Source organism: Microbacterium sp. (genome assembly GCF_036823965.1).
GTDB lineage: Bacteria > Actinomycetota > Actinomycetes > Actinomycetales > Microbacteriaceae > Microbacterium.
Window position 1 is genome coordinate 1 of record NZ_DAITBE010000010.1, and the last position, 54,350, is coordinate 54,350.

The window sequence follows — 54,350 nt, forward strand, 5'->3', positions numbered from 1 at the left end:
CGACCTGGGGTGCAGACCTCAGCGAGATCGACTTCGACAACATCAAGTACTTCGTCCGCTCCACTGAGAAGCAGGCGCAGACCTGGGAAGACCTTCCCGAGGAGATCCGCGAGACCTACGAACGGCTCGGCATCCCCGAGGCCGAGCGCCAGCGCCTGGTCGCCGGCGTCGCCGCGCAGTACGAGTCCGAGGTCGTCTACCACCAGATCCGCGAGGACCTGGAGCAGCAGGGCGTCATCTTCATGGACACCGACACGGCGCTGCGCGAGCACCCCGAATTCTTCGAGGAGTACTTCGGCACCGTGATCCCCGCCGGCGACAACAAGTTCGCCGCGCTGAACACGGCCGTCTGGTCCGGTGGCTCGTTCGTCTACGTCCCCAAGGGCGTGCACGTCGAGATCCCGCTGCAGGCGTACTTCCGTATCAACACCGAGAACATGGGTCAGTTCGAGCGGACCCTGATCATCGCCGACGAGGACAGCTACATCCACTACATCGAGGGCTGCACGGCTCCGATCTACAAGTCGGACTCGCTGCACTCGGCTGTCGTCGAGATCATCGTGAAGAAGAACGCCCGCGTTCGCTACACGACGATCCAGAACTGGTCGAACAACGTCTACAACCTCGTCACCAAGCGTGCGATCGCCCACGAGGGCGCCACGATGGAATGGGTCGACGGCAACATCGGCTCCAAGGTGACGATGAAGTACCCGTCGATCTACCTGATGGGCGAGCACGCCAAGGGCGAGACGCTCTCGGTCGCCTTCGCGGGTCCCGGTCAGCACCAGGACGCCGGCGCGAAGATGATCCACATGGCTCCCTACACGCAGTCGTCGATCATCTCGAAGTCGATCGCCCGCGGTGGCGGTCGTGCCGGATACCGCGGCGAGGTCCGCGTCGACGCGAACGCGCACCACTCTGCGAACACCGTCCGCTGCGACGCTCTACTCGTCGACACGAAGTCGCGATCCGACACATACCCGGCGATCGACATCCGCGTGGACGACGTGCAGCTCGGCCACGAGGCCACGGTCTCGAAGGTGAGCGAGGAGCAGCTGTTCTACCTGCAGTCCCGCGGCATGCCGGAGGACGAGGCGATGGCGATGATCGTGCGCGGCTTCATCGAGCCGATCGCACGTGAACTGCCGATGGAGTACGCGATGGAGTTGAACAAGCTCATCGAGATGGGCATGGAAGGATCGGTCGGCTAGATGGCGGCCCAGGCGACAGCGTCCGCAGAGACGCAGGAATCGAACGCGCACATCGACCCGGCGGCCCAGGTGGCCGCAGCGGGTTTCACCCCGGTGCAGACCCGCTCTGAGCGACCGCACTCCTTCGAGCCGGATGACTTCGGCGTGCCCACCGGGCGCGAGGTCAACTGGAAGCACACCCCGGTCGCGAAGCTGACCTCGCTGTTCGAGGTCGCAGCTCCCAACGACGGCGTGCGCTACGACGTGCGCTCGGGCGAGCAGTACTTCGCTGCTCCGCTCGCAGCGGGGACCGCTCCGCGTGGCGAGGTGTTCCTCGCAGAGGACATCACTGCCGCCGTGGCGTGGCAGGGTGCGACCGAGGGGCTGCACATCCGCATCCCGCGAGACGAGGAAGTGGCAGAGCCGGTCTTCGTCGCGATCGAGGGACTCGGCGCCGATCGTCGTGCCGACGCGCACATCGTGATCGAGGCGCTCGAGCACAGCGTCGCCACCGTCGTGCTGCAGCACACCGGGGCCGCGCAGTACTCCCAGAACGTCGAGATCATCGCTCGCGCCGGTTCGAAGCTGACCGTGATCAGCCTGCAGCAGTGGCAGGACGAGGCAGTGCATGCGTCGTCCCACCAGGCACGCGTCGGAGCGGATGCGGTGTTCAAGCACTTCGTCGTCAGCTTCGGCGGCGGTGTCGTGCGCGTGAACCCGAACGTCGAACTCGCCGGCGCAGGCTCTGAGGGATATCTCTACGGTCTGTCCTACGCGGATGCCGGACAGCACCTGGAGAGCCAGGTGTACATGCACCACAAGGGGCCGCACACCACGGGCGACGTGCTCTACAAGGGCGCGCTGCAGGGGAAGGGCGCGCACAGCGTCTGGATCGGCGACGTGCTCATCGGACCGGATGCCACCGGCACCGACTCCTACGAGGCGAACCGCAACCTGGTGCTCACCGAAGGCGCTCGCGCCGATTCGATCCCGAACCTCGAGATCGAGACCGGCGACATCCAGGGTGCCGGTCACGCCAGCGCGACCGGTCGTTTCGACGACGAGCAGCTGTTCTATCTGCAGGCGCGCGGCATCAGCGAGGAAGAGGCTCGTCGCCTCGTCGTCCTCGGATTCCTCACCGACATCGTCCAGCGCCTCGGCATTCCCGCACTGGAGACCGAGCTGCTCGATGCGATCGAGACGGAGCTCGCGGCGGTGAACGCATGACCGCAGAGCGAGTCTGCGGTGTCGCCGACCTCGAGCAGGACATGCCGCTGCGTGTCGACCCGGCCGGCGTGCCCATCACCGTCATCAAGGACGGCGAAGGCGTCATCCACGCCATCGGCGACACCTGCACGCACGGCGAGATCTCGCTGTCCGAGGGCTTCGTCGAGGGCGACACGGTGGAGTGCTGGGCACACGGCTCCGCCTTCTCCCTGCTCACCGGCATGCCCGGAAACCTCCCCGCTTACGAGCCCGTCCCGGTCTACGTCGTCGTGATCGACGGCGACGACGTGCTCATCGACCCGACCGTGATTAAGGAAGTCTGAATGTCTGTTCTCGAGATCCGCGACCTGTACGTGACGGTCGAGACCGAGTCGGGGGCCACCCCGATCCTCAACGGAATCACCCTCACCATGAACACCGGTGAGACCCACGCGATCATGGGCCCGAACGGGTCCGGCAAGTCGACGCTGGCGTACACGATCGCCGGTCACCCCAAGTACACCGTCACCGGCGGATCCATCACCTTCGACGGTGAGGACGTGCTGGCGATGACCGTCGACGAGCGCGCACGCGCCGGACTGTTCCTCGCGATGCAGTACCCGGTGGAGATCCCCGGCGTCACCGTGACGAACTTCCTCCGTACGGCGAAGACCGCCCTCGACGGCGAAGCACCGGCGATCCGCGGCTGGACCAAGGACGTCAAGGCGGCCATGGCGAATCTGCGCATGGACCCGAAGTTCGCGCAGCGCAACGTCAACGAGGGCTTCTCCGGCGGTGAGAAGAAGCGTCACGAGATCCTGCAGCTCGAGGTGCTCAAGCCGAAGTTCGCGATCCTCGACGAGACCGACTCCGGCCTCGACGTCGACGCGCTGAAGATCGTCTCCGAGGGCGTCAACCGCGCGAAGGAGTCCACCGGGCTCGGCGTGCTGCTGATCACGCACTACACGCGCATCCTCCGCTACATCCGCCCCGACTTCGTGCACGTGGTCGTCGCGGGAAAGATCGTGGAAGAGGGCGGACCCGAGCTCGCCGACCGGCTCGAGGACGAGGGATACGACCGTTTCCTCGACCCCGCAGCCCCCATCGAGGCGTAGGCTGGCGGCATGACCGCGACGCTCACAGACCAGAAGTACGACGAGGTCACCGAGGCACTCAAAGACGTCATGGATCCCGAGCTGGGGATCAACGTCGTCGACCTCGGTCTCATCTACGATCTCGCCTGGGATGACGAGAACGATGCTCTCGTCATCCACATGACGCTGACCAGCGCCGGCTGCCCGCTCACCGACGTGCTCGAGGACCAGACGGCTCAGGCACTGGACTCGGTCGTCGACCGCTTCCGGATCAACTGGGTCTGGATGCCGCCGTGGGGCCCGGAGAAGATCACTGACGACGGGCGTGACATGATGCGCGCGCTCGGCTTCGCGATCTGAGGATGCTGCCGGTCACGGCGCTGTCCCTCGAGGAGCTCCGCGAGCGGACCAGTGCGAAGTGGCGGGAGTACCCCGCTGACGTGCTGCCGTTGTTCGTGGCCGAGACAGATTTCCCGTTGGCGCCCACGATCACGGCCACGCTGCAGCGGGCGGTCGCGATCGGGGACACCGGGTACAAGGCGTCACGGACACCGCTCGCGGAGACCTATGCGGCCTTCGCGCAACGGCGCTTCGACTGGCAGGTCGATGCCGCGCGCATGCGCAGCACGGCCGATGTCAGCATGGGCATCGTCGAGATCCTGCGCCGGGTGACCCGGCCAGGAGATCGCGTCGTCGTGACGCCACCGGTGTACCCGCCGTTCTACGAGCTGGTGAACGAGGCCGGTGCTGTGCCCGAGCGGGTGCCGCTGGTCGACACCGGCGAGCGGTGGGAGCTCGATCTCGACGGCATCCGCTCGGCATTCGAGGCCGGAGCCAGGGCGATCCTGCTCTGCAACCCGCACAACCCGACCGGCACGGTGCATTCGCGTGCGTCGCTGACCGCTCTTGCAGCCATCGCCGCCGAGTACGGCGCCAGCGTGGTCTCGGATGAGATCCATGCTCCGCTCGCGCAGCCCGACGCCGGATTCACACCGTTCCTCTCGGTCGGCGAGCACGCCCAGCGCATCGGCTACGCCGTCGTCAGTGCGAGCAAGGCCTTCAACCTCGCCGGACTCAAATGCGCACTCATGGTCACGGCGAGCGAGGAGACCTCCTCGCTCGTGCGCGGCATGCCTGACGAGGTCGAATGGCGCACCGGCCAGTTCGGTCTGCTCGCGGCGGTCGCCTCGTTCTCCGAGCAGAGCGACCCGTGGCTCGACGGACTCCTGCGCACCCTGCACGAGAACCGGACCCTGCTGCACGAGCTGCTGGCGCGTCACGTGCCGGAGGCCCGCTATCGGATCCCGGATGCCGGGTACCTCGCCTGGATCGACCTCAGCGACCTGGGCTGGGGCGACAACCCGGCCCGCCGGATCCTCAAGGAGGCGCGGGTGGCGCTGCACTACGGACCGGCCTTCGGCGACGAGGGCAACGGTCACGTGCGCCTGAACTTCGGCACCAGCCCTGAGATCATCACGGAAGCCGTCGAGCGCATCGCCGCGCTCGTGCGGTCATGACCGACGAGGTCGACACGGTCTCGATCTGGGACCGCGAACGAATCTGGGTGACCCTCGGTGCGGTCGCGCTGATCTTCCTCGCGGCGATCGAGTCACTCGCCGTGACGACCGTGATGCCGGTGGTGAGCGCCGCACTCGACGGTGAGGCGCTGTACGCCGTCGCCTTCGCCGGCACCCTTGCGACCAGCGTGATCGGCATGGTCGCGGCCGGCGCGTGGTCGGACGGACGAGGCCCACGGGGCGCGCTCTCCGCCGCGGTCACGCTGTTCCTGATCGGACTCGTGATCTCCGGCGTCGCGGTGACCATGCACCAGTTCCTCATCGGCCGTCTCGTGCAGGGACTCGGCGCCGGCGGACAGACCGTTGCGCTGTATGTCGTCGTGGCCAGGCTCTATCCGCCGCATCTGCATGGACGGGTGTTCGCCGCCTTCGCCGCGGCCTGGGTGGTGCCGTCGATGATCGGGCCGTTCCTCGCGGGTGCGGTGACCGAGTTCCTCGACTGGCGGTGGGCGTTCCTCGGGGTCGCCGTGCTGACCGCTATCGCCTTCGCGATGGTCGCCATGCGCCTGCGCGGTGTCGACCTCGGTCAGGGCGTTCCGCAGGATCGACGGGTCGTGCTGACGCGGCTGCTGCTCGCGGTCGTGGTGGCCGTGTTCGCGGTGCTGATCGGATTCTCGGCTGACATGGTGCCCCCGGTGGGGTGGCCGGTCGCGCTCGGCGCGATGGTGGTGATCGGTGTCGCCCTGCTGCGGCTGGTGCCGAAGCGCACGCTGCGAGCCGGATTCGGGTTGCCGAGCGTCGTTCTGATGCGTGGCCTGGTCGCCGGGGCGTTCTTCGCCGCGGAAGCCTACATCCCGTACCTGCTGATCGCGCGATTCGACTTCACGGTCACGTGGGCAGGGCTGGCTCTCATGCTCGCGGCGTTCGCGTGGGCGGGCGCGTCTGCACTGCAGGGACGCTACGGCGAGCGACTCGGCAACCGCAGGATCGCGGCGATCAGCCTGACCCTGCTGCTGATCGCGCTCATCTGCGTGCTGCTGTCTGCGGTCTGGGGATTCACGCCGATCCTGGTGATCGTCGGCTGGGCCTTCGCCGGTGGCGGCATGGGACTGCTCTACCCCCGGCTGACCGTGCTCACGCTCGCATACTCGGGCGCGGGGGAGCAGGGATTCAACTCCTCGGCGCTCTCGATCTCGGATGCCACCGGCTCAGCGGTCGCGATCGCCCTCGCCGGTCTCGCGGTCGCCACGCTGGGCGGGGGCGCAGGCGCGTTCAGCATCGTCTTCGTGTTCTGCGTCGGACTGGTGCTCGTCGCAGCGATCCCCGGGCTCAGACTCGGTCACGCGGCGGAGCAGACGCGCTGACCCCGCCTGCGATGGCTGTCACGCCGAGGTCGAACACCCGGTCGAGGCCGGCGGTGATGTCGTGCTGCTCGTCAGCGGCATCGCCGACGAGCACGGCGCCGTGGCTGTCGGCGTGCATCCGCTGCTGCACCAGCGTCGCGTGGCCGAGGATGAAATGCAGCATCGCCGTTGCGCGTTCCGACGCATCACCGGCGCCGCTGGTCTGCACCGCGTCCGTCAGTGCTCGCTGCGCGTGCGACGAACCGAGGCGCAGCGCCGAGGTGCTGAGCACGAGCTCGGCGCCGTCGCGGTAGGCGAACAGCGCATCGCGGATGCCGCGGGCAGTGTCGAGCACCGAGGCGTCGCCGCGTGGGATGCCGGCGGTGATCCGGTCGGCGAGTTCGGCGAGCAGCTCCTGCTTGCTCGAGAAGTGCCAGTAGAGCGCGCTCGGCTGCACATCGAGTCGGGCGGCGATGCGCCGCATCGACAGATCGGCGAGTCCGACCTCGTCGAGCAGGGCCAGCGCGACGACCGCGACGCCATCGCGGTCGTGGCGGATCGAGTTGTGTCCCGGGGTCATCTCCTCACTATACTGAACGCCGTTCACGTGAACACCGTTCAGGAAGCATTCGGGAGGACCACTCATGGCAGACAATCGCAGCGACATCGGTCGCGATCTCGGGCGTATCGCGATCTTCGCGGCGCTCATCGTGGTGTTCGGCATGGTCACGGTGCCACTTCCCGGCGGGGTACCGATCACGGCGCAGACGCTCGGCGTGATGCTCGCAGGCGCAGTGCTGGGCCCGCGGCGCGGACCGCTCGCCGTGCTGACCGTGCTCGTGCTGGCTGCTGTCGGGCTGCCGGTGCTGGCCGGCGGGCGAGGCGGGCTCGGGGTCTTCGTCGGACCCACCGCCGGCTACCTCATCGGCTGGATCGCCGGTGCCTTCGTCATCGGCCTGATCGTGCACGGTGGTCGGATCACGTGGTGGCGCACCGCCCTCGGCGCGGTGGTGGGCGGCATCCTCGTCGTGTACCTCTTCGGCATTCCGGTGCAGTCGCTCGTGCTCGGCGTCGATCTCGGACCGACCGCGCTGTCCAGCCTCGCGTTCCTCCCCGGCGACCTGCTCAAGGCGGCTGCCGCAACCGCGCTCACCCTCGCTCTTCGTCGCGCGTACCCGCCGGCGTTCGGCATCCGTTCCTTCGCTGCGCAGCCGTCGACACATGCCGGCTGAGACAGCTCTCGCGTCGATCTCGTTGGACGGGGTCGGGGTCGAGATCGACGGACATGTCGTGCTCAGCGAGGTGTCCGTCGAGCTCACCGCGCCGCGCATCGCCGTGATCGGGGCGAACGGCTCCGGCAAGTCGACGTTCGCTCGACTGCTCAACGGACTCGCCGTGCCCAGCACCGGCAGCGTCAGGGTGCACGGCTTCGACAGCGTGCGAGAACGTGCGCCACTGCGTCGCCGAGTCGGCTTCGTGTTCACGAACCCGGATGCGCAGATCCTGATGCCGACGCCGGCCGAGGATCTCGCGCTCTCGCTTCGGGGGCATCCGAAACCGGAGATCGCGGCACGGGTGTCGACAGCCCTCGCAGCGCACGGCCTGACAGCGCACGCCGAGGCTCCGTCGTCGAGCCTCTCCGGTGGACAGAAGCAGATGCTCGCACTGGCATCGGTGCTGATCACCGAGCCCGCTCTGATCGTGGCCGACGAGCCGACCACCCTGCTCGATCTGCGCAACGCCCGTCGCATCGGCGATCTGCTGCTGTCGCAGAGCGCTCAGGTCGTGCTGGTGACGCACGACCTGGAGCTCGCCGCCCGCTGCGACGTCGCACTGCGGTTCGACGGCGGTCGACTCATCAGCACTGGCGACCCGGCGGAGCTCATCGATCGCTACCGGCGCGAGTGCGCATGATCCAGCTGTATCGACCGGGAACCAGTCCGCTGCACCGCGCACCGGTCGGCCGCAAACTCGCCCTGCTCGCGGCGGTCGCCCTGCTGCTGTCCCTTCTTCCGCAGGATGCCGTGAGCATCGGTGCAGTCCTGCTCGGAGTCGCCGGGCTGTACCTGGTCGCCGGCTTCTCTCCGCGCGTGCTCGGCGTCGAGCTGTGGCGCATCCGTTGGCTGGTCATCGTGCTCAGCGTCGCGCTGGCCGTGTTCGTCTCGCCGCTGAGCGCGTGGATCAGCACCGGCCGGGTGATCGCCCTGCTGCTGCTGGCCGGGCTGCTGACGTCGACGACCAGGATGGCGGATCTCCTGGACGCCTTGCATCGGATGCTCCGCCCGCTCCGCCGGATCGGTGTCGATGCGGATGCCGTCGCGATGACGCTTTCGCTCACCCTCACGATGATCCCTGTCGTCGCAGGATTCGCCGACCGGGTGCGCGACGCCCAGCGGGCGCGCGGCGTGCGGCTCGGCGTGCGGGCCGTCGTGCCGCTGCTCGTGCTCGCGCTCCGCCATGCGGATGATGTCGGGGATGCCCTGGTCGCTCGCGGCATCGGCTGACGGCCTCATGCGGCTACCACGACCGCGTCTGCGGGGCGAGTCAGCCGGAGTGAGGCGGCGATCAGAGCGACCGCGATCGCGATCGTGGCGACGGAACTGCCGAGCACCAGCAGCAGCAGCAGGCCGACGAGTCCGGCGAGCACAGCGGCCGTGACGCGCCCCGAGGACCCGACGAACGCGGAGACAGGCCGGCGCTCGAATCGTGCTGCGAAGACCGCCACGAGTGCTGTCAGCGCCAGCGCGACCGCGAGCCACATCGGTCGGGCGGCCCACCATCCGACGCTGTCGAGCGGTGGGAGCTCGAGTCCGGTGTGCGTCGAGAGCAGTGCGGTGGCACCGGCCATGACGAGCAGGACCGGCATGTGCCACAGGTAGATGGTCATGGATCGCGGAGTCACGAAGGCGGTGAAGGCGGAGGCGGCCGCAGCTCGACTCCAGCGCTCGATGCGCTCGCGGAGCAGTGACACGGCGCTGGTGTGCACGACGCCGACCAGGAGCAGTGCGGTCGTCGGCGGGCTGATGTTCGCGATCAGGTCAGGGGAGTGCACGCCGGTCAGGAAGGACGAGATCAGCAGAGCCAGCGCGCCCAGACCGGCGACGGCGCGCGTCCGTCGGCGCAGTGCGTCGATCCGACCGTCGGCGAGGAAGAAGCCCAGCTGCTGCAGCACGAGCCACACGAAGGCGAGGTTGAGGAATCCCACGGCGTCGATGCCGCTCACGGCGCGCAGCGCATCGACACCGATCGCAGCCGCGACGAGCGCTCCGAGCGTGAGGAACGGTGCGCGTTCGTGCGCAGCGGCGAAGGCGGGCAGCAGCGCCTGGCACAGCAGGAAGACGGCGAGGAACCACAGCGGCTGACCGTACCGGAATCCGGCGACCTCGAGGAGATCGGCGGGGACTCCGATGATCGTGAGGAGTGCGAGCGCGAGTCCGACGATGCCGATGGTGATGATCGCCGGTCGGAGCAGGCGGTGGAGTCGGCCGACGATGAACCAGTGAGCCGTGCGTCCGCGCTGACGCGAGCCGCGATATGCGAGCAGCCCGGAGAACCCGCCGATCACGAAGAACAGCGGCATGACCTGGAGCAGCCAGCTGAGCGGTGCGATCCAGCCGGTGCCGTCGCTCGCGTTGGCGAACACCGGACTCCCGTCGACGACCGTGACGCCGACCATGAGCGCGTGCAGCAGCACCACGCCGAGCACGCAGATCGCGCGGACGAGATCGATGCCGGTGTCGCGCCCGAGGCGTTGCGATGGGGTCGGCACGGTGGCGAACGGTGCAGCGGCGATGGCCATGAGTCCTCCTGTGGAACGGGTGTTCCAGGAGACTATGGACGCGGTACCGTGCCGGGCATCACCCTCGGGTGCTGTCCTGACCCCCTACCGCAGAGGGAGTCAGGAGGGCTCGACGAGGCCCGTGTCGTAGGCCAGGATCACGGCGTGCACGCGGTCGCGCAGCTGCAGCTTGGCGAGCACCTTGCCGACGTGCGTCTTCACCGTCTGCTCGGCGATGAACAGATCGGCGGCGATCTCGGAGTTCGAGCGCCCGCGCCCGATCAGCACCAGCACCTCGCGTTCCCGGTCGGTGAGGTCGGCGAGGGCGGTGCTCGAGCGGTTCGCATGCGGGCGGCGCCCGGCGAACTGCTCGATCATGCGCCGGGTGACGCTCGGCGCCAGCAGCGCGTCACCGGCCGCGACGACCCGCACCGCGTGCACGAGCTCCTCCGGCAGTGCGTCCTTCAGCAGGAAGCCGCTGGCGCCTGCGGCAAGAGCGTCGTACACGTAGTCGTCGATGTCGAACGTCGTGAGCATCAGGATCCGCGGTACGTGGGCTGCCGGATACGAGGCGCCGAGGATGCGGCGCGTGGCCTCGATGCCGTCGAGCTGCGGCATCCGCACGTCCATCAGGATCACATCGGGGTCGAGCCGGGCCGCGAGCGTGACCGCCTCGGTGCCGTCGGCCGCTTGACCCACGACGCGGATGCCGTCATGCGCGTCGAGGAGCGCGGCGAATCCGGCGCGCACCATGGCCTGGTCGTCGGCGATGAGGACGCTGATCGTCACGTGGTCTCCTTCTCGGGGGAGGCGGGGGGATCCGCCGGGGTCGTCGGCGCATCGAAGAGCAGGGGGAGCGCGGCATCGACGGTCCAGCCGCCGTCGGTGTCTGGTCCCGCGCTGAGGCTGCCGCCGAGGAGCTCGGCGCGCTCACGCATGCCGCGGAGTCCGTAGCCGCCACCGGTCTCGGTGCTCGTCGCCGCAGACGCCGCGTTGTGCACGCGGAGACGGATCGACGTCTCGTCGGCCTGCACGCGGACCACGACCGCGGCGCCTGGGGAGTGACGCACCGCATTGCTCAATGCCTCCTGCACGATGCGGAACGCCGCGATCTGCACGGACGACGTCGCCAGCGATGCTGTGCCGCCGCCCTCGATCGCGAGTCCGACGTCGACACCCGCACGACGGATGCTGTCGACGAGCCCAGGGATATCGTCGATGCCGTGCTGCGGAGCCAGCTCAGCAGACTGGTCCTCGGTGCGGAGCACGCCGAGCATGCGGCGCATCTCGGTCAACGAAGTGCGCGCTGTCGCGGCGATGTCGTCGAATTCGGCTGCCGCGACCTCGCCGATCTCGGGCAGACGGTAGCGGGCCGTCGATGCCTGCACCTGTATGACCGACATGCTGTGCGCGACGACATCGTGGAGCTCGCGTGCGATGCGGGTGCGCTCCTCGACGAGGGCTCGACGCGACTCCTCGAGCGCACTGTGCTCGCGTTCGCGGGTCAGTTCCGCGCCGAGGCGAACTCGCCCGGCGACCAGGGCGGCGATCACGTACATCGCCACCGCGACGGACGACGTGACGATCAGATCCGCCGTCGCGCTGCCGGACGATGCGGCAGTCGCCACCATGTCCGGGCGGATCAGAGGTGCCACGAGCGAGGTGATCACACCGGTGATGAGCGCGAAGGCTCCCAGCCTGCCGCCATGCCGGAACGTCACGACGCCCACGAGCAGCACGAACGCCAGGAGCGCGGGGACGGACCATGGCCAGGGCGCGGAGATCGCCAGCATCGTGTCGACCGCGATCGACAGCATGAAAATCGATGCGCAGAACACCGCGATCGCGGTGCGCGGGCGGGAGAGGGAGAGCAGAGGAGCAGCGCACGCGGCAGCACCGAGGATGAAGGAGAGGGCGAGCGGTGTACCCGAGAGATTCGTCTGGAGTGGCACCAGGGTCGCGAACAGGGCGATCGTCACCGCGCCGAGCGCCCCCAGGGAGCCGGTGCGGCGGGTGAGCCAGGGTGCACGAGGTGCACGAGCGGCACGTGCCGGGCGTGCGGCGGGTGGCACGCGGGGCGAGCGCTGTCGGCGGGAGGCCATGTCTGTCATCCTGCCAGCTGCGGAACGGAGGCCCGACGTCGTCGTGCGGCGGCGACGCGATCGATCACGAGCCCGACGAGCAGCGCGATCACGATTCCGAGGCCGGCGCTCAGCATCGGCTGGTCCTTGAGCCACGCACCGGCCAGCAGTCCGATGGCCAGGCTGAACACAGCCCAGCTGATCCCGCCGATGAGGCTGAGCGGCACGAAACGACGCCACGGGAAGCCGAGTGCCCCGGCGGACATGTTCACCGCGACGCGCCCGACCGGGATGTACCGGGCACCGAGGATGAGCACGGCGCTGCGGTGCTCGAGTGATCGCTGCGCTGCAGTGAACGCCGCCACGACTCGTCGACGGCGCATCCAGGCGAATCGGGTCGTGCCCACCGATCGTCCGATCAGGAAGGCGATGTTGTCTCCGATCGCGGCGCCGATGGCTGCGATGACACCGAGCAGCACCAGGTTCGCGCCCCCTGCCGAGGTCGCGACGGCGGCAGCCGCGACCAGCACGGTCTCGCTCGGCACCGGTGGGAAGAACCCGTCGATCACCGTCACGATGAACAGGACGAGGTACAGCCAGGGCGAGGCGACCGCCTGCATGATGAGCTCATTGATGACATCCACTCATGAACCGTACGAACGGAGTGCTGTCGGCGGCATCCCTCTCCGGTATCGACCTCGTCACCCTGCGGGGTGATCTTCCTGAGCACGCACGCGGTCAGCGCCCAGCCGCAGCCGCTTATACTGGGAGGCTGGCCCCTCGGCCGACTTCCACCCCAGAGAACGGATATCCCGCTGTGCTTGCCGTGCACGACCTCGAGATCCGCGTTGGCGCGCGACTCCTCATGGAGAACGTCTCCTTCCGCGTCGCCGATGGCGACAAGATCGGTCTGGTCGGCCGCAACGGAGCAGGGAAGACGACACTGACCAAGGTGCTCGCGGGCGACCTGCTCCCCGCTGATGGCACTGTCACCCGGTCCGGCGAGCTCGGCTACCTGCCGCAGGACCCTCGTTCGGGAAATCCTGAAGACCTCGCCCGCACGCGCATCCTCGACGCGCGTGGTCTGGGACAGCTGAACCTCGGCATGACCGAGGCGTCGCTCGAGATGGGATCCGACGACCCGGCCGTGGCCGCGAAGGCGATGAAGCGCTACGGACAGCTGACCGAGCAGTTCGAGGCGCAGGGCGGATACGCCGCCGAGGCGCAGGCCGCATCGATCGCGCACAACCTCTCGCTGCCCGACCGCATCCTCGATCAGCCGCTCTCGACGCTCTCCGGTGGTCAGCGTCGCCGCATCGAGCTGGCCCGCATCCTGTTCTCCGACGCGCAGACGATGATCCTCGACGAGCCGACCAACCACCTCGACGCCGACAGCGTCGTGTGGCTGCGTGAGTTCCTCAAGGGGTACAAGGGCGGGTTGATCGTGATCAGCCACGATGTCGAGCTCGTCGGCGAGACCGTGAACCGGGTGTTCTATCTCGACGCCAACCGCCAGATCATCGACACCTACAACATGAACTGGAAGAACTACCTGCGTCAGCGGGTGGCCGACGAGGAGCGCCGCAAGAAGGAGCGCGCCAACGTCGAGAAGAAGGCGACGACCCTGCAGCTGCAGGCGGCACGCTTCGGTGCAAAGGCCTCGAAGGCTGCGGCCGCCCACCAGATGGTGGCTCGCGCCGAGAAGATGCTCGCCGGGCTCGACGACGTGCGTCAGGAAGATCGCGTCGCGAAGCTGCGGTTCCCGAAGCCCGCCCCGTGCGGGAAGACGCCCATGATGGCATCGGGTCTGTCGAAGTCCTACGGTTCGCTGGAGATCTTCACCGACGTCGACCTCGCGATCGACCGTGGTTCGAAGGTCGTCGTGCTCGGCCTCAACGGTGCAGGCAAGACGACGCTGCTGCGCATGCTCGCGGGCGTCGACCAGCCAGACACCGGTCAGCTCGAGCCCGGGCACGGCCTCAAGGTCGGGTATTACGCGCAGGAGCATGAGAATCTCGACGTGAACCGTTCGGTGCTCGAGAACATGGTGTCCGCTGCGCCGCACATCACCGAGACCGAGGCGCGGAAGGTGCTCGGCTCGTTCCTGTTCACCGGCGATGACGTGCTCAAGCCCGCCGGCGTGCTGTCGGGCGGCGAGAAGACGCGTCTGTCGCTCGCAACGCTCGTCGTGTCATCCGCGAACCTGCTGCTTCTCGATGAGCCCACGAACAACCTCGACCCGGCGTCCCGTGAAGAGATCCTCGGCGCGCTGGCGCACTACGAGGGTGCCGTGGTGCTCGTCTCGCACGACCCGGGTGCCGTGCAGTCGCTGAACCCCGAGCGCGTGCTGATCCTGCCCGACGGTGTCGAGGACATCTGGAGCCAGGAGTACCAGGACCTGATCGAACTCGCCTGATCGGGTCGCGTCGGTTCCACCGACCGGCGTCCACGTGGCAGAGTCGAGAGCATGACGCATGATGCCCCGGTTCCGGATGCCGTTTCGCTCACTGAATGGTTGCGGGGACGGCCTGCGCTGACCGGCGTGGCACCGCACTGGGATCTCGACGCGCTGCCGACGGATCCGACGGTGCTGTTCGAGGAGTGGATCCGGGGTGCCGATGCCGCCGGCGTGCCGGAACCGCACACCACGACGCTGGCGACGGTGGATGCCGACGGGGTTCCCGATGCTCGCACGCTCATCGTGAAGCGCGTCGACGAACACGGCTGGGCGATCGCCAGCACCCGTTCCTCACGGAAGGGCGCTCAGCTGGCTGATGTGCCCGCAGCCGCGCTGAACTTCTGGTGGCAGCCGCAGGTTCGAGCCGTGCGTGTTCGGGGAACCGTGGTCGAGGCGACGCCCGAGGAGAGCGCCGCGGACCTCGCCGCCCGATCGGCCGCCGCGCGCGCCGACGTCGCGGATGGCGACTGGGTGCTCTGGCGGATCGTCCCGACCCGCATCGAGTTCTGGCAGGGCTCGCGAGATCGTCGGCACACGCGTGTGGTCTATGAGCGCACCGATGCCGGCTGGACGCACCGGGCTCTCCGGGACTGACGCGGACGCGGACCCGGATCAGACGTTCGCGTCGAGGAGCTCGTCCTCGACGTCGGCGTCCTTGTCGCGGCGACGAGGGGCCTTCACCGGTGTCGGGATGCCCTCGACCTCTTCGCGGTGCTTCACGATCTCGGTGCGGATGATGTATCCGATGAAGATGAAGCCCATGATCGCGAACAGGATCCACTGGATCGCGTACGACAGGTGGGGACCGGGGTCGTCGGTCGGTGAGGAGAATCCGCCGAGTGCGGTGTTCGCGGCCGGATCCTCGCTGATCAATTGTCCGTAGGCACCCGTGATCACGTCACCGTCGACGAGCGCGGCGATCGTCGGCAGGTTGATCGTGGGCACCTGGCCCTCGGGTGCCCCTCGTCCGGATGCCGGGACCTGCTCGCCCGGCCGCAGCCGCACGATGACCTCGACCTCGCCGGATGGGGGTGCTGCCACGGAGTCGGGGGAGTCACCGTCTCCCGGCGGCACCCAGCCGCGATCGACGATGAACACCCGACCGTCGACGTCCTGGAACGGCACGAGCACCTCGAAGGCACTCGTCCCACCGTGCGGACGGTTGCGCACCAGCAGCTGCTCGTCGACCAGGTACTCGCCGCGCAGCAGCACCGGGTGCCATTCATCGTTCGGCTGCAGTGCCCCATCCGCCCCGATGAGATCAGCGAGCGGCACGGGGTCGGCGTCGTAGTTCTGCTCGACGAGCGCGATCTGCTCCTCCCTCGTCGCGTTGCGGTCGAACTGCCACTGCGACAGGAAGACGCAGGCGACTGCGAAGCCGATCGCGATCAGCACATAGACCGCCCATCGAGTCATCCGACTGCTCATGCGGGGACACCTTCACGGGTGGAGACGGGGAAATCGCGGGCTGCGAGATAGTCGTGCAGGAAGTCGACGTGCTCCTCGCAGGCCAGCCAGATCTTCTCGCGGTCTGCCGCATGGATGCGCGGATTCCGCCACACCACATGCTTGGTCGCCTCGCGCCGGCAGCCGGCTCGCGAGCATTCGAATTCGCTCACGCGTCGTCCCGCCGGGCCTCGGTGATCCGGAACACCTGCGGGTCGCCGATGTCGATGGGCTCGGGGACGACGCGCGGCGCCTCCACCTGCAGCGTCGGCGACTCGGCGACGGTCTCGGTGCTGTCGCTGCCCGCGTTCGCGAACACCACTGCGATGTAGGGGAGCACCGCTGCCGCGGCCGCGAACACCCAGGTGTACCAGCCATAGGGCTGCACCAGCATCATCAGGGCGAAGCACGCGATGCGGATCGACATCGTGATGGCGTACCGGCGCACACGGTGGTCGCCCTCGACCTGCGGAGACTCCGGCAGAGAGGTGACGGCGGGTACGGCGCGCTTGCTCTTCACGATCTCTCCAGCCTACGCCGGAACGGCCGCACCGGCGTGCCGTTCCGGCGCGTCAGCTGTTGACGAGGAAGGGGATCGTGAAGGCCCCGAAGAAGATCGCGCTGATCACCGTGACGACGATCCCGAGCGCGAGGAACCCCAGCATGATGTAGCCGATGATGAGGCCGGCGAAGGCCACACCTCGTCCACCGACTGCGGTGTTCGCCTTCGTCTGCCTGAGCGCCATGTGGCCCGTGATCACGGCGACGACGGCGGCAAGGATCGGGAAGACGAGCCAGCTGAAGACCACACTGGCGATCGCACACACCAGCGACGTGATCGCGAGACCGCTGGTCGGACGGGCGACCGGATAGTTCGGCGTGCCGTACGCCTGGTAGCCGGGCTGCGGATACCCGGGCTGGGGCGCTGCACCGTACGGCTGCTGCGTCGGCGGCGGCGCGTAGGCGGGCTGGGCGGGCGCCTGGCCGTACGCCGGGGCTGCACCCGGGTACGCCTGGGTGGGATGCGGCGGCGTGGCCGGGTACGAAGGCGCCGCCGGGTACGGCGGCGCAGCCGGGTACGGCTGCTGCGGGGTGGCCGGGAGCCCCTGAGCCGGTGGTGCAGGGGGAGCGGGTGGAATGTACGGGGCCGCGGGAGGAACCGGGGGCTGTTCGCCTGCAGAAGGAGGGATGCTGTTGTCGCTCACGCGGATGCCTTTCGTCCTGCTCAGCGTTCCAGCACACCTCCGTCCTGTCAAACGTCGGGCAACGGAACAGCCGGCGCTTCCTCGCTAGGATCGAGGAGGTTCCGTCGCGGGACCATCGGCTACATCAGGAGTGTGACCCATGAGTGCTCAGCGCGTCGTCCTCGTCACCGGAGGCAACCGCGGCATCGGCCGTGCGATCGCGGAGCGCTTCGTGCGCGACGGCTATCGCGTCGCGGTCACCGCGCGCAGCGGCGAAGGCCCCGATGGCACGCTCACGGTCCGCGCGGACGTGACGGATGCAGCAGCCCTCGACGCTGCGTTCACCGAGGTGGAGCAGCAGCTCGGCCCGGTCGAGATCGTCGTGGCGAACGCCGGCATCACGAAGGACACGCTGCTGCTGCGCATGAGCGAGGACGACTTCGACAGCGTTGTCGCGACCAACCTCGGCGGCACCTTCCGCGTCGTCAAGCGCGCCTCGAAGGGCATGCTGCGTGCCCGCTTCGGCCGCGTCATCCTGATCTCGAGCGTCGTCGGCCTGTACGGCTCTGCAGGACAGGTCAACTACTCGGCGTCCAAGAGCGCCCTCGTCGGGTTCGCCCGCTCGCTGACCCGCGAGCTCGGTGGACGCGGCATCACCGCGAACGTCGTGGCTCCGGGCTTCATCGAGACCGACATGACCGCCGAGCTGCCCGAGGAAACGCAGAAGCAGTACAAGGCGAACATCCCGGCAGGGCGCTTCGCGACGCCGGACGAGGTCGCGGGTGTCGTGACGTGGCTGGCAGGTGACGATGCCGGATACATCTCCGGTGCCGTGATTCCTGTCGACGGCGGCCTCGGGATGGGGCACTGAGCTTCCGGCCCAGGCGCCTTCATCAGCGGTCGATCGCGGCGATGAGCAGTTCGGCCAGACGTGCAGGCACCGTGAACTGCGGCCAGTGCGCTGAGCCGATCCGGACGACCTCTGCATCGGCGATCGCGCGGTACTCGGCCTCGTAGGGTCCCCACTCGCCGATCATCCCGTCGAACTCCTGCTGGTCGATCCCGCCCATCAGGAGCGTGACCGGTACGGCGTATCGCGCCTCGTCGGTGAGCTCGATCGGATCGGTCGGCACCCGCGCCGGCACGCTGTGCGTCAGGGGCAGGGTGCGCGCCCTCGTCTCGGCGTCGATGTCGTGCACGTCCTCCTCGGGGAAGAAGTCCCATCCGGGGAACGGGATGACGCCGTCGACGACCTCGAACTCGCTGATCCCCGATCCGGAGGGCGGTGGCACGGTGTCGACGAACACGACTCGCGCCACGCGATCCGCTCGTGCATCCGCGACACCCCAGGCGACGTTGCCGCCGCCGCTGTGACCGACGACGACGGATCGACCTGGTGCTGCGTCGACGGCCTGCACCGCGGCATCCACCCAGTCCGCGATACCGACCTCGGACGATGACGATGCATCGGCCCCGACACCGGGCATGGTCAGCGGATGCACGCGGTGTCCGGCGTGCTCGAGTGCGGGGATCACGTCGTTCCAGCTGGATGCGTCGAGCCAGAGACCCGGGATGAGGATGATGTCCATGCGCCGACGTTACCGCCGGCCGCCGACATTCTCGACGGGTCGTCCCTGCCTCACCGTGTCGTGAGCGCGTCCACCCACATCGTCGAATGCTCGTCCAGGAACCGAGCGACTCCTCGCCAGTGCGCGCCGTGGAAATCCGCGTACATCGATCCCCACGGCTCTCGTCCGTCGCGATGCGCGGTCTGGAGGAGATCGTGCATGGCCCAGGCGCGCCGAGGGAGCACCTCCGCGAGCTCGGCGCGCAGCGCGGCATCCGCCTCGTACCCGTCGACGAATGCCCGCAGATCCTCCGCGGCACGACGCGGGTCGGCTGTCGCGTCGTTGAGCGCGAACGCCTGCGCGGAGTACGCGAGATCCCAGACGCGGGTGCTCGCGGCGGCGCCATCCCAGTCGATGAAGACCCATCGCTCGCCGGTCAGCAGATTCCAGGGGGTGAGATCGCCGTGGCAGACCAGATCGGCGTGCGCGACGGGGATCAGCGATGGGCCGAGCCCGAGCTCGTCGGCGTCGAGACCCGCGCTGGCGTCATGGATCGCCCGCACCATCGCGCCGACCCGCGCGAGCTGCAGCCGGGTCAGCGGAGCGGCGTTCATCGCGAGCGGTCCGGCGACGAACTCGGTCATCATGCGGCCTCGCGTGTCCTGCCCCAGGGGAGTCGGGAGATCGATGCCGCGCTCGCGCAGGATGCGCATGTAGGCGAGCACGCCGGCGGAGTGCTCGGTCCAGGGCTTGCGCACCGTCTCGCCGACTCTGACCACCCCGGCGCTCGCATTGCCACCGGACAGCGGAATCTCCTGCTGCATCCGGCCAGCCTACGCATGATGCTCGGAGGCCGTCGCGATCGACGCGAGGCGGACGCCCGTCAGGGGAGGAGCGGGATGACCTCGGAGAGATCCTGCGGCCCGATCACCAGGCTCGCGGCAGCGCGCACGGCAGGCTTCGCGTTGAACGCCAGACCGAGCCCCGCAGCCGCCATCATCTGCAGATCGTTCGCACCGTCGCCGATCGCGATCGTCGCGGTGTGCGGCACACCGAGCTCATCGGCCCACTCGCGCAGTGACGACGCCTTGGCAGCCGCGTCGACGATCGCGCCCTCGACCTCGCCGTTCAGCACGCCGTCGACGACCTGCAGGCGGTTGGCCCGCCAGCGATCGACGCCGAGCGCCGGGGCGATGTGGTCGAGGATCTCGTGGAATCCGCCGGACACCACACCCACCACTCCACCGCGCTCGTGCACCGCCGCGGTCAGCTCGAGCACGCCGGGCGTGGGCTCGATGCGTGCTCGAACCCGCTCGAAGGACTCGACCGGGACCCCGCGCAGCGCCGCAACGCGAGAGCGCAGGCTGGTGGCGAAGTCGACCTCGCCGCGCATCGCCGCCTCGGTCGCGGCCTGCACCTCATCGCGCCGCCCTGCCTCATCGGCGAGCAGCTCGATCACCTCGTTGCGGATGAGCGTGGAGTCGGCATCGAGAACGACGAGGAAGCGCGCAGTGGTCACCCGATCGAGCCTAGCGAGCGTGCGGACGATCAGAGACCGCGTGACGCTCAGCGCTCGATGAAGACGCCCTTGCCGACGACCGTGATGCCCGATTCGGTGACCGTGAAGCCCCGAGCGAGGTCGCGCTCGCGATCCACGCCGACCGTCGCCCCGTCTGCCAGGACGACGTTCTTGTCGAGGATCGCTCGATGCACCCTGGATCCCGCGCCCACCTGCACGTGATCGAAGACCACCGAGTCGGTGATGGTCGATCCGCCGCCGGCCAGGGTCCACGGCCCGACCACGCTTCGCTCGAGGTGCGTGCCGGACAGCACCGACCCGAGCGACACGATCGAGTCGATCGCGTTGCCGATGCGGCCGACCGAGTCGCGCACGAACTTCGCGGGAGGCGAGTTCACCGCCTGCGAGTGGATCGGCCACTCCATGTTGTAGAGGTTGAAGATCGGCAGCGTCGAGATCAGGTCGCGATGTGCATCGTAGAAGGAGTCGATCGTCCCCACGTCGCGCCAGTACGAGCGGTCACGCGGCGAGGAGCCGGGGACCTCGTTCTGCTTCATGTCGTAGTAGCCGGCTTCGCCACGGTCGACGAAGTAGGGGACGATGTCGCCACCCATGTCATGACCGGAGGTGGGGGACTCGCCGTCGGCTTCGACGGCGGCGATCAGCGCATCCGCGTCGAAGATGTAGTTGCCCATCGAGGCGAGCACCTCGTGGGGGGAGTCCTCCAGGCCGGCCGGGTCGCTCGGCTTCTCGAGGAACTGCTTGATGCGTCCCGTTCCGGCATCGGCATCGATCACGCCGAACTGCGAGGCGAGCGAGATCGGCTGACGGATGCCGGCGACCGTGGCCTTCGCGCCGGACGCGATGTGCGCGTCGAGCATCTGTCGGAAGTCCATCCGGTAGACGTGGTCGGCGCCGATGACCACGACGATGTCGGGCTTCTCGTCGTTGATCAGGTTCATGCTCTGCAGGATCGCGTCGGCGGATCCGGAGAACCATCGCTTGCCGAGTCGCTGCTGTGCAGGGACCGACGTGACGTAGGAGTCGAGCAGCGCCGACATGCGCCATGTCTGCGAGATGTGGCGGTCGAGGCTGTGCGACTTGTACTGCGTGAGCACGACGACCTGGCGGAGCCCCGAGTTGATGAGGTTCGAGATCGCGAAATCGATCAGTCTGTACTGTCCGCCGAACGGAACTGCGGGTTTTGCGCGGTCTGCGGTGAGTGGCATGAGCCTCTTGCCCTCACCACCGGCGAGGATGATCCCGAAAACCTTCTTTGGAGCCGACATGGCTCCACCATAGATGCCTTCTGGCTCGCTGTACTAGCGTTCAGACATGCGAGTTGAAATGATCACCAAGGAGTATCCGCCGGAGATCTACGGCGGCGCCGGTGTGCACGTCGCCGAGCTCGTCACGGCCCTGCGGCAGAGCATCGACGTGCAGGTCCGAGCATTCGGTGCAGCCCGCGACGAGGCCGGCACGTTCTCATACCGCGCGCCCGCTGAGCTCGCCTCTGCGAATGCCGCGCTGCAGACGCTCGGCACGGATCTCGAGATCGTCTCCGCGATCTCGGATGCCGACATCGTGCACAGTCACACCTGGTACGCCAACTTCGCCGGCCACCTGGCCTCGCAGCTGCACGGCATCCCGCACGTGCTGACCGCGCACAGTCTGGAGCCGCTGCGTCCGTGGAAGGCCGAGCAGCTGGGCGGCGGGTATGCGGTGTCGAGCGGCATCGAGAAGCTCGCGTATGAGAACGCCGCCGCGGTCATCGCGGTGAGCGCCGGGATGCGTGCCGACATCCTGCGCAGCTACCCACAGGTCGATCCGGCGCGCGTGCGTGTGATCCACAACGGCATCGACGTGGAGCGCTGGCGCCCGGTGCAGAACGCGGCGCTCCTCGAGTCCATCGGCATGGACCCTGCCCGCCCGTCGGTCGTCTTCGTCGGACGCATCACGCGGCAGAAGGGGCTGCCCTACCTGCTGCAGGCCGCGCGGCTGCTGCCGCCGGAGGTGCAGCTCGTGCTGTGCGCAGGTGCCCCTGACACCCCCGAGATCATGGCAGAGGTGCAGGAGGGCGTCCGTCTGCTGCAGCAGACCCGCGACGGGGTGATCTGGATCGAGCGGATGCTGCCGCGCGACGAGCTCTCCGCGATCCTCACCGCGGCCACCACCTTCGTCTGCCCCTCGGTCTACGAGCCGCTCGGCATCGTGAACCTCGAGGCCATGGCATGCGGCGCTGCGGTCGTGGGCACCGCGACCGGTGGCATCCCCGAAGTCGTCGCCGACGGCGTCACCGGACGACTCGTGCCGATCGACCAGGTGCAGGACGGCACCGGCACCCCCGTCGACCCCGAGCGCTACATCGCCGATCTCGCGGCCGTCCTCACCGAGGTGGCGATGGATCCGGAGCGCGCGAAGGAGTACGGCGCCGCCGGGCGGGAGCGGGCTCGGACCGACTTCAGCTGGGGCGCGATCGCCGACACGACCCGCGCGCTGTACGCGGAGCTCACCGCGTGAGTCGATAGGCTTGGAGTATGTCGAGCGCCCTGGAATTCACTGACGTCGTCGTGCGCCGCGAAGGGCGCAACATCATCGATCACGTGACCTGGCAGGTCGCGGACGATCAGCGCTGGGTGATCCTCGGCCCGAACGGTGCGGGCAAGACCACGCTGCTGCAGCTGGCCGACACGCTCATGCACCCGACGTCGGGCACTGTCACCGTGCTCGGCGAGACGCTCGGCCGTACCGACGTGTTCGAGGTGCGTCCGCGCATCGGCTTCGCATCCTCGGCGATGGCCAAGCGCGTGCCGCGCGACGAGACCGTGCTGAACACGGTGCTCACCGCCGCGTACTCGGTGCTCGGCCGGTGGAACGAGAGCTATGAGGACATCGACGAGCGGCGCGCGCTGCGTGTGCTCGGCGAATGGAAGCTCGATCATCTCGCGGAGCGCACCTTCGGCACGCTGAGCGACGGCGAGCAGAAGCGCGTGCAGATCGCCCGTGCCGTGATGACGGATCCCGAGCTGCTGCTGCTCGACGAGCCGACGGCGTCCCTCGATCTCGGCTCTCGCGAGGAGCTGCTCGCGCTGCTCACCGGCTACGCATCGTCGCCGACCACGCCGGCCATGCTGATGGTCACGCACCATGTCGAGGAGATCCCGCTCGGCTTCACGCACGTGATGCTCATCCGCGAGGGCAAGGTCGTCGCGGCCGGCCCGATCGCGGAGACGCTCACCGCCGAGTCCCTCACCGAGGCCTTCGGCATGTCGATCGTGCTCAGCAGCGACGGCGGCCGCTACGCCGCGCGCGCGGCATCGTGAGATTCGGTTCCTGAGTCCGTCGAAGGACTGGTAGACTCGACCCTTGGCGCTGTCTGCGCCACAGACTTCCCCGTCCCTGGCACAATCCAGGGCAGCAACGAAGGAATCCCATGAAGACTGACATTCACCCCGAGTACCGGGCCATCGTTTTCCGTGACCTCGGTTCGGGCGAGACGTTCCTCACCCGCTCCACCGTCACGAGCGACAAGACCATCGAGCTGGACGGCGTCGAGTACCCCGTCATCGATGTCGAGATCTCCTCTGCCTCGCACCCGTTCTACACGGGCAAGCAGCGCATCATGGACTCGGCCGGTCGCGTCGAGAAGTTCAACCAGCGCTTCAAGGGCTTCGGCGGCTCCTCCAACTGAGGTCCGTCCCCACGAAGGCCCCGTGCTCCTCGGAGTGCGGGGCCTTCGTCGTGCGCGGAACAGCGCAGGTCTCGCCGCGCGGGCGCTCGATGCGGTCCTCCCCGCAGAGCTCCGATGCACGGACCGAGCGGCATGCAGGCGTCGCATCCGGCCGCACTCGCGCTCGCGAGGCGGCCATCCGCGGCACCTGCGGGATGTGCGACCGGACTCGGCTGCACGTCATCGGCACGCGATGCCGACAGTGACCCGCTCAGAGATCGAGCGTGATACGGCCCTCGTCGATCGCGTCCGGCGGATCGCCGGGGGCGGGCGCAGGCGCCGTGCGCTGGGTCTGACGGTCGCGCTCCATGCCGGCCTCGTGCGCGCTGGGCGACCACACGGTATCGAACGCGCCGCCGAGTCCGCCGCCGCTGCTCTCGTACTTCTTCTCCAGGGGGAGCGAGGAGTACCTGTGCACGATCGCCACGACGATCGCCACGCCGGCGACGATGACCAGGGTCACCATCAGGATCATGCCGAGCATCTCCATCACGTGTCCAGCGTAGGTCGGTGTCGGTGGTGCGTCATCCTCCTGCGGGAGGACATCGATCAGCGGATGCGGCGGTGGTGCGCAAGATCGATGAGCCGGCTCAGCACCGGACCCGACCGCAGGCCGTTGTGCTCGTGCTCGCTGGTCACCCAGAGCTGCACACCGGGCAGCAGCGCGGCGGTCTCGAGCGAGTACTCCAGCGGCACGTACACGTCGTTCACGTACACGGCTGCAGCTCCGGTGGCACCGGAGGCCGCGATCGCGGCGGCGTCGTAGATCTGCGGCCACTCGAACTCGGCGAGCTCCAGGGCGACCTCGCGCCAGGGCTGGAAGGCCGGCACAGTCTCGGTCCACTCCCGACGGATGTGCTCGCCGGTGAACAGCGTGACGTCGTCGCGGAAGTCCGTGGGCTCCGTGCGCTCAGCCGACCAGCGCGTCGCGTGGCCGTCGGCGTAGCTCGACTCGTGGAACGCGAAGTACAGCGGGTTGCGGCCGCCGTACGGCATCGCGTGGGCGAGGTCATGCCGGAAGGCATTGGAGCGGGGATCGCGCTCGAGCAGCGACCACACGGTCTGCCAGCCGTCATCCGTGCCGAGCGCTGACCCCATCGAGCGCAGCCGCGATGGGGAGACGATCTCGCCATCCGGCAGCACGATGTCGCCGGCCGCGGCCCGATCGACCAGGCGTCGCATCGCGTCGCGGTGCTCGGGGAATCGGCGGTAGTACTTCTCCGAGGCCGTGCGCATCTTGTCGTAGCAGAGCGTGTAGACATCGTCGGGGTGGCGGCCGACAGCGCTGAGGCCGCCGGTGATGAACACGTCGGTGAGCGAGGAGCTGTCGGTCGACAGGTACGCGAGCGTCGTGAAGCCGCCGAACGACTGACCGAGCACGCTCCACTGCTCGGCGCCCAGGTGCTCGCGCATCGCCTCGCAGTCGCGCACGATCGCGTCGGCGCGCAGGTGGGTCAGGTACTCGGCGACGACGGAGGATCCCTCGGCCAGGTCGTCGTCGCCGACCGGCGTCGAGCGCCCGGTGCCGCGCTGATCGAGCAGCACGAGCCGGTAGTGGGCGAGCGCCTCATCCAGCCACCCCGGCGATGCAGGACCGTGGAACGGGCGTGGCGCCTCGTGGCCCGGCCCACCCTGCAGGAACACCAGGTAGGGGAGTGCCTCTCCACCCTCGCGGGAGACCACAGCGGCGAAGATGTCGATCGTGCGGGTGTCGGCGGGATCACCCCAGACCAGGGGGACGGTGAGCGTGTGCTCTTCGACGGTCAGATCCAGCAGATGACGGACTACGGTGCTCACCCATCGAGCCTAACGCGGGCGCACCGCGCTCACATCACGTTGCCGATGTATGAGTACTTGACGAACACCTCGGAGGCGATCCCGGACTCCTCGAGCACACCCTGCACGGCGCTCATCATGTAGTTGGAGTCCCAGCCCATGTAGAGGAAGTGCGAGTCGTCCAGCGCATCCCACTGGCCCTTCCAGGCCATCTCATCGTAGATCGGTCCGCCGTGCGCGGCGCAGTAGGCGCGGGCGGCATCCGTGGTGTCGGTCCAGGCGCGGCGGAAGACCCGGTTGAAGAGGTACTTCACGTCGGGGACCTCCCATCGCTCGCCGCGGTACTCGACGTAGTCGAACTCCCGCTCCCAGCCCGCCGGCCAACCGCGGCGGCGGACGGCGTCGAGGATCGGTGTGAGGCCGTCGTCGTCGATCTCGGGGAGGGCGGGGCGAGCCCAGATGCGCAGCAGGTCGGCGGTGAGTCGTACCGTCCGCGCGGAGATCGCTGCAGTGTCCCAGGCGGCGACATCGGCCAGCTCGCGGGTCGCGGCGACCGAGCTGCGGGCGTACGCCTCATCGCGCTTCACCGGGTACGACGAGCCGAACACGCGCTCCGTGAGTCCCTGCTCCAGCAGCGTCACGTTGCCGAGCGTCGGCGCGAGAGCACGGTGACTGTTCTGCTCGTCGTCGGTGTACTCGATCCACGGCCGCACGCCATCGCCCGACCACGCGTCGCCGGGCACCGGCGGCACGACGTGTTCGATGTCGAAGTCCGCGGTGTCGTCGACGCCTTGGAGGCGTCCGAGCACGTACGCGGCGTGGGGGAGCTCGCTGTACTTCAGCACCGCGCTCACACGCTCATCCGACGGGGTGATGCGGGCGAACGCGCGGGCCAGGGCGTCACGGCCGTCGAGACGGGCACGGCACAGTCTGGCGATGAGCCGCTCGTTCGGCAGATTCACGAGCGTGCGGCGCAGGTACAGCGTCTGGATCCACTCGAGCGTCTCGAGCAGCTCGGCGCGCTCGATGACCCCGCGTCGGTAGTCGCTGGAAGCGGCGAGCACGAGCGGGTAGGCGGAGCGACCGAAGGTGTTGACGTACCCGAGCTGCCGAGCGATCTCGGCATCCGGCTCCGTGGTCGGATCGAGCAGGACGCCGTAGATCTCGGCGTAGTGCCGCCACACCTCCGCGTGCGCCCGCAGGTGCTCGAGGTCGACGTGCGGGAAGGAGTGCCGGAACGCGCTGTAGACGCCGTGCTCGCCGTTCGCTGCGACCTCGCGGCCCGTCGTCATGACGAGGAAGTGGCGCCAGAACGCGCCGATCGCCTCGCCGGTGTGACGCTCGATCGGCAGCCAGAACCGGGACTCCACATCCAGCTGCTCGGAGTGCGTGAGCCCCATCAGGATGTAGTTGTGGATGAGCTCGTGATCGCGCAGCGGCTCGCCGGTCGAGTTCAGGCTCTCGAAGATCTGCTGCGCGTTCGCCTGCGCGCCGAGCGTGATGGAGACGTGTTCGAGCCGCCGCAGGCCGCGCCAGATCGACGGGGCCTCCTCGGCGTGGATCTGACTGCGGAAGAACGCGTAGTTGTCGTCGAACCTGGACTCGCGGTCGGCGTCGCCACGGCGATCGAGGACCACCGACTCGTACAGCTCGGCCCAGGCGTCGTGCGGGCGCAGCTTGGTGCGGGTCGGGTCGTCGTGGCGGACCAGCACCCGCTCGAGCTCGGCGGCGAGCGCCGGGTCGGAGTCCTTGACCGCGTGGTGCAGCGAGGCCACCAGGAGCATGAGCGTCGTGATGCGCTGCTGTCCGTCGATCAGGATCAGATCGCTCGCTGCTGCCGTGTCGTGCGCCGACAGGATCGAGCCGATGAAGTGGCGGTGCGCATCGTCCTCCGCGGCGACCGCGCGGACGTCGGAGAGCAGTCGCTCGCACCCGCCGATGTCCCAGCGGTACTGCCGCTGATACACCGGGACGACGATGGAGGTGGAACCGGCTGCGAGCCACTCGATCGTGTTGACTGCTGTCGCCTCGACGTTGGTGGCAGTGCTCATGCTGGTCTCTGATCCTCCCGTATCGCCGTGCGCCGAGGACTCGCCTGGCACCCGAATCAGTCTATTCGGTTATTCACGGCGGCCCTCTGATGCGCGCTCAGGGGGCGCTGTTAGGCTTGCCTTATCAGGGCCTGTTAAAACGTGCTGGCCCCCGATGAAAGGAACATGACTCGATCATGGGTTACATCAAGTCCGCCGCGCTCGAGGAAAAGGGCTTCGTCGTCCTCGACAGCTACAACCAGGAACTCGACCCCAAGGAATGGCTCGACATCGAGTACAACGACTGGAAGTCGTCGGGTGACACCCGCTTCGCTCCGCTCGCCAGTGCCTTCGGTGACATCGAGTGCAACGGCTTCTGGAACCACAAGCCGCCGCGCACCGACAAGGATGGCGTGTGGATCGACTCGCAGACCGAGAAGGCACCGAACCTCACGCGTCGCGCGCAGGAGCCCGGTGCGAACGTCGGCCGATGCCGCGTCATCGAGCTGCAGCCCACCCCGTACGGTGAGTGCCTCTACAACCTCCACCAGGACGACAACAACCGTCTGAACCCCGACGGCACCGGCTGGGTCGTCCGTGGCTTCTTCAACCTGACCGACGACAAGGACAGCTACTTCGTCCTGCGCGAGAACCGCACCGACCCGAGCATCGAGTACCGTCTCGCGCTGCCGGCCGGCGCGCAGCTCATCGTCGACACCCAGCGTCTGTGGCACGCCGCCACGCACAACGGCACCGACCCGCGCTACTGCCTGATCACCTCGTGGACCTCCGGCCCCGAGCTCGACGCGTATATCGAGAAGTACAACGGCACCGACGACGTGCCCAACGTCGAGGTCCCGCAGGACGTGCTCGAGCACGGCTACGCCGAGCAGGCCAGGAAGGATGCCGCGCGCGCGGCCTACTACGCGGCCAAGGGCCAGCAGGTCAAGCAGGCGATGAGCGAGGCCTGAGCCTCGGCTGACCTGACATCGCCGGGTCGCCGAGCTCGTCGAAGCGCCCCAGTGCGCACACGAAGGCCCCGGTCGTCCGACCGGGGCCTTCGTCGTGCGAATCACACGCTTGTGATTTCGCCCGGACTGGGCGAGAATGGGCCCACAACCGCATATCGTCGCCACTCTTTGCATGAGGTCGTTGGGGAAGACGCACCTGATGAAACGGAGAGATCATGGCGACGGCTTACGCACGCGGAGTGGTGTACATCCACTCGGCACCTCGCGCGCTCTGCCCGCACCTCGAATGGGCGGTCGGACGCGCTATCGGTCGCGCAGTGAACTTCGACTGGAGCGACCAGCCAGTGCTCGACGGCGCGCGACGCGCCGAGTTCTACTGGGACGGCCCGGTGGGCACTGGCGCGGCGCTCGCGACGGCCATCCGCGGTTGGGAGCACCTCCGCTTCGAGGTGACAGAGGACCCGACGCCGCGCAGTGACGGCGGTCGTTGGCTGCACACCCCCGATCTCGGCATCCACTACGCCCAGGCCGACGCCGCGGGCAACATCGTGATCGGCGAGGACCGCATCCGCTACGCGATGGAGATCGCCGCGGGCAACGCGCTCGAACTCCAGCGCGAACTCGACATCGCCCTCGGCTCGGCCTGGGACGAGGAGCTCGAGCCCTTCCGCCATGCCAGCGACGACGCGCGCGTCGTGTGGCTCCACAAGGTCGGCTGAGCCCGACACGAGACCTGGAGCGCGGGAGGCCGAGTACCGGATGCCGGTGTTCATCCCGGACGCTGAGAAACGTATCCTCGCTCCATTCGACGAGAACCCCGCCGCTGTTCGCAGAGACGGGGTTCTCGTCGTTGGGGCGGAGGTCGTCAGATCACGGCCGCATGCGTCGCGACGGCAGGACGAGCGGATGCGCCGTCGCGGACGTCGTCCCAGGCGAGCCGCAGTCGCTCCATGGCCTCGGCCGTGCGCTCGGGCGGATACGTGATGGGGATGCGCAGGTAGCGTTCCAGCACACCCCCGGTGGAGAACCTGGGGCCCGGCGGCGCGATCAGCTGTCGGTCGCGGGCGGCGAGCGACAGCCGCGTGGAGATCGGCGCGCCCAGGTCGATCCAGGCTGACAGGCCACCGGGGGTGCCGGGCATCTGCAGGTCGCCGATCGCCTCGAGTCCGGTGGAGACTGCTGTGCGGCCCGCGTGCAGACGGGATCGGACGTGGGCGCTGAGCGCCGGCATCTCGTCGAGCAGCTCGACGGCGATGCACTGGTCGAGCAGCGCGGTGCCGAGCTCGAACGACGGACGAACGGCCAAGAGGCGTGCGATGAGCGAGCGTTCGGCCCTGATCCATCCCAGACGGAGCCCGCCCCACGCGATCTTCGACATCGAGCCGACCGTGATGACCTGCGGGCTGAAGGCGGCCATCGGCAGGGGTGACCAGCCTCGGTCGATGTCGAGCTCGGTGGTCGTCTCGTCCGCGATGAGGTGCGTGCCGGTGCTGCGAGCGGTGGCCGCGACGCGATCGCGATCGGAATCCGTCATGGTGGCCCCGGTCGGGTTGTGGAAGTCGGGGATCAGGTAGGCGACCAGCGGCCGGCCGCGCAGCAGCAGCTCGGTGAGATGGCGGATGTCCCAGCCGTCGACGCCGACCGGCGTCGGCGTGAGCCGGTAGCCGTTGCGGTGCAGGGCGTCGAGCGCGTGCGGGAAGGACGGCTGCTCGACCACCGCGCGCTCTCCGCGGCGGCCGATCGTGGCGAGCACGAGGTTGACGGCGTTCAGCGCCCCTGAGGTGATGATGATCTCGTCGGCGGACGTGGGCACGCCGCGCTGCGTGTACCGCCGCGCGACAGCGTCGCGCAGCTCCGGCAGCCCCTGCAGGGAATACCCGCTGGTGCTGCGGAGGGCTGCGAGCCGCGGAAGCGAGCGCACTGTGGCGTCGTAGAGACCTGGCGTCGAGTCCATCGAGGCGATCGACAGATCGATCGCCGAGTCGTCATCGGCATCCATCACCACATGGTCGGCGTGGGGGAGCGCCACCCTCGTGCTGCCGCCGTGCAGGCGCGAGACGTAGCCGTCGCTCTCCAGCAGGCTGTAGGTGCGTGTCATGGTCGAGCGTGATCGGCGCAGCTCGAGTGCAAGCGCCCGTTCGCTCGGCAGCCGTTCGCCGACCGTGAGTCGTCCGTCGAGGATGAGCGCACGGATCTGACCCGCGAGCTCGGCCGCAGTGGACCCTGCGGCATTCTGCGCGCCCAGCTGCTCGACGAGTCGTGATGTCATGGATCCAGCATGCCGCAAAGTGGCCTCATATCTGCAGACCACTTTTCGATGACTGGACTCGCCTTCGCGATACGGCCGCCATCCACCATGGAAGGATGCAGCTGCGTTCCGTCTTCATCCCCGTCACCGCCACGAGCCGACGGGACCTCGTCGAGCGTCTCGTGCAGCTGCTCGCCGGGCTGTTCCTCTACGGCGTCTCGCTCGGACTCATGGTGCGTGGTGGCATCGGCGTCGCTCCGTGGGATGTGCTCGCGCTCGGCGTCTCGGGACAGTCGGGCATCGGATACGGCACGATCACGGTGCTCGTCTCGGTGGTCGTGCTGCTGCTGTGGATCCCGCTGCGGCAACGCGTTGGCGTCGGCACGCTGCTGAACTCGCTGCTGGTCGGGCCGAGCGCCGACCTCACGCTCGCCGTCATCCCCGCTCCGCCGTCGATCTGGATCGGCGCGCCGATGTTCGTGGCCGGCCTGGTGCTGCTCGCCTTCGCCACCGGTCTGTACATCGCCGCGAGCTTCGGCCCTGGACCGCGCGACGGGCTGATGACGGGCCTCGTGCGCGTCACCGGATGGAAGGTGTGGATCGTCCGAACGCTCATCGAGGGCAGTGTGCTGCTCGTCGGCTTCCTGCTCGGCGGCCCGGTAGGCGTCGGCACCGTGCTCTTCGCGCTGGGCGTGGGTCCGCTCGTGGGGTGGTTCCTGCCTGCCATCACGCGTCTGCGCGAGGACCGCTCCCGCAGACTCGCCCCCGTGCCGTCGCACTGAGGCGGTCACGACATGGAGAAGGCCCCGGGAGCGATCCCGGGGCCTTCTCCATGCGTCTGCGGTCAGTCGGCGCTCGCGAGCGCGAGGACGGCGTTGTGGCCGCCGAAGCCGAAGGAGTTGCTGATCGCGATCTGCGGCCCGTCACCGAGCGGTGTCGGCTCGCCGGAGAGGCGGAACGGCACGGCAGGGTCGGGCTCGGTCATGTTGATGGTCGGCGGTGCGACGCGGTCGCGCAGCGCGAGCAGGGCGAAGATCGCCTCGAGCGCGCCGGTACCGCCGAGGAGGTGGCCGGTCGATGCCTTCGTCGCCGAGACGGGGATCTCGGTGAGGCGGTCGCCGAACACGCGCTGCAGCGCGACGTACTCGTTCGGGTCGCCGACGGGCGTCGAGGTCGCATGCGCGTTGATGTGCGTGACCTGGTCGGCGGTGATGCCGGCCTCTTCCAGTGCGTGCGTGACGGCACGTGCTGCTCCGGTGCCCTCCGGGTCGTTGCCGGTGATGTGGTACGCGTCAGCGGTGACACCACCACCGAGGACGTATCCGTAGATCTTGGCGCCGCGCGCCTTCGCGTGCTCCTCGGTCTCGAGGATCAGCACGGCGGCACCCTCGCCCATGACGAAGCCGTCACGGTCGATCGCGCCGGGGCGGGAGGCGTGCGCCGGGTCGTCGTTCCGACGCGACAGCGCCTGCGCCGAAGCGAAGGACGCCATGGTGATCGGGTGGATCGCCGACTCGGCGCCACCGGCGATCACGACATCGGCGAGGCCGTCCTGCAGATGGTGGAACGCATGGATGATCGACTCGGTGCTCGAGGCGCATGCGCTCACGACGGTCTGCGCGTAGGCGCGGGCGTGGAACTGCAGCGACAGGTTGCCGGCTGCGGCGTTCGGCATCAGCATCGGCACGGTCAGCGGCATGACGCGACGCGGACCCTTCTCGCGCAGGGTGTCCCAGGCGTCGAGGAGCGTCCACAGGCCGCCGATGCCGGTGGCGAAGTCGACACCGAGCCGCTCGGGGTCGACCTCGGGGGAGCCGGCGTCTTCCCAGGCCTCGCGCGCGGCGATCAGCGCGAACTGCGAGGACGGGTCGAGCCGCTTCGCCTCATGGCGGGGCAGGACCTCTTCCGGGCGGACGATCGCCTCAGCGGCGAAGGTGACGGGGAGCTCGTACTGCTTCACCCAGTCATGCTCGAGGGTGCGGGTGCCGGACATCCCTGCGAGCAGGTTCGTCCAGTTCTCCGGAGCGGTCCCGCCGATGGCGGAAGTGGCGCCGATGCCGGTGACGACGATGCGCTTGGTCATGGTGTGGTTCCTTGTCGGGCGGGTCGAGCGGATGCTGCGGGCAAGGCGGAGGATGCCACGCCCCGCAGGCGCGGGGGTGGCATCCTGCGTGGATTACTCCTGGCCTGCGACGATGAAGTTGACGGCGTCGCCGACGGTCTTGAGGTTCTTGACCTCGTCGTCGGGGATGGTGACGCCGAACTTCTCCTCGGCGTTGACGACGATCGTCATCATCGAGATGGAGTCGATGTCGAGGTCATCCGTGAACGACTTCTCGAGGGCGACCTCGGAAGCGTTGATGCCGGTCTCATCGGTGATCAGCTCTGCGAGGCCGGCGAGGACCTCATCGTTGGTGAAAGCCATGTGGTCTTCCTCTTTCTTGCGGGTTGTTATCGGAACCGTGGAACAGTCTAGAGAAGGTCGGGTCGTTCTCAGGGGAGGACGACGACCTGGGCGGCGAACACGAGGCCCGCTCCGAAGCCGATCTGCAGTGCGAGACCGCCGGAGAGCTCGGGGTGCTCCGCCATGAGCCGGTGGCTGGCGAGCGGGATCGAGGCAGCCGAGGTGTTGCCCGTCGTCTCGATGTCGCGTGCGATCACGGTCGTCTCCGGCAGCTTGAGCTGCTTCGCGAATTCGTCGATGATGCGCATGTTCGCCTGGTGTGGGATGAACGCGGCGATGTCGGACGGCTCGACGCCGGCACGATCCAGGGCTTCGCGGGCGACCTTGGCCATCTCCCACACCGCCCAGCGGAACACGGTCTGGCCCTCCTGACGGAGCGTCGGCCAGGGCACTTCGCCGTCGCGGAACTGGGTCAGGGTGCCGTTCATGCCGACGGCATCAGCCTTCGAGCCGTCCGAACCCCAGACCGCGGGGGAGATGCCCGGCGTGTCGCTCGGGCCGATCACGGCTGCACCAGCACCGTCGCCGAGCAGGAACGAGATGCTCCGGTCGGCGGGATCGACGACGTCCGAGAGCTTCTCTGCGCCGATCACCAGTGCGTAGTGCGCGACACCGGCGCGGATGAGGGCGTCGGCCTGGGCGACCGCGTAGGAGTAGCCCGCGCAGGCGGCGTTGATGTCGTAGGCTGCCGCCGGGTTTGCCCCGACGCGATCGGCGACGATCGCAGACACCGACGGCGACTGCTTCGGGTTGCTGATGGTCGCGACGATCACGAGGTCGATCCGGTCGGCGGCGACGCCCGACTTCTCGATGGCCTCCGCGCCTGCGATGGCGGCGAGGTCGATCGCATCGGTGCCCTTGTCGGCGCGGACGCGGGTGATGATGCCGGTGCGCTGACGGATCCACTCGTCGCTCGAATCGATCGGGCCGATCAGGTCGTCGTTCGGCACGGCGTTCTCGCCGCGCGCGGCCCCGAAGGAGTAGATGCGCGTGTAGGCGGGGCCCGTGATCTGGGTCAGGGTGGCGCTCATGCGGCTTCTCCGTTCAGCAGCGCGACGGCCGCGTCGAGGTCTTCGGGGGTCTTCACGGCGACCGTGGGCACGCCACGCAGGCCGCGCTTGGCGAGACCGGTGAGCGCGCCGGCGGGGGCGAGCTCGATCAGTCCGGTGATGCCGTGCTCGGCGAAGGACTCCATGCACCTGTCCCAGCGGACCGGCGAGGAGACCTGGTCGACCAGGTAGGAGAGCGCGGTCGCACCGTCGGAGACCGTCGAGCCGTCGCGGTTGGTCCACAGGGTGACCTGCGGGTCGCGCGGGGTGACCGTGGCGACGGCATCCTTCAGCGCAGCGACGGCCGAGGCCATGTACGCGGTGTGGAAGGCGCCGGCGACCTGCAGCGGAATCACGCGGGTGCCCTTGAGGGGCTCCTCGGCGAATGCCGCGAGGGCGGGGAGCGCGCCTGCCACGACCAGCTGGCCGCCGCCGTTGTAGTTCGCGGGGGAGAGATCGAGCTCGGCGAGGCGGGCCAGCACGGCTTCCTCGTCGCCGCCGAGCACGGCGCTCATGCCGGTGGGCGTCTGCGCCGCGGCATCCGCCATCGCGCGTCCGCGGATGCCGACCAGGCGCATGCCGGTCACGGCATCGACCACGCCGCTGCCGACGAGCGCGGCGATCTCGCCGACCGAGTGACCGGCGATGCCGTCTGCCGGACGCCCTGCATGAGCGTTGAGCGCGTCGGCGGCGATCAGCGATGCGGCGACGATCAGCGGCTGCGCGATGCGCGTGTCGCGGATCGTGTCGGCATCCGACACCGTCCCGTGCTGCTGCAGATCGACCTCAGCGGCATCCGAGTACGCGGCGAGGCGATCAGCCACTCCGTCGAGCTCGAGCCAAGGGGAGAGGAAACCGGGGGTCTGCGAGCCCTGACCAGGGCAGACGACGACAATCACCAGACCAGTCTGCCAATGAATGCTCGCAAACGGTGGATGATCCATCACAAGATTGTGCGAAAGCCTTGTGTGTGGCGTACAGAGACGCCGATCCGGGTCAACGCGGCGGGCGACGAAGCGCCGGTCGGCGGCGAGCCTGCTCGGTCGCGCCGATCGAGCCGAGGATGAGCGCGGTCTGCAGGATGAGTGCCTCGCGCGGACCCGTCGCGTCCCAGCCGATGACCTCGCTGACGCGCTTCAGGCGGTAGCGCACCGTGTTCGGGTGCACGAACAGCTCGCGGGCGGTCGCCTCGAGCGAGCGTCCGTTGTCGAGGTAGCTCCACAGCGTCGTGACGAGGTCCGTGGAGTGGGCCTGCAGCGGCCGGAAGATCCGTTCGATGAGCGTCTGCTTGGCCAGCGGATCGCCCGCGAGTGCACGCTCAGGCAGCAGGTCGTCGGCCTCGACGGGACGCGGAGCGCTGCGCCAGGCGCGAGCGACGGCGAAACCGGCGAGGGCGGCACGTGCGCTCTGGCTGGCGTCGACGAGGGCGACGACCTCGGGTCCGAGCACCACGTAGCCGGGGCCGAACGAGGGCTCGAGGCGGGCTGCGATCTCCTGGAAGCCGAGTTCATCCTCGACCTCTTCGGTGTCGTGACCTGCGACCCTGGCGCGCCCGAGCACGAGCACGAGACGCGAGCCCTGGACGCCGATCAGCACGTCGACCGCGAGCTTGCGGGCCGTCCGGCGGACCAGATCGACGTCGAACTGCGGCGGAGTCGTGCCGACGAGCACCGCGACCTCGCCGTGTCCGTGCCAGCCGAGCGCCGCGATGCGGCTGGGCAACTCCTCGTCGGCCTCTCCGGTGAGGATCGAGTCGACGACGAGTGCTTCGAGGCGGGCGTCCCAGAGGCCGCGGGCCTCGGCTGCGCGTGCGTACACGTCTGCCGCGGCGAAGGCGACATCGCGGGAGTAGAGCAGGATGGCCTCGCGGAGGTCGTTGCCCTTGCCTGCGACACGCTCCTCGGTCACCTCGACGGTGACGCGGATCAACTGGAGCGTCTGCTGCAGGCTGACGCTGCGGAGCAGCTCACGCGGAGCGGCGGCGAAGATGTCGGCCGCGATCCAGGGCGTGGAGGTCGGATCCTCGTACCACTGGATGAACGAGGTGATGCCGGCCTGGGCCACCAGCCCGACCGCAGAGCGGCGGGCTGGTGGCATGTCGGCGTACCACGGGAGGGTGTCTTCCAGCCGCTTGATCGTCACGGAGGCGATGTCGCCGGAGATCCGGCGCAGCCATGTGAGCGTCGCGGTCTTGTCCATACCGCTGGAAGACGAACCTGTCACCGAGGGCTCAGCTTTCGCCGCCCGCGTTTCCGCTGGTGCCGGCGTTCACATCGTGCAGACGGTACTTCTGGATCGCCTGGGCCGCGAGCGAGCGGTCGACGACGCCGTCTTCGGCGAGCGACTGCAGCGTGCGGACCACGATCGAAGGACCGTCGATCTTGAAGAAACGTCGAGCAGCGGCACGCGTGTCGGAGAAGCCGAAGCCGTCAGCACCGAGTGTGGCGAAGCGGTTCGGAACCCACGGACGGATCTGGTCCTGCACCGCGTGCATGAAGTCGCTGACCGCGACGACGGGACCCTCTGCGCCCTGCAGCTTCTGGGTGAGGTACGCCGTGTGGGGCTCCTCCTCCGGGTGCAGGAAGTTGTGCTCGTCGGCGGCGAGGCCGTCGCGGCGCAGCTCGGTCCACGAGGTGACGGACCACACATCGGCGATCACGCCCCAGTCGTTCTTCAGCAGCTCCTGCGCCTCGAGGGCCCAGGGGAGTCCGACACCCGATGCGAAGAGCTGAGCGCGGGGACCCTCGCCCTCGCCGACCGAGACGCGGTGGATGCCGCGCACGATGCCGTCGACGTCCACGTTCTCCGGCTCGGCGGGCATCACGATGGGCTCGTTGTAGAGCGTGATGTAGTACATCACGTTCGGGTCCTCGTGGTCGCCGCCGTACATGCGCTCCAGGCCGGACCGCACGATGTGTGCGATCTCGTAGCCGTAGGCGGGGTCGTACGAGACCGTCGCGGGGTTGGTCGCGGCGAGCAGGTGCGAGTGTCCGTCGGCGTGCTGCAGGCCCTCACCGGTCAGCGTCGTGCGACCGGCGGTGGCGCCCATGATGAAGCCGCGCGCCATCTGGTCACCGGCCGCCCACTGGGCGTCACCCGTGCGCTGGAACCCGAACATCGAGTAGAAGAGGTAGATCGGGATGAGCGGTTCGCCGTGCGTGGCGTACGAGGTTCCGGTGGCGGTGAACGCCGCGAGGGCGCCGGCCTCGTTGATGCCGACGTGCATGATCTGGCCCTGCGGGCTCTCCTTGTAGGCGAGGAGGAGTTCGCGGTCGACCGAGGTGTAGTGCTGGCCGTTCGGGTTGTAGATCTTCGCCGTCGGGAAGTACGCGTCCATGCCGAAGGTGCGCGCCTCGTCGGGGATGATCGGCACGATGCGGTGACCGAAGTCCTTCGAGCGGAGCAGGTCCTTCAGCAGGCGGACGAACGCCATCGTGGTGGCGATCTCCTGCGTGCCCGAGCCCTTCTTGGGCAGGGCGTATGCCGTGTCATCCGGCAGCGAGAGTCCGACGTGCGTCGAACGGCGCTCCGGCAGGTGGCCGCCGAGGGCCTGACGGCGCTCGAGCATGTACTGGATCGTCTCGTCCTGGGGTCCCGGGTTGTAGTACGGGGGCAGGTACGGGTTCTCCTCGAGCTGCGCATCCGTGATCGGGATGTGCATGGCGTCGCGGAACGTCTTGAGGTTGTCCAGCGTCATCTTCTTCATCTGGTGGGTCGCGTTGCGACCCTCGAACTGCGGACCGAGGCCGTAGCCCTTGACGGTCTTCGCCAGGATGACGGTGGGCTTGCCCTTGTGCTCCGTCGCGGCCTTGAACGCGGCGTAGACCTTGCGGTAGTCGTGGCCACCGCGCTTGAGGTTCCAGATGTCGTCGTCGGACATGTCCTTGACGAGAGCGGCGGTGCGCTCGTCGCGACCGAAGAAGTGCTCGCGGATGTACGCGCCTGACTCGGCCTTGTAGGTCTGGTAGTCACCGTCGGGGGTGACGTTCATCAGGTTGAGCAGCGCGCCCTCGGTGTCGCGGGCGAGCAGATCATCCCACTCACGACCCCAGACGACCTTGATGACGTTCCAGCCGGCACCGCGGAAGAACGACTCGAGCTCCTGCACGATCTTGCCGTTGCCGCGAACCGGACCGTCGAGGCGCTGCAGGTTGCAGTTCACGACGAAGGTCAGGTTGTCGAGGCCCTCGTTCGCTGCGACCTGCAGCTGGCCGCGGCTCTCGACCTCGTCCATCTCGCCGTCGCCCAGGAAGGCCCAGACGTGCGACGCGGAGGTGTCCTTGATGCCGCGGTTCTCGAGGTACTTGTTCGACATCGCCTGGTAGATCGCGTTGATCGGACCGAGGCCCATCGACACCGTCGGGAACTGCCAGTACTCCGGCATCAGACGCGGGTGCGGGTAGGAGGGGATGCCGTTCGGGCCGTGCGACTTCTCCTGACGGAAGCCGTCGAGCTGGTCCTCGCTCAGGCGTCCCTCGAGGAAGGAGCGTGCGTAGGTACCGGGGGAGGCGTGACCCTGGACGAAGATCTGGTCTCCGCCGCCTGGGTTGTCGGCACCCTTGAAGAAGTGGTTGAAGCCGACTTCGTAGAGCGCGGCAGACGACGCGTAGGTCGAGATGTGGCCGCCGACGCCGATGCCGGGGCGCTGTGCGCGGTGCACCGTGATCGCGGCGTTCCAGCGGATCCAGGCGCGGTAGCGGCGCTCGATCTCCTCGTCGCCGGGGAACTCCGGCTCGTTCTCGCTCGCGATGGTGTTGATGTAGTCCGTGGTGGGGACCATGGGCACGCCCAGGTGCAGCTCCTTGGAGCGCTTGAGCAGGCTGAGCATGATCTCGCGACCACGGCCGTGGCCCTTCGCATCCACCAGCTCATCGAGCGACTGCTGCCACTCGCCGGTCTCTTCCGGATCACTGTCCTGGGGGCCCTGGGAGTATGGATCCTGATCGTGAACGGTCACGGGTGGAGCCTTTCGTCAAGCTGGCAGGTCATGCCAAGGAAACGGGAAGCGACACGGGCAGCCTTGTCGGCTGTGCACAACGCGCGCCTGGTTCAGCCTAGCCCTGTTCCACGACAGCGTCGCGCATCGGGCACCGGATAGACTGTCGGGCACCAGGGCCTTTAGCTCAGCTGGTAGAGCGCCACGTTTACACCGTGGATGTCGTCGGTTCGATCCCGGCAGGGCCCACTTCGCGATCATCCCGCCGCTGCCGTGCGACTCTCAGCGCCCCCGCCGCTTCCGCGAGATCGTCATGCCTTGCGAGATCACGAGCAGTACCATCGCCGCAACGGTGAACCACAGTGTGGCGCTGGCGAGACCGGTGATCATCAGGATGAGGCAGGCGATCCCGATCAGTGCGCCGACGATGAGCAGGCCCATGTGGAGGCCGATGCCCGGTTCCTTGTCTCGCATCCCACCACACTGCCACAAGGGCCACGATCGCGGCCCTCGTCGATCTGCGTCGCAGCGAACCGTCTCAGTAGCCTGCGCCGTGGCCGGTCGAGAACGCGTCTGACCCATCGGAGTAGGCCACACGGACGTTGATACCTCTCCCATGCTGGCCCAGGAGATCGTCGATCTGAGCTCCGACGGCCACTCGCGTCACGTCGGTGGGGTCCAGGTCGAGCTCCGTCACGACTGTGAACGAGCACCAGTATGCGCTCTCCCCAGCCCAGAACTCTTCGATCGTCGGCTGCACAGCAAGCTCTGCGGAGACCCGATCGCTGACCTCTTCCGACAGTGCTGTGCAATCCGAGTACATGGTGTACTCGCCGAACTGACACCCGCTCAATCCGAAGGCGAGGACAAGGACTCCCGCCAGGGTCGCGGAAACACGGAGATCCATAGCGTCACCGTACCCTGACTGGGCTGGCGATCCTGATCAGCGGGGGATCAGGACGATGACCCCGACGACGATGGCCACGATCGCGATGCACAGCACCAGGTAGCCCGACCAGTGCTCCCTCGGCGGGCGACCGAGTGCCGCGGGCAGCCCGAGCTGCTTCCGGATGGCATCGGCTTCTGTCTCGAGCTTCTCGGATCGATCCTGCAGCGAGAACGCGGAACCGGTCGGCCACCGCAGACGGTCACGAGAGACGGACTCCAGCTCCATCCGCACCTCCTCGAGTCGCCGCTCCAGCTCGGCACGCGGCACTCCAGCCGGCGACTCATGCTGCTCGTCGCCGGTGTCGCTCATGGCCATCACCGTACATCGGCGTCACCCCGCGGAAGACGGGCGAGCCGACACGACCTGAGCGTTACCCATTTTTTACTTGTAAACGTGTGAAACCTGCTAGCTTCCTCATAAATGAGATAAGCGAGACACGGAGTCACATTGCTGCGTCATTCTGACCTTTCTGCTGATTCCGGCGCACCCGCGGAAGCGCCCGCCACACCGGAGCGGCTTGCCCGCGAGAACATGGCGCTGGCGACGTTCCTGGCGTTGGAGAAGGCCCGCACCGCGGAGCACGTCGACCTCGATGACCTGATGTCCGCCGCACGGTGGGGACTCGCCAGGGCGGCCCTGACGTACGAGCCAGAACGCGGCATCCCGTTCGGTGCATTCGCGCGCACCCAGATCAACTGGGCGATGCTGTCCGAGATGCGCAAGGCCGATCCGGCAGGCGAGCGCGGGCGTGACAAGATCGCACTCATCCGTGCCGCAGCCGACACGGTGCTCGCCCGCACCGGTCGCGCAGCCACAGTCGCGGAGCTGGCCAAGGAGTCAGGGATCGACGCGGCCTCGGTCGCCGAGATGCAGCAGCTCGACGCGATGGTGCGAACGGCCACCAGCTTCGAGGAGCACTTCGATCTCGAGTCCGGCCGCCAGGCCGCCGACCTCACCGACAGCATCATCCTTCCGGAGCACGCGGCCGAGCAGAACGAGACGCGGATGATGCTCGTGCGAGTGCTCGACGCGCTCCCGGTGGCGATGCGACGCGTCATCCGCGGCATCTACGTCGACGACCGCATGGTGAAGGACCTCGCCGAGGAGCTCGAGGTGAGCCACGCGTACGTCTCCAAGCTGCGCACGCGCGGCCTCGCCCTCATGCGCGAGGCCATGGAGGCGTGGGAGAACGGCACGACCGGTGACCGCTCGACCAGCGCCAAGGCGGACTTCTTCGCCGCCCTGTTCGGTCCGGTACCGGCGGCGCCGACTGCACGGACCGGCGATCTGGTCCCAGCGCTCTGACTTTCCTCCGATCACTGGTTACGAGGCAGCGCACCTGTCGCGAATGTCGGGTGTGCAGGCCCACGGATGGGCCCGCATTCCAGTCCCATAACCACGGAGGATACTCATGGGTCTTCAGATCGCAACCAACGTCAGTGCGCTCAACTCGTACCGCAACCTGTCCGCCAACCAGAACGACGTCTCGAAGTCGCTCGAGAAGCTCTCGAGCGGCCTGCGCATCAACCGCGCAGCCGACGACGCCGCCGGCCTGGCCATCTCCGAGGGCCTGCGTTCGCAGGTCAACGGCCTGAACGTCGCAGCCCGCAACGCTCAGGACGGCATCTCGGTGATCCAGACCGCTGAAGGCGCGCTGACCGAGGTCCACTCCATCCTGCAGCGTGTCCGCGACCTCGCGGTGCAGGCAGGATCCGACTCCAACAACGTCGACTCCCGCAAGGCCATCACCACCGAGGTGACCCAGCTGGTCGACGAGCTCACGCGCATCTCCGACACCACGAACTTCAACGGCATCAAGCTGCTGGATGCGTCGGCCGGTGCCGCGAACGACGGTGTGCTGAGCTTCCAGGTCGGTGCAGACGGCGCCGCCTCGAGCCAGATCACGGTGAACCTCGGTTCCGCCGACATCAAGACGCTCGCGGCAGACCTCAAGACCGCCATCGTCACCACCGACGGCTTCGCGACCCCGACGCTGGCTGCTGCCACCATCACCACGGTCGACACGGCGATCAAGAGCGTCTCCTCGGCTCGCGCCGACCTCGGTGCGGTCCAGAACCGCTTCGAGTCGACGATCAACTCGCTGCAGGTCTCGGCCGAGAACCTGTCGGCGGCCAAGAGCCGTATCGCCGACACCGACATGGCGGCAGAGATGGTCAAGTACACCGCTGCGAACATCCTGCAGCAGGCCGGCACCGCCATGCTCGCGCAGGCGAACCAGTCGGGCCAGGGCGTCCTGCAGCTGCTCCGTTGAGTCGCTGCGCCTGAGGCGCGCTCGGCGCCCGGGTGGGGTCTTCTCCGCCCGGGCGCCGTCCCGGAGGACCACTCGACCCGCATCGCACAGACAGATCGCACAGAAGGCATCCGAGGATGAAACTCGACGGACTCGTATCAGGGCTCAAGACCGACGAGCTCATCACCGCGTTGATGGACGTCGCGGCGATCCCGAAGAAGCTGATCACGAACAAGATCACCGATCGCGGCGCCATCATCACCAACCTGCAGTCGCTGAACAAGACGCTGCAGGATCTCGTCACGAAGGCGAAAACCGCGGCCGGTGCGACGTCGTTGGCCGCCTTCACCGCGACCGCGTCGTCCGAGAGCGTGACCGTCGTCGCCGGTGCCAAGGCCAGCGCCTTCTCGACGAGCGTCGTGGTCGACGCCGTCGCATCGGCGCACTCCGTCATCACTGCTGCCGCCGGCGCCGAGGCCTGGGGCGGGGAGTTCACCCTGGTCGCGTCCGACGGCACGCAGAAGTCGATCACGCCGATCGGCTCGAGCCCGCAGGATCTGGCCAAGGCCATCAACGCAGCCAAGGCGGGCGTCACGGCCACCGTCGTCCCCGCGGGAACGGATGCCGACGGCAAGCCGCTCTCGCGCGTCCAGCTCACCGCGGTCGAGACCGGCCAGGCTGGTGCGTTCACGCTGCATCGCGGCACGGCTGCGGACGTCGCTGCCGGCACCGCCCCCGACGTCGCCACGGAAGCCGGCGCCGCGATCCTGAAGCAGGGGTCCGACGCCAGCATCCGCCTGTTCGCCGGCACCGCGGCCGAGCAGACCCTGACCAGCGCGAGCAACACCATCAGCATCGGCGAGGACATCGACGTCACCGTCACGAAGGCGAGTGCCGACCCGGTCGTCGTCTCCGTCGCGCTCGACGCCAAGGCGCAGACGACGAAGGCCGAGACCTTCGTCAAGGAGATCGCCGCACTCCTCGTCCGCATCGACAACGGCTCGAAGGCCACGGTCGGCGCCGTGGGCGAGAAGACCACGCTCGGCGTGTTCACCGGCGACAGCACGGTTCGCAATCTCCGCACGGCGCTGGCAGACGCCGTGCAGTACCCCGTGGACGGCGTCTCGCCATCGACGATCGGCATCTCGATCAGCGACAAGGGCGTGCTCTCCTTCGACGCCGACAAGTTCGCCAAAGCCCTGGCCGACGACCCGGAGAAGACCCAAGCGGTGTTCTCAGGACTCGCCGGCCGCCTGGAAGAGGTCTCGGACAAGTACTCCGACAAGTACGACGGACTGCTGACGCAGCGGATCACCGGCCAGGAGTCCGAGGTCAAGACGCTGAAGACCCAGGTCGAGCGATGGGACATCCGCCTCGAGCAGCGCAGGGCCACGCTCGAGCGCACCTACTCGCAGCTGGAGGTGCAGCTCTCGAAGCTGCAGTCCCAGTCCTCGTGGCTCGCCTCGCAGCTCGCCGGTCTCACGCCGACCTCGTCGTCGTGACCCGCCCAGCCCCCATGAACGCTCGCACCCGCTAGGAGATCCCGACGATGCCTCTCACCTCGCTCGAACGCGCGAAGCAGCAGTACCTCCAGCAGCAGGTCACCTCGGCGTCGCCCGAACGTCTGCTCACCATGCTGTACGACCGACTGCTCGTGGACGTCGATCGTGCGGCCGCAGCGCAGGATGCATCCGACTGGACGGCAGCGGGCACCCATCTGACGCACGCACAGCAGATCGTCGCGGAGCTCAGCGGATCGCTGACGGATGCCTGGGACGGCGCTGCCGACCTGCGCGCGGTCTACACCTACCTGACCGGGCGCCTGATCGCGGCGAACATCTCGCGCGACCCGGCGGCCACCGCCGAGTGCCGCGAACTCATCGCGCCGCTGCGTGAGGCCTGGCACCAGGCCGCTGCGGTGACGTCGGCGACGGCACCGGCACCCTCCTCGGCGCTGGCCTGACGACCGTGCCGGAGAACCTCGCAGCCTGGCTGACCGTGCTCGACCAGTTCGAGCGCGCGCTCGATGCCGCAGACGAGCAGCTCGATCCCCAGCCGTTCGAGCCGCCGGCCGGGCCCGTCCCCGAGGAACTACGTGAGCGTGCTGAAGCGGTGCTCGCCCGCCAGCAGCTGATGATCGGCGGGCTGATGACCTCGAGGGCGAACGTCGCGCGCGAACTCGCTGCGCTGCGCCGAGTGCCGACGACCCCGCAGGACACCCCGGCATACCTCGACGTCGAAGGCTGAACGCGGAATCGAAGGAACACCCGGGTTACGGAATCGGGCGGCGTCGCGATAGTCGACCACGAGCACGGATCGCTCGACGATTGGCCACGGATCGGCTTCTCCATCAACCTCCCGGAGTGCCCTCGTGCTCGAGTCCGTCACCTCCTCCGCGCTGATCAGCGCGCTCGATGGTCTGGCGCTGCGTCAGCGCTCGATCGCCGACAACATCGCGAACATCAACACCCCCGGCTACCAGGCCAAGCGGGTGCAGTTCGAGGATGCGCTGCGTCGCGCGGTCGACGGCGGCTCCGGCATCGTCGAGGCGACCGTCGAACGCTCGCTCGAGCCGACGCGGCTGAACGGCAACAACGTCAATCTCGACACCGAGACCCTGTCGAACATCGACACGGTCCTGCGGTTCCAGTTCGCCAGCCAGGCGATCGGCGGACAGGCCGCCTCGATCACCAAGGCGATCGGCCAGGCGTCCGCATGACCTTCGATGCGATCGGCATCGCCGGCACCGGCCTGAACGTGCACCGCAAGTGGCTCGACGCACTGAGCGACAACATCGCCAACGTCAACACCGCGACGCCGGCCGGTGAGGACGCGTTCCGCGAGAAGTTCGTCACGGTGCGGGCGGGTGCCGACGGCCAGGGCGTCTCCGTCGCCGGCGTCGTCGAGTCGGAAGCCGAGGCCAAGCTCGTGTACGACCCAGAGCATCCATATGCGAACGAGGACGGCTACGTGCAGTACCCGAACGTCGAGCTCGGCGACCAGATGAGCATGCTGATCCTCGCGCAGCGCGGCTACGAGGCGAACGCCGCGGTCGTGGACCGCGCGAAGACCACCTACGAGGCCGCGCTGCAGATCGGACGCAACTGATGTCAACCCCGATCGACGCCATCTCCGCCACCGGGGTCTCGCCGCTCGGCGCGCTCAGCTTCGAATCCGGCTCTGACACCGCGGGTTCCTCGACGGGTGCCGGAGCCTTCGCCACGTCGCTCTCCGGCGCGGTGGAGAACCTCCAGCAGCTGCAGTCCACCTCGAACGAGCTCGCTGTGCAGGCCGTCACCGGCGATCTGCAGGACATCCACCAGGCCATGATCGCCTCCGCCCGTGCCGGCGTCACCCTCGATCTCGTCGTCGCCGTGCGTGACCGCAGCGTGTCGGCGTTCAACGAGATCATGCGGATGCAGGCCTGACCATGCCGAAGGTGTTCACGAACTCATTCGACCGGGTGAAGCTGATCGTCTCGGGCTTCTCGGTGGCTCAGCGCACGATCGCCATCATCGGTGTGGCACTGCTCGTGATGGGTGCGATCGCGCTCGGCACGTGGCTGAGCAAGCCGCAGATGAGCCCGCTGTTCACCGGCCTCAGTGCGAGCGATGCGTCGGCGGTCGTCGAGCAGCTGAAGTCCGCAGGCGTGGGCTACGAGCTCACGGAGGGCGGCGCGACGATCCTCGTGCCGGACGACCAGGTGTACCCGCAGCGGCTCGCCGCGGCATCCGCCGGCCTCCCAGGCGACAGCAGCGAGGGCTACACCCTGCTCGACAAGATGGGTGTGACCGCGAGCGAGTTCCAGCAGTCGGTCACCTACAAGCGGGCGATCGAGGGCGAGCTCGCGAGCACGATCAGCGCGATGGACGGCATCTCGACGGCATCCGTGCAGCTCGCGATCCCGGAGGAGAGCGTCTTCGTCTCCGAGCAGCAGAGCCCGACCGCATCCGTCTTCGTGAAGACGCGCAACAGCTCCACGCTCAGCGACGAGAAGATCGAGGCGATCATCCACCTCACGAGCGCGGCAGTGCCGGGCATGACGCCTGAGGATGTGGCGGTCACCGACCAGAACGGCACGGTGCTCTCGGCGGTCGGCTCCGGTGTCGCCGGCAGCTCGTCGAAGCAGGCGACCGAGCACGAGGCGCGGGTCGCCGCATCGGTGAGCCGGATGCTGGAGACCATCGTCGGCCCAGGCAACGCCACGGTGACCGTCGCCGCCGACGTGGCCAACTCGACGTCGGAGCGCATGGATGAGACCTACTCGGCGCCGGAGGGCGACCTGCGGGCGAACGAGCAGACGAAGACCGAGACGTACACGGGCGGCCAGGGCTCCGGCACCGGCGTGCTCGGGCCGGACAACATCGCGGTGCCGAACGGCGCTTCGGGAGACGGCTCGTACGAGTTCGAGGAGACCTCGAGCAACAACGCCGTGAACAAGTCCACCGAGAAGACGATCACGCCAGCCGGCGAGGTCACCCGCCAGACCGTGAGCATCGCACTGAACCGCGGATCCGTGACGGGCGTGACCGCCGACCAGGTCGAGGCACTCGTCGCGTCAGCTGCCGGCATCGACGTCGAGCGGGGCGACACGATCGCGGTGGAGTTCGTCGAGTTCGCAACAGGTGGCGCGACCGCTGCGCAGACCGCCCTGCAGGCAGCCGAGGCCGAGCGTGCGGCGCAGTTCCAGCAGGAGCTGCTGCGGTCCGTGATCATCGGCGGATCGATCCTGTTGGCGGTCATCATCCTCGTGGTCTTCTTCTCGATCCGTCAGCGCATGAAGCGCCGGGTGCTCTACACCGAGGACGGGCCGATCGAGTACCTGTCAACGTTGAGCGAGAACGAGGAGCAGAAGCTCAAGTCGCTCAAGGGGCTGCAGGACCGGGAGGCGATCACCGCTCCGCTGTTCCCGCAGGTCGCGCCGACGACCGTGCTCGACATCGAGGAGGAGCCGGAGATGGATCAGGTGCTCGTCGAGCGCCGACGTCGCGAGATCGACGACATCGCGAAGCGCGAACCCCGAGCCACGGCCACTGCTCTGGCGAGCCTGATGGATGAGTCCACCGTATGAGCGCCCAGATCGAGTTCCCCGACACCGTGACGGATGCGGGGGAGCAGACCGTCGCCCCGGCGTCCGCGGTCGCCCTCGTCGAGATGACCGGGCTGCGCAAAGCGGCCATCGTGCTCCTGAACATGGACCGAGAGGCCAGCGCCGAGGTACTCCGCCACCTCGGCGAGGATCGCTCCGTGCTGCTGGCCGCCGAACTCACCCAGCTCGGTGGCGTCGACCTGGCCTCGACAGCGCAGGCGCTCGGTGCGTTCAAGCGCATCGCCACCGGCGGATCCGTGCCGTCGCGTGGTGGTCAGGACCTCGCGACCGGACTGCTGGAGACCGCCTTCGGTCGTGAGAAAGCCGTCGGCATGGTCGGCCGCGTCATGTCGCAGGGCGCCGTGTCGTTCGACTTCCTCAACGCAGCCGATCCCGCCCAGCTCGCCACGATCCTGGAGGGAGAGCTGCCGACGACCGTCGCGGTGGTGCTCGCGAACCTGCGAGCCGACCGGGCGGCCGCCGTGCTCACCGCGCTGCAGGATCCCCTGCGCACCGACGTCGCCCAGGCGATCGCGACCATGGGCACGGCGACGCAGGAGGCCATCTCGATCGTCGCCGACTCGCTGCGCTCTCGCACCGGCGTCTTCGCGATGCGCGACAACCACGAATCGATCGGCGGCGTGCAGCCCCTGGTCGAGATCATCAGCCGCTCCGACACCGCGCTCGAGAAGGCGCTGCTCGCGAGCCTGGAAGGGCGTGACCTCGCACTGGCGGAGGACATCCGCAGCCGCATGGTCACGTTCGCGGACTTCACGCGTCTGGAGGATCGCGATGCGCAGCGGGTGCTGCGCGGCATCGATCTGCGTGTGCTGGCCCTCGCACTCAAGGGCGCGGACGAGCAGATCACCGCGAAGGTCACCGGCAACATGACCGAGCGCAACCAGGAGAACCTCGCCGAGGAGGCGCGGGTGCTCGGCTCGGTGCGCGTGCGGCAGGTCGACGAGGCTCGTGCCGAAGTCGTGCGCATCATCCGTGAGCTCGAAGCCGCCGAGGAGATCACCATCTCCCGTGAGGACGAGGACGAACTCATCGAATGACGTTCTCCGATGCCGCGTTCAGCCACGCCGCCTTCACCGACACAGCCTCCACCGACACCGCCGCCTTCACGCCGCTCGTGGTGCCGCGAGTGGGCGAGACCCCGACGGACCTCCGTGATGAGGCCGACCGGGCTCGGACGCGCGGCTATGCGGACGGCTTCGCGGAGGGGCGCCGAGTCGCACTCGACGAGGGGCGGATGCAGCAGGTCGCTGAAGAAGCGCGGATGCTGCAGCATCGCACGGCGTACCTCGCAGAGCGCGGATCGGCACTGAGCGCCGTGCGCTCCTCGTCGGATGCACTCGATCAGCGGCTGGGCGAGCTCAGCACGCTGGCGGCCGACAGGATCGAGGAGCTGGCGCTCGAGCTCGCGACGGCGATCCTCGGGGTCGAGCTGTCGGACCCCGCACGGTCGGCAGCGCACGCGCTGCGTCGCGCGCTCGCGGAGCTGCCGGTCGAGCGGTGGACGCGGGTCGCGTTCAGTCCGCAGGATGCTGCGATCCTCCGTGAGGACGAGGATGCCGCGACGACCCTGCACGGCATCCAGTTCGCCGAATCGGCATCCGTCGACCTCGGCGGGGCGATCGTCGAGGTCGAGGACGGCGCCGTCGACACCCGCATCGTGCAGGCGCTCGCCCGGGCGGCCGCGGCGCTCAGCGGCGGCAGCGATCAGCCGGCGGAGGTGCTCGCATGAGCGTCGCGACGGCATCGTGGCGCCGAGCGGTCGACGCGGCGCGCCCCGAGCGCTCCGGCACGGTGAAGGCGGTGCTCGGGCTCGGTGCGGAGGTGATCGGCATCGACGCGGCCGTCGGCGATCGGGTGCGCATCGAGATGGCGGACGGACGCCCGGTCGACGCGGAGGTCGTCGCCGTCGACGGCGCCGCTGCGCGGTGCATGCCGCTCGGTCCGCTGGACGGGATCACGGCTCGCGCGAAGGTGCTGCACACCGGTGCTCGCCTGCAGGTGCCGACGGGACGCTCGCTGCTCGGACGGGTGCTCGACGGGCTCGGTCGGCCGATCGACGGCAAGGGGCCACTCGATCGCGGTGTCGATCTCGTCTCGCTCGATCATGACGCCCCGAGCATCCTGCACCGCCAGCGCATCGACACCCAGCTCGGGCTCGGCGTGCGCGTGCTCGACACGATGACCCCGGTCGGCACCGGCCAGCGTCTCGGTCTGTTCGCCGGATCCGGCGTGGGCAAGTCGTCGCTCATGTCGATGATCGCTCGCGGTTCGACCGCCGATGTCACCGTCATCGCCCTGGTGGGGGAGCGCGGCCGCGAGGTGCGGGAGTTCATCGAGGATGATCTCGGACCCGAGGGACTGGCGCGCTCGGTCGTGGTGGTCGCCACCTCGGATCAGCCGGCGATGGTGCGGATGCGGTCTGCGTTCGTCGCCACTCGCATCGCCGAAGCGTTCCGTGAAGACGGCGCGAACGTCATGCTGATGATGGATTCGCTCACCCGAGTCGCGATGGCGCAGCGCGAGATCGGGCTCAGCGCGGGGGAGCCCCCGGCGACCCGCGGGTATCCGCCCTCCACGTTCTCCGTGCTCGCCCGACTCCTGGAGCGTGCGGGCACCGGGCCGGTCGGATCGATCACCGGCCTGTACACCGTGCTCGTCGACGGCGACGATCACAACGAGCCGATCGCTGACGCCGCGCGAGGCATCCTCGACGGGCACGTCGTATTGGACCGTGCGCTGGCCGTGCGCGGTCATTTCCCGGCCGTCGATGTGCTCGCGTCGATCTCGCGCGTCGTCTCGAAGATCACCGCCGCCGAACAGCGCGAGCATGCCGTGATGCTGCGCAGCGTGCTGGCCGCCCGACGAAGTGCGAACGACCTGATCGACATCGGTGCCTACCGAGCCGGCGCGAATCCGCTCGTCGATGCCGCGATCGAGAACGAGGGTGCGATCGCCGGTTTCCTCACCCAGAGCATGGACGATCTCTCGGACGCACACGAATCCTGGCGGCGCCTGGCCGCCCTCGCCACCCAGTTCGGAGGACTGACACCATGACGTTCCCCCTGGCAGGACTCCTGCGCGTTCGCGACGCACAGGAGCGGGTCGCCGCCGAACAGCTCTCGCGCACCACGTCCGCTCGTCTGCAGGCCGAGGCTGCGGAGCAGAGCGCGGTCGTGAGCCTGTCGGAGATCAGCGCGCAGGTAGACGACGCGCAGACGATGCTCGCCATGGCTGCAGCCCGCGCCGCGGGTCGCAGTGCGCTGAGCGACCTGCAGACGCTCGCCGAGATGCGTCGCGCGGAGGAGGCGGAGGCGAAGGCCTCGCACGTCGAAGCCCGCCGCGAGCTCAAGGGACTCGAGCGGCTGGAGGGCGCGCACCGCGTCGACAGCATCCGCGCGGAGCAGCATGCCGAGCAGGTGGCGCTGGATGAGATCGCGGTCGTGCGCAGTCTCCGAGAGGAGCGCTCGGCATGAGTGCGGTGTCCACGGCGAACGCCACGGTCGCTCCGGGGCTTGCGGCGCTCTTCGGCGGCGCACCCGATGGCGGCGGACTCGGAAGCGCGGCGGGCGGGCCGTCGTCGTTCGGCGCCGCCCTCGCCGTGGCAGAGCGGATGCTCGACGCCGGCGACCTCACGATGCCCTCGGATGCCGAGGCCGTCGCACCGAGTGGGGTCGCGGCGCCCGCGGGGGGTCCGGACGTGCAGGTCTCGGTCGACGCGGCGGGCGGAGGAAGCGCTGCGCCGGATGCCGGGCTGTCGGCAGCGATCGCGGTGCTCGCAGTGCCGCCGATCGCACCGCCCGCCCAACCGGAGCCGCAGCTCGGCGTCGCTCAGGACACGATCACCGATGACACGCAGGCTGCCTCGGGCCCGCGCCCCGCGCAGGCCGCGGACGAGCCACAGGTGATGGATGCCGATGCGTCGCTGATCCCGGTCGCGTCAGCGGGTGCGGCGAACGTGCGAGCGAGCGACCCCCGGCCGGTCATCGCTCCTGGGTCCATCGCGGCGACTCCGCCCATCGTGGCGACTGCTGGCGCAGCACCCGACGCTCCTGTCGCTCGTGCGGAGCCGATGCCTGCGCCGGGGCGATCGCCGAGCGCGACCGTCGGCTCCGATGAGCCCGGCGTGATCCCTGCGGCGACGTCTGCACCGAAGGACGGCAGCGCGCGTCCGGATCAGCCTGCGCCCCAGTCGCCCGTGCCATCCGCATCGCCACCCGCCCTGTCGGTCTCGCCCCCCGGCGCGCCCGTCGTCACCGCCGCGGATGCCGCAGCCGCGGTGCCGCGCGCCGTCGCAGCGCAGGTCGCACCGGTCGTCCTGAGCATCGTGCAGCGCCCGGTCGGCAGCCACCAGCTCACGATGACCGTGAACCCGGACACCCTCGGCCCGGTCACCGTCCGTGCGCACATCAGCGCGGGCGGCGAGGTGCGGGTCGAGCTCCTCGGCGCGACCGACGCCGGGCGCGAGGCGCTGCGGACCATCGTCACCGACCTCCGCCGCGATCTCGCCGCGGTCATGCCGCACGCCAGCCTTGCACTCGGGTCGAGCGCCGCCGCCACCGACGCGGGCAGCCCCGATCGCGGCGCCCAGCCGGGCAGCGGAGGCCCGGCGGGTGAGCAGGCGCCCGGCGAGCGCGGCCGCGCGGCCGCTGACGGGCACCCCACCGCAGAACGCAGAGCCGGCGGCATCCCCGGCATCCTTCCGATCACGACCCGCGCCGTCTCCGGCGAGGGCCTCGACATCTTCGCCTGAGAGGACACACCACCCATGACCGTCGAAGCCGTGAGCGCCCCGAGTTCGATCTACACCGGAAGCACCGCAGACCCCGCGGCGCGAAAGCAGGTGCTGGACGGCGAGGTCTTCCTCAAGCTGCTGGTCACCCAGCTGACGCACCAGGATCCGTCGAGCCCGATGGACACCAACGAGATGATCTCGCAGACCACGCAGCTCGCCATGATGGAGCAGCTCACGGCACTCACCGACACCGGTACCGAGGCGTTCGCCCTGAGCATGCGCCAGGCGGCCACCGCGCTGATCGGCCAGGAGGCGAGCTACAAGGATGCCGACGGCAAGGCGGTCACCGGCATCGTCACGAAGGTGTCGTTCGACGGTCCCATCCCGCAGGTGACCATCGGCGACAAGACCGTCGCCCTGGATGCCATCACCGGCATCACCTCGAAGTCCACCCCTGCCGCGAGCGACCCCGCCGCAGCCTGATCCCCACCTCACCCAGAAAGAGAGAATCCCCATGCTTCGCTCGCTCTACTCAGGCATCTCCGGCCTCCGCTCGCACCAGACCATGCTCGACGTGACCGGCAACAACATCGCCAACGTCAACACCGCGGGCTTCAAGGGCTCGTCGGTCGTGTTCCAGGACTCGCTGTCGCAGCTCATCGGCAACCCCGGTATCCCCGACGACCAGGTCGGTGGACGCAACCCCGCCCAGGTCGGACTCGGTGTGCAGGTCGCCGGTGTCCGGACGAACTTCGCGCAGGGCTCCGCGCAGGCGACCGGCCGCGGCGGCGACCTGATGATCTCGGGCGACGGCTTCTTCGCGGTCCGCTCAGGCGGCGAGACCCTCTACACCCGCGCCGGCGGCTTCTCGTTCGATCCGACCGGCAAGATGGTCACCGCCGACGGCGCGATCGTGCAGGGCTGGTCGGCGCAGAACGGCGTCGTGAACACCGGTCAGGGCATCGGGAACATCGTGCTGCCGCTCGACGCGGTCTCACCCGCCCGTGCCACGACCGGCGCCACCGTCACCGGCAACCTGCCGTCGACCGCCGCCGTCGGCGACGAGCTGGTGCGCGATGTGACCGTGTTCGACGCGCAGGGCACCCCGACCACGCTGAGCCTGACCTTCACGAAGTCGGCGACCGGGTGGGACGTCACCGAGCCGAAGAGCGGCGCCACCGGCGCGCTCACGTTCACCGACGGCAAGCAGGCCGGCACCGGCCTCACTCTGGCCGCCGGCGGGGTCACCGTGGACCTCGGCGCCGTCACCGGCTACGCGAGCCTGTCGACCGTCGCCGTGACGGAGCAGAACGGCGCGGCAGCCGGCACGCTCAAGTCGTACAGCATCACCGGCGACGGCTCGATCGTCGGCACGTTCAGCAACGGCGCGACGCAGACGCTGGGGAAGATCGCGATGGCGACCTTCGCGAACCCCGAGGGACTCGAGAAGGCGGGCGGCACGGCGTACCGCGTGTCGGTCAACTCCGGCGGCGCGCAGATCGGGGAAGCAGGGCAGGCCGGGTTCGGCGGTCTCGTCTCCGGTGCGCTCGAGATGAGCAATGTCGACCTGTCGCAGGAGTTCACCAACCTGATCGTCGCGCAGCGCGGCTTCCAGGCGAACGCCCGCATCATCACCACGAGCGACGAGGTGCTGCAGGAGCTCACCCAGCTCAAGCGCTGACGCACGACTCGCAACTGAGCGAATCATCGCCCGAACGCG

Annotated in this window: 61 protein-coding genes and 1 tRNA gene; 36 read left to right on the plus strand and 26 right to left on the minus strand. The window is 68.6% G+C overall.

The genetic code is table 11. The features are described 5' to 3' along the window. The 7 genes from sufB to V7Z82_RS15305 form a co-directional block, all read left to right on the plus strand. Positions 1–1,211 (plus strand): Fe-S cluster assembly protein SufB (gene sufB, locus V7Z82_RS15275; RefSeq protein WP_334152445.1); only part of this gene is annotated, 1,211 nt, incomplete at its 5' end. Next, on the plus strand, positions 1,212–2,417 hold the full coding sequence (sufD, locus tag V7Z82_RS15280) for a Fe-S cluster assembly protein SufD (protein ID WP_334152446.1): 1,206 nt from the start codon (positions 1,212–1,214) through the stop codon (positions 2,415–2,417). It begins immediately after the preceding gene. After that, complete coding sequence (locus V7Z82_RS15285; RefSeq protein WP_334152447.1) at positions 2,414–2,740, plus strand: Rieske 2Fe-2S domain-containing protein; 327 nt, start codon at positions 2,414–2,416, stop codon at positions 2,738–2,740. The genes sufD and V7Z82_RS15285 overlap by 4 nt, the downstream gene beginning before the upstream one ends. Next, positions 2,741–3,511 carry a Fe-S cluster assembly ATPase SufC gene (sufC, locus tag V7Z82_RS15290; protein WP_334152448.1) on the plus strand — a complete coding sequence of 257 codons (771 nt, stop codon included), beginning with the start codon at positions 2,741–2,743 and terminating at the stop codon, positions 3,509–3,511. A gap of 9 nt (positions 3,512–3,520) precedes the next feature. After that, positions 3,521–3,850 carry a metal-sulfur cluster assembly factor gene (locus V7Z82_RS15295; protein WP_045280093.1) on the plus strand — a complete coding sequence of 110 codons (330 nt, stop codon included), beginning with the start codon at positions 3,521–3,523 and terminating at the stop codon, positions 3,848–3,850. 2 nt (positions 3,851–3,852) lie between these two features. After that, positions 3,853–5,007 carry a MalY/PatB family protein gene (locus V7Z82_RS15300; protein WP_334152450.1) on the plus strand — a complete coding sequence of 385 codons (1,155 nt, stop codon included), beginning with the start codon at positions 3,853–3,855 and terminating at the stop codon, positions 5,005–5,007. Continuing rightward, complete coding sequence (locus tag V7Z82_RS15305) at positions 5,004–6,371, plus strand: MFS transporter (protein WP_334152452.1); 1,368 nt, start codon at positions 5,004–5,006, stop codon at positions 6,369–6,371. The genes V7Z82_RS15300 and V7Z82_RS15305 overlap by 4 nt, the downstream gene beginning before the upstream one ends. Here the strand turns inward: V7Z82_RS15305 and V7Z82_RS15310 are convergent. After that, on the minus strand, positions 6,337–6,930 hold the full coding sequence (locus V7Z82_RS15310; protein ID WP_334152453.1) for a TetR family transcriptional regulator: 594 nt from the start codon (positions 6,928–6,930) through the stop codon (positions 6,337–6,339). The genes V7Z82_RS15305 and V7Z82_RS15310 overlap by 35 nt on opposite strands. A gap of 64 nt (positions 6,931–6,994) precedes the next feature. On the opposite strand from V7Z82_RS15310, the gene V7Z82_RS15315 reads away from it, so the two are divergent. Genes V7Z82_RS15315 through V7Z82_RS15325 form a run of 3 tightly spaced genes read left to right on the plus strand, consistent with a single transcriptional unit; the run spans position 6,995 to position 8,854 of the window. Next, positions 6,995–7,582, plus strand: coding sequence for a biotin transporter BioY (locus tag V7Z82_RS15315; protein WP_334152454.1), 588 nt, complete (start codon positions 6,995–6,997; stop codon positions 7,580–7,582). After that, the gene (locus V7Z82_RS15320) at positions 7,572–8,264 is read left to right on the plus strand and encodes an energy-coupling factor ABC transporter ATP-binding protein (protein WP_334152455.1); all 693 of its coding nucleotides are present in this window, start codon (positions 7,572–7,574) and stop codon (positions 8,262–8,264) included. The genes V7Z82_RS15315 and V7Z82_RS15320 overlap by 11 nt, the downstream gene beginning before the upstream one ends. Continuing rightward, the gene (locus V7Z82_RS15325; protein WP_334152456.1) at positions 8,261–8,854 is read left to right on the plus strand and encodes an energy-coupling factor transporter transmembrane component T family protein; all 594 of its coding nucleotides are present in this window, start codon (positions 8,261–8,263) and stop codon (positions 8,852–8,854) included. Before V7Z82_RS15320 ends, V7Z82_RS15325 begins: the two co-directional genes overlap by 4 nt. 5 nt (positions 8,855–8,859) lie before the next feature. Here the strand turns inward: V7Z82_RS15325 and V7Z82_RS15330 are convergent, their stop codons facing one another. The 4 genes from V7Z82_RS15330 to V7Z82_RS15345 all read right to left on the minus strand — a co-directional run bounded on the left by V7Z82_RS15330 (position 8,860) and on the right by V7Z82_RS15345 (position 12,853). Then, complete coding sequence (locus V7Z82_RS15330) at positions 8,860–10,149, minus strand: acyltransferase family protein (protein WP_334152458.1); 1,290 nt, start codon at positions 10,147–10,149, stop codon at positions 8,860–8,862. 99 nt (positions 10,150–10,248) lie between these two features. Next, on the minus strand, positions 10,249–10,917 hold the full coding sequence (locus tag V7Z82_RS15335; protein WP_334152459.1) for a response regulator transcription factor: 669 nt from the start codon (positions 10,915–10,917) through the stop codon (positions 10,249–10,251). Beyond that, the gene (locus V7Z82_RS15340) at positions 10,914–12,230 is read right to left on the minus strand and encodes a sensor histidine kinase (protein ID WP_334152460.1); all 1,317 of its coding nucleotides are present in this window, start codon (positions 12,228–12,230) and stop codon (positions 10,914–10,916) included. The genes V7Z82_RS15335 and V7Z82_RS15340 overlap by 4 nt, the downstream gene beginning before the upstream one ends. A 5-nt stretch (positions 12,231–12,235) precedes the next feature. After that, positions 12,236–12,853 carry a DedA family protein gene (locus tag V7Z82_RS15345; RefSeq protein WP_334152461.1) on the minus strand — a complete coding sequence of 206 codons (618 nt, stop codon included), beginning with the start codon at positions 12,851–12,853 and terminating at the stop codon, positions 12,236–12,238. Positions 12,854–13,026: 173 nt separating this feature from the next. Here V7Z82_RS15345 and V7Z82_RS15350 point away from each other — a divergent pair, with 173 nt between their 5' ends. Continuing rightward, positions 13,027–14,625, plus strand: coding sequence for an ABC-F family ATP-binding cassette domain-containing protein (locus tag V7Z82_RS15350; protein ID WP_141871817.1), 1,599 nt, complete (start codon positions 13,027–13,029; stop codon positions 14,623–14,625). Positions 14,626–14,676: 51 nt separating this feature from the next. Continuing rightward, a complete protein-coding gene (locus V7Z82_RS15355) occupies positions 14,677–15,261 on the plus strand; it encodes a pyridoxine/pyridoxamine 5'-phosphate oxidase (RefSeq protein ID WP_334152462.1) in 585 nt (194 codons plus the stop codon). Positions 15,262–15,279: 18 nt separating this feature from the next. Here V7Z82_RS15355 and V7Z82_RS15360 read toward each other — a convergent pair whose 3' ends face one another. Genes V7Z82_RS15360 through V7Z82_RS15375 form a run of 4 tightly spaced genes read right to left on the minus strand, consistent with a single transcriptional unit; the run spans position 15,280 to position 17,318 of the window. Further along, on the minus strand, positions 15,280–16,095 hold the full coding sequence (locus tag V7Z82_RS15360; protein WP_334152463.1) for an SURF1 family cytochrome oxidase biogenesis protein: 816 nt from the start codon (positions 16,093–16,095) through the stop codon (positions 15,280–15,282). Next, positions 16,092–16,286, minus strand: a complete 195-nt coding sequence (locus tag V7Z82_RS15365) for a hypothetical protein (protein WP_334152464.1) — start codon at positions 16,284–16,286, stop codon at positions 16,092–16,094. The genes V7Z82_RS15360 and V7Z82_RS15365 overlap by 4 nt, the downstream gene beginning before the upstream one ends. Further along, positions 16,283–16,633: a DUF3099 domain-containing protein gene (locus V7Z82_RS15370; protein ID WP_334152466.1), complete on the minus strand. Its 351-nt coding sequence runs from the start codon at positions 16,631–16,633 to the stop codon at positions 16,283–16,285. Before V7Z82_RS15370 ends, V7Z82_RS15365 begins: the two co-directional genes overlap by 4 nt. A gap of 52 nt (positions 16,634–16,685) precedes the next feature. Then, positions 16,686–17,318, minus strand: coding sequence for a DUF4190 domain-containing protein (locus tag V7Z82_RS15375; protein WP_334152468.1), 633 nt, complete (start codon positions 17,316–17,318; stop codon positions 16,686–16,688). Positions 17,319–17,457: 139 nt separating this feature from the next. Here V7Z82_RS15375 and V7Z82_RS15380 point away from each other — a divergent pair, with 139 nt between their 5' ends. Next, positions 17,458–18,168 carry a beta-ketoacyl-ACP reductase gene (locus tag V7Z82_RS15380; protein WP_116634809.1) on the plus strand — a complete coding sequence of 237 codons (711 nt, stop codon included), beginning with the start codon at positions 17,458–17,460 and terminating at the stop codon, positions 18,166–18,168. Between the two features lie 22 nt (positions 18,169–18,190). Here V7Z82_RS15380 and V7Z82_RS15385 read toward each other — a convergent pair whose 3' ends face one another. Genes V7Z82_RS15385 through glgC form a run of 4 tightly spaced genes read right to left on the minus strand, consistent with a single transcriptional unit; the run spans position 18,191 to position 21,673 of the window. After that, on the minus strand, positions 18,191–18,886 hold the full coding sequence (locus V7Z82_RS15385; RefSeq protein ID WP_334152471.1) for an alpha/beta fold hydrolase: 696 nt from the start codon (positions 18,884–18,886) through the stop codon (positions 18,191–18,193). 50 nt (positions 18,887–18,936) lie between these two features. After that, a complete protein-coding gene (locus V7Z82_RS15390) occupies positions 18,937–19,689 on the minus strand; it encodes a phosphotransferase (protein WP_334152472.1) in 753 nt (250 codons plus the stop codon). 59 nt (positions 19,690–19,748) lie between these two features. Then, complete coding sequence (gene serB, locus V7Z82_RS15395) at positions 19,749–20,384, minus strand: phosphoserine phosphatase SerB (RefSeq protein WP_334152473.1); 636 nt, start codon at positions 20,382–20,384, stop codon at positions 19,749–19,751. A gap of 47 nt (positions 20,385–20,431) precedes the next feature. Then, positions 20,432–21,673, minus strand: a complete 1,242-nt coding sequence (gene glgC, locus V7Z82_RS15400) for a glucose-1-phosphate adenylyltransferase (RefSeq protein WP_045280110.1) — start codon at positions 21,671–21,673, stop codon at positions 20,432–20,434. Between the two features lie 46 nt (positions 21,674–21,719). Between glgC and glgA the strand changes: the two genes are divergently transcribed. The 3 genes from glgA (at position 21,720) to V7Z82_RS15415 (ending at position 24,075) form a co-directional block, all read left to right on the plus strand. Then, on the plus strand, positions 21,720–22,904 hold the full coding sequence (gene glgA / locus V7Z82_RS15405; protein WP_334152475.1) for a glycogen synthase: 1,185 nt from the start codon (positions 21,720–21,722) through the stop codon (positions 22,902–22,904). Positions 22,905–22,921: 17 nt separating this feature from the next. Beyond that, the gene (locus tag V7Z82_RS15410) at positions 22,922–23,707 is read left to right on the plus strand and encodes an ABC transporter ATP-binding protein (protein ID WP_334152476.1); all 786 of its coding nucleotides are present in this window, start codon (positions 22,922–22,924) and stop codon (positions 23,705–23,707) included. 110 nt (positions 23,708–23,817) lie between these two features. Next, positions 23,818–24,075, plus strand: a complete 258-nt coding sequence (locus tag V7Z82_RS15415) for a type B 50S ribosomal protein L31 (RefSeq protein ID WP_141871829.1) — start codon at positions 23,818–23,820, stop codon at positions 24,073–24,075. A 250-nt stretch (positions 24,076–24,325) separates the two neighbouring features. Here V7Z82_RS15415 and V7Z82_RS15420 read toward each other — a convergent pair whose 3' ends face one another. From V7Z82_RS15420 to V7Z82_RS15430, 3 genes are read right to left on the minus strand one after another with little or no spacing between them, the layout of a single operon-like run. After that, positions 24,326–24,604: a hypothetical protein gene (locus V7Z82_RS15420; protein ID WP_334152593.1), complete on the minus strand. Its 279-nt coding sequence runs from the start codon at positions 24,602–24,604 to the stop codon at positions 24,326–24,328. A gap of 59 nt (positions 24,605–24,663) precedes the next feature. Then, a complete protein-coding gene (locus tag V7Z82_RS15425) occupies positions 24,664–25,911 on the minus strand; it encodes an alpha/beta fold hydrolase (protein ID WP_334152478.1) in 1,248 nt (415 codons plus the stop codon). Between the two features lie 29 nt (positions 25,912–25,940). Further along, entirely contained in the window at positions 25,941–27,941 is a 2,001-nt protein-coding gene (locus V7Z82_RS15430; RefSeq protein ID WP_334152479.1) for a DUF262 domain-containing protein, read from the minus strand. 176 nt (positions 27,942–28,117) lie between these two features. Here V7Z82_RS15430 and V7Z82_RS15435 point away from each other — a divergent pair, with 176 nt between their 5' ends. Beyond that, positions 28,118–28,891, plus strand: a complete 774-nt coding sequence (locus V7Z82_RS15435; RefSeq protein WP_334152481.1) for a hypothetical protein — start codon at positions 28,118–28,120, stop codon at positions 28,889–28,891. Between the two features lie 215 nt (positions 28,892–29,106). Next, a complete protein-coding gene (locus V7Z82_RS15440; protein WP_334152482.1) occupies positions 29,107–29,610 on the plus strand; it encodes a DUF3145 domain-containing protein in 504 nt (167 codons plus the stop codon). Between the two features lie 146 nt (positions 29,611–29,756). On the opposite strand, the gene yczR is transcribed toward V7Z82_RS15440, so the two are convergent. After that, entirely contained in the window at positions 29,757–31,160 is a 1,404-nt protein-coding gene (gene yczR, locus V7Z82_RS15445; RefSeq protein ID WP_334152483.1) for a MocR-like transcription factor YczR, read from the minus strand. Positions 31,161–31,255: 95 nt separating this feature from the next. Between yczR and yczE the strand changes: the two genes are divergently transcribed. Then, complete coding sequence (gene yczE, locus V7Z82_RS15450) at positions 31,256–31,921, plus strand: membrane protein YczE (protein ID WP_334152486.1); 666 nt, start codon at positions 31,256–31,258, stop codon at positions 31,919–31,921. Between the two features lie 62 nt (positions 31,922–31,983). On the opposite strand, the gene V7Z82_RS15455 is transcribed toward yczE, so the two are convergent. The 6 genes from V7Z82_RS15455 to aceE all read right to left on the minus strand — a co-directional run bounded on the left by V7Z82_RS15455 (position 31,984) and on the right by aceE (position 39,609). Beyond that, a complete protein-coding gene (locus V7Z82_RS15455; protein ID WP_334152488.1) occupies positions 31,984–33,222 on the minus strand; it encodes a beta-ketoacyl-[acyl-carrier-protein] synthase family protein in 1,239 nt (412 codons plus the stop codon). A gap of 93 nt (positions 33,223–33,315) precedes the next feature. Next, the gene (locus tag V7Z82_RS15460; protein WP_017202249.1) at positions 33,316–33,564 is read right to left on the minus strand and encodes an acyl carrier protein; all 249 of its coding nucleotides are present in this window, start codon (positions 33,562–33,564) and stop codon (positions 33,316–33,318) included. A 68-nt stretch (positions 33,565–33,632) separates the two neighbouring features. After that, entirely contained in the window at positions 33,633–34,634 is a 1,002-nt protein-coding gene (locus V7Z82_RS15465; RefSeq protein ID WP_334152500.1) for a beta-ketoacyl-ACP synthase III, read from the minus strand. Continuing rightward, positions 34,631–35,551 (minus strand): ACP S-malonyltransferase, encoded by a 921-nt coding sequence (locus V7Z82_RS15470; RefSeq protein WP_334152502.1) that lies wholly within the window; start codon positions 35,549–35,551, stop codon positions 34,631–34,633. The genes V7Z82_RS15465 and V7Z82_RS15470 overlap by 4 nt, the downstream gene beginning before the upstream one ends. Positions 35,552–35,648: 97 nt before the next feature. Continuing rightward, complete coding sequence (locus tag V7Z82_RS15475; RefSeq protein WP_334152504.1) at positions 35,649–36,851, minus strand: PucR family transcriptional regulator; 1,203 nt, start codon at positions 36,849–36,851, stop codon at positions 35,649–35,651. Positions 36,852–36,882: 31 nt separating this feature from the next. Further along, a complete protein-coding gene (gene aceE / locus V7Z82_RS15480) occupies positions 36,883–39,609 on the minus strand; it encodes a pyruvate dehydrogenase (acetyl-transferring), homodimeric type (protein ID WP_334152505.1) in 2,727 nt (908 codons plus the stop codon). Positions 39,610–39,764: 155 nt separating this feature from the next. Here aceE and V7Z82_RS15485 point away from each other — a divergent pair. Next, a tRNA-Val gene (locus V7Z82_RS15485) sits at positions 39,765–39,837 on the plus strand. A 33-nt stretch (positions 39,838–39,870) separates the two neighbouring features. Here V7Z82_RS15485 and V7Z82_RS15490 read toward each other — a convergent pair. The 3 genes from V7Z82_RS15490 to V7Z82_RS15500 form a co-directional block, all read right to left on the minus strand. Next, entirely contained in the window at positions 39,871–40,062 is a 192-nt protein-coding gene (locus V7Z82_RS15490; RefSeq protein ID WP_334152507.1) for a hypothetical protein, read from the minus strand. Positions 40,063–40,126: 64 nt separating this feature from the next. Beyond that, the gene (locus V7Z82_RS15495; protein ID WP_334152508.1) at positions 40,127–40,495 is read right to left on the minus strand and encodes a hypothetical protein; all 369 of its coding nucleotides are present in this window, start codon (positions 40,493–40,495) and stop codon (positions 40,127–40,129) included. A gap of 36 nt (positions 40,496–40,531) precedes the next feature. Further along, positions 40,532–40,846, minus strand: coding sequence for a hypothetical protein (locus V7Z82_RS15500; protein ID WP_334152510.1), 315 nt, complete (start codon positions 40,844–40,846; stop codon positions 40,532–40,534). Positions 40,847–41,068: 222 nt separating this feature from the next. Here V7Z82_RS15500 and V7Z82_RS15505 point away from each other — a divergent pair, with 222 nt between their 5' ends. The 16 genes from V7Z82_RS15505 (at position 41,069) to V7Z82_RS15580 (ending at position 54,311) form a co-directional block, all read left to right on the plus strand. Next, on the plus strand, positions 41,069–41,842 hold the full coding sequence (locus V7Z82_RS15505) for a sigma-70 family RNA polymerase sigma factor (protein WP_334152511.1): 774 nt from the start codon (positions 41,069–41,071) through the stop codon (positions 41,840–41,842). A gap of 106 nt (positions 41,843–41,948) precedes the next feature. Then, the gene (locus V7Z82_RS15510; protein ID WP_334152512.1) at positions 41,949–42,809 is read left to right on the plus strand and encodes a flagellin N-terminal helical domain-containing protein; all 861 of its coding nucleotides are present in this window, start codon (positions 41,949–41,951) and stop codon (positions 42,807–42,809) included. 116 nt (positions 42,810–42,925) lie between these two features. Further along, complete coding sequence (gene fliD / locus V7Z82_RS15515; RefSeq protein ID WP_334152513.1) at positions 42,926–44,290, plus strand: flagellar filament capping protein FliD; 1,365 nt, start codon at positions 42,926–42,928, stop codon at positions 44,288–44,290. A 47-nt stretch (positions 44,291–44,337) separates the two neighbouring features. Further along, positions 44,338–44,751 carry a flagellar export chaperone FliS gene (gene fliS, locus V7Z82_RS15520; RefSeq protein ID WP_334152514.1) on the plus strand — a complete coding sequence of 138 codons (414 nt, stop codon included), beginning with the start codon at positions 44,338–44,340 and terminating at the stop codon, positions 44,749–44,751. Between the two features lie 5 nt (positions 44,752–44,756). Beyond that, on the plus strand, positions 44,757–45,035 hold the full coding sequence (locus V7Z82_RS15525) for a hypothetical protein (protein ID WP_334152515.1): 279 nt from the start codon (positions 44,757–44,759) through the stop codon (positions 45,033–45,035). 124 nt (positions 45,036–45,159) lie between these two features. Next, entirely contained in the window at positions 45,160–45,507 is a 348-nt protein-coding gene (locus V7Z82_RS15530) for a flagellar basal body rod protein FlgB (protein WP_334152516.1), read from the plus strand. After that, positions 45,504–45,896, plus strand: coding sequence for a flagellar basal body rod protein FlgC (gene flgC, locus V7Z82_RS15535; RefSeq protein WP_334152517.1), 393 nt, complete (start codon positions 45,504–45,506; stop codon positions 45,894–45,896). Before V7Z82_RS15530 ends, flgC begins: the two co-directional genes overlap by 4 nt. Continuing rightward, a complete protein-coding gene (fliE, locus tag V7Z82_RS15540) occupies positions 45,896–46,216 on the plus strand; it encodes a flagellar hook-basal body complex protein FliE (RefSeq protein WP_334152518.1) in 321 nt (106 codons plus the stop codon). Before flgC ends, fliE begins: the two co-directional genes overlap by 1 nt. A gap of 2 nt (positions 46,217–46,218) precedes the next feature. Continuing rightward, complete coding sequence (gene fliF / locus V7Z82_RS15545; RefSeq protein ID WP_334152519.1) at positions 46,219–47,859, plus strand: flagellar basal-body MS-ring/collar protein FliF; 1,641 nt, start codon at positions 46,219–46,221, stop codon at positions 47,857–47,859. After that, positions 47,856–48,935: a flagellar motor switch protein FliG gene (gene fliG / locus V7Z82_RS15550; protein WP_334152522.1), complete on the plus strand. Its 1,080-nt coding sequence runs from the start codon at positions 47,856–47,858 to the stop codon at positions 48,933–48,935. Before fliF ends, fliG begins: the two co-directional genes overlap by 4 nt. Further along, positions 48,932–49,627, plus strand: a complete 696-nt coding sequence (locus V7Z82_RS15555) for a FliH/SctL family protein (RefSeq protein ID WP_334152523.1) — start codon at positions 48,932–48,934, stop codon at positions 49,625–49,627. Before fliG ends, V7Z82_RS15555 begins: the two co-directional genes overlap by 4 nt. Then, entirely contained in the window at positions 49,624–50,952 is a 1,329-nt protein-coding gene (locus V7Z82_RS15560) for a FliI/YscN family ATPase (RefSeq protein WP_334152524.1), read from the plus strand. Before V7Z82_RS15555 ends, V7Z82_RS15560 begins: the two co-directional genes overlap by 4 nt. Continuing rightward, on the plus strand, positions 50,949–51,371 hold the full coding sequence (locus V7Z82_RS15565; protein ID WP_334152525.1) for a hypothetical protein: 423 nt from the start codon (positions 50,949–50,951) through the stop codon (positions 51,369–51,371). Before V7Z82_RS15560 ends, V7Z82_RS15565 begins: the two co-directional genes overlap by 4 nt. Next, the gene (locus V7Z82_RS15570) at positions 51,368–52,648 is read left to right on the plus strand and encodes a hypothetical protein (RefSeq protein ID WP_334152526.1); all 1,281 of its coding nucleotides are present in this window, start codon (positions 51,368–51,370) and stop codon (positions 52,646–52,648) included. The genes V7Z82_RS15565 and V7Z82_RS15570 overlap by 4 nt, the downstream gene beginning before the upstream one ends. A gap of 15 nt (positions 52,649–52,663) precedes the next feature. Then, positions 52,664–53,113 carry a flagellar hook capping FlgD N-terminal domain-containing protein gene (locus tag V7Z82_RS15575; protein ID WP_334152528.1) on the plus strand — a complete coding sequence of 150 codons (450 nt, stop codon included), beginning with the start codon at positions 52,664–52,666 and terminating at the stop codon, positions 53,111–53,113. A gap of 31 nt (positions 53,114–53,144) precedes the next feature. Beyond that, on the plus strand, positions 53,145–54,311 hold the full coding sequence (locus tag V7Z82_RS15580) for a flagellar hook protein FlgE (RefSeq protein WP_334152530.1): 1,167 nt from the start codon (positions 53,145–53,147) through the stop codon (positions 54,309–54,311). Positions 54,312–54,350: the final 39 nt, after the last annotated feature.

Excerpts from the sequence above, each read along its gene's own strand:
- V7Z82_RS15410 (WP_334152476.1), top strand. The coding sequence starts at position 22,922 with ATGTCGAGCGCCCTGGAATTCACTGACGTCGTCGTGCGCCGCGAAGGG.
- V7Z82_RS15385 (WP_334152471.1), bottom strand. The coding sequence starts at position 18,886 with ATGGACATCATCCTCATCCCGGGTCTCTGGCTCGACGCATCCAGCTGG.
- V7Z82_RS15495 (WP_334152508.1), bottom strand. The coding sequence starts at position 40,495 with ATGGATCTCCGTGTTTCCGCGACCCTGGCGGGAGTCCTTGTCCTCGCC.
- V7Z82_RS15340 (WP_334152460.1), bottom strand. The coding sequence starts at position 12,230 with ATGGCCTCCCGCCGACAGCGCTCGCCCCGCGTGCCACCCGCCGCACGC.
- fliE (WP_334152518.1), top strand. The coding sequence starts at position 45,896 with ATGTCAACCCCGATCGACGCCATCTCCGCCACCGGGGTCTCGCCGCTC.
- V7Z82_RS15510 (WP_334152512.1), top strand. The coding sequence starts at position 41,949 with ATGGGTCTTCAGATCGCAACCAACGTCAGTGCGCTCAACTCGTACCGC.
- V7Z82_RS15300 (WP_334152450.1), top strand. The coding sequence starts at position 3,853 with ATGCTGCCGGTCACGGCGCTGTCCCTCGAGGAGCTCCGCGAGCGGACC.
- fliG (WP_334152522.1), top strand. The coding sequence starts at position 47,856 with ATGAGCGCCCAGATCGAGTTCCCCGACACCGTGACGGATGCGGGGGAG.
- V7Z82_RS15455 (WP_334152488.1), bottom strand. The coding sequence starts at position 33,222 with ATGACCAAGCGCATCGTCGTCACCGGCATCGGCGCCACTTCCGCCATC.
- V7Z82_RS15380 (WP_116634809.1), top strand. The coding sequence starts at position 17,458 with ATGAGTGCTCAGCGCGTCGTCCTCGTCACCGGAGGCAACCGCGGCATC.
- V7Z82_RS15465 (WP_334152500.1), bottom strand. The coding sequence starts at position 34,634 with ATGAGCGCCACCCTGACCCAGATCACGGGCCCCGCCTACACGCGCATC.
- V7Z82_RS15460 (WP_017202249.1), bottom strand. The coding sequence starts at position 33,564 with ATGGCTTTCACCAACGATGAGGTCCTCGCCGGCCTCGCAGAGCTGATC.
- V7Z82_RS15560 (WP_334152524.1), top strand. The coding sequence starts at position 49,624 with ATGAGCGTCGCGACGGCATCGTGGCGCCGAGCGGTCGACGCGGCGCGC.
- V7Z82_RS15505 (WP_334152511.1), top strand. The coding sequence starts at position 41,069 with ATGGCGCTGGCGACGTTCCTGGCGTTGGAGAAGGCCCGCACCGCGGAG.
- V7Z82_RS15490 (WP_334152507.1), bottom strand. The coding sequence starts at position 40,062 with ATGCGAGACAAGGAACCGGGCATCGGCCTCCACATGGGCCTGCTCATC.
- fliD (WP_334152513.1), top strand. The coding sequence starts at position 42,926 with ATGAAACTCGACGGACTCGTATCAGGGCTCAAGACCGACGAGCTCATC.
- V7Z82_RS15575 (WP_334152528.1), top strand. The coding sequence starts at position 52,664 with ATGACCGTCGAAGCCGTGAGCGCCCCGAGTTCGATCTACACCGGAAGC.
- V7Z82_RS15285 (WP_334152447.1), top strand. The coding sequence starts at position 2,414 with ATGACCGCAGAGCGAGTCTGCGGTGTCGCCGACCTCGAGCAGGACATG.
- V7Z82_RS15390 (WP_334152472.1), bottom strand. The coding sequence starts at position 19,689 with ATGCAGCAGGAGATTCCGCTGTCCGGTGGCAATGCGAGCGCCGGGGTG.
- V7Z82_RS15310 (WP_334152453.1), bottom strand. The coding sequence starts at position 6,930 with ATGACCCCGGGACACAACTCGATCCGCCACGACCGCGATGGCGTCGCG.
- V7Z82_RS15555 (WP_334152523.1), top strand. The coding sequence starts at position 48,932 with ATGACGTTCTCCGATGCCGCGTTCAGCCACGCCGCCTTCACCGACACA.
- V7Z82_RS15565 (WP_334152525.1), top strand. The coding sequence starts at position 50,949 with ATGACGTTCCCCCTGGCAGGACTCCTGCGCGTTCGCGACGCACAGGAG.
- V7Z82_RS15320 (WP_334152455.1), top strand. The coding sequence starts at position 7,572 with ATGCCGGCTGAGACAGCTCTCGCGTCGATCTCGTTGGACGGGGTCGGG.
- V7Z82_RS15360 (WP_334152463.1), bottom strand. The coding sequence starts at position 16,095 with ATGAGCAGTCGGATGACTCGATGGGCGGTCTATGTGCTGATCGCGATC.
- V7Z82_RS15440 (WP_334152482.1), top strand. The coding sequence starts at position 29,107 with ATGGCGACGGCTTACGCACGCGGAGTGGTGTACATCCACTCGGCACCT.
- V7Z82_RS15475 (WP_334152504.1), bottom strand. The coding sequence starts at position 36,851 with ATGGACAAGACCGCGACGCTCACATGGCTGCGCCGGATCTCCGGCGAC.
- sufC (WP_334152448.1), top strand. The coding sequence starts at position 2,741 with ATGTCTGTTCTCGAGATCCGCGACCTGTACGTGACGGTCGAGACCGAG.
- V7Z82_RS15325 (WP_334152456.1), top strand. The coding sequence starts at position 8,261 with ATGATCCAGCTGTATCGACCGGGAACCAGTCCGCTGCACCGCGCACCG.
- V7Z82_RS15430 (WP_334152479.1), bottom strand. The coding sequence starts at position 27,941 with ATGAGCACTGCCACCAACGTCGAGGCGACAGCAGTCAACACGATCGAG.
- sufD (WP_334152446.1), top strand. The coding sequence starts at position 1,212 with ATGGCGGCCCAGGCGACAGCGTCCGCAGAGACGCAGGAATCGAACGCG.
- V7Z82_RS15570 (WP_334152526.1), top strand. The coding sequence starts at position 51,368 with ATGAGTGCGGTGTCCACGGCGAACGCCACGGTCGCTCCGGGGCTTGCG.
- glgC (WP_045280110.1), bottom strand. The coding sequence starts at position 21,673 with ATGTCGGCTCCAAAGAAGGTTTTCGGGATCATCCTCGCCGGTGGTGAG.
- flgC (WP_334152517.1), top strand. The coding sequence starts at position 45,504 with ATGACCTTCGATGCGATCGGCATCGCCGGCACCGGCCTGAACGTGCAC.
- V7Z82_RS15435 (WP_334152481.1), top strand. The coding sequence starts at position 28,118 with ATGGGTTACATCAAGTCCGCCGCGCTCGAGGAAAAGGGCTTCGTCGTC.
- glgA (WP_334152475.1), top strand. The coding sequence starts at position 21,720 with ATGCGAGTTGAAATGATCACCAAGGAGTATCCGCCGGAGATCTACGGC.
- fliF (WP_334152519.1), top strand. The coding sequence starts at position 46,219 with ATGCCGAAGGTGTTCACGAACTCATTCGACCGGGTGAAGCTGATCGTC.
- V7Z82_RS15500 (WP_334152510.1), bottom strand. The coding sequence starts at position 40,846 with ATGAGCGACACCGGCGACGAGCAGCATGAGTCGCCGGCTGGAGTGCCG.
- fliS (WP_334152514.1), top strand. The coding sequence starts at position 44,338 with ATGCCTCTCACCTCGCTCGAACGCGCGAAGCAGCAGTACCTCCAGCAG.
- V7Z82_RS15420 (WP_334152593.1), bottom strand. The coding sequence starts at position 24,604 with ATGGAGATGCTCGGCATGATCCTGATGGTGACCCTGGTCATCGTCGCC.
- V7Z82_RS15305 (WP_334152452.1), top strand. The coding sequence starts at position 5,004 with ATGACCGACGAGGTCGACACGGTCTCGATCTGGGACCGCGAACGAATC.
- V7Z82_RS15355 (WP_334152462.1), top strand. The coding sequence starts at position 14,677 with ATGACGCATGATGCCCCGGTTCCGGATGCCGTTTCGCTCACTGAATGG.
- V7Z82_RS15580 (WP_334152530.1), top strand. The coding sequence starts at position 53,145 with ATGCTTCGCTCGCTCTACTCAGGCATCTCCGGCCTCCGCTCGCACCAG.
- V7Z82_RS15295 (WP_045280093.1), top strand. The coding sequence starts at position 3,521 with ATGACCGCGACGCTCACAGACCAGAAGTACGACGAGGTCACCGAGGCA.
- V7Z82_RS15330 (WP_334152458.1), bottom strand. The coding sequence starts at position 10,149 with ATGGCCATCGCCGCTGCACCGTTCGCCACCGTGCCGACCCCATCGCAA.
- V7Z82_RS15415 (WP_141871829.1), top strand. The coding sequence starts at position 23,818 with ATGAAGACTGACATTCACCCCGAGTACCGGGCCATCGTTTTCCGTGAC.
- yczE (WP_334152486.1), top strand. The coding sequence starts at position 31,256 with ATGCAGCTGCGTTCCGTCTTCATCCCCGTCACCGCCACGAGCCGACGG.
- V7Z82_RS15315 (WP_334152454.1), top strand. The coding sequence starts at position 6,995 with ATGGCAGACAATCGCAGCGACATCGGTCGCGATCTCGGGCGTATCGCG.
- yczR (WP_334152483.1), bottom strand. The coding sequence starts at position 31,160 with ATGACATCACGACTCGTCGAGCAGCTGGGCGCGCAGAATGCCGCAGGG.